Below are 57,671 nucleotides of genomic sequence, written 5' to 3'. Positions count from 1 at the left end.
GTTCGAGCAGTCGGTGGGACGATTTCCGGACAGAATGGTGACGGACTTTCACGCACTGCATTCATTCGATCACAGTACGGGGGGCTTTATCGTGTTTTTCAGCAGGTGAAAGACATCTTCGATCCGCAGCGTCTGCTGAATCCGGATAAAATTATCAGCGATGACGGTCAGTTGACGATACGTCATCTGCGGAAAAACCGCGTAGCATCGGTTGTCGATACTGCGGATCAGGCCACGGTGCAGTTGCCGGTACTCAATCTGAACTGGAGTGCCGAAGAGGCGATGCATACGGCAACCCGCTGTGACGGATGTGGTGAGTGCCGAAGTACATCGGCTGCGCTGCGGATGTGTCCGTTCTTTCGTCAGGAGTCGTCGGAGGCTGCGAGTCCGCGTAGCAAGGCAACGGTTGTTCGAACAGCTCTGGCGAACGGTACTTCTGAAGAGCTGTTAACAAATGAGGTCGTGCAGCAGCTCGCAGATTCGTGTTTTAACTGTCGGCAGTGTCAGCTGGAGTGTCCTTCCGGTGTTGACATTCCTCATTTGATTCTGGAGACGCGGGCCCAGTTCGTCAGTGCCAACGGACTGTCACGTACTGACTGGCTGCTGTCACAATTTCACAGGTATGCCCGATTTGCCTCCAGATTTACAAGACTTACCAACCGTTTGCTGCGGCATCGTATCTTTCGTCGGGTGCTGCAGAAAACACTGGGAATTGCCGAACAACGCCGTCTGCCTCGATATGCAGGCCGAACATTTTTGAATTCTGCGGTTGCTCGACGTGAATGCAGCGACGGTCGGCCTGGAGACACTCGTCGTACCATCGTCTACTTTGTGGATTACTTTGCGAACCATCACGATCCGGATCTTGCGACGGCCTTTGTGCGGATTCTTCAGCACCACGGGTTTCGGGTGTATGTACCGCCGGGGCAGACGGTATCCGGAATGGCAATGGTCAGCGTAGGAGATACTGAAGCAGCTCGCGAAGTTGCCGAAACAAACGTGCGTGAACTTGGTGAACCGGCGCGTGAAGGATTTCCGATTCTGTGTACCGAACCTTCTGCCGCCTTATGTCTGAAGCAGGAATACCCGCTGCTTGTGGATCATCCGGACACCGCGGCTGTTGCGGAGCAGACGCAGGACGCAGGATCATTTCTGCTGGATCTGCACGTTCAGGGACGGCTTCGTACGAATTTCCAGGAAACCCCGCTCAAGCTGGTATATCATACACCCTGTCACCTGAAGGCGGTCAGTGACCAGCGCGGTCTGCTGGACCTGGTGAAGCTGATCCCAGGTGTCGAAGTCACTGCCATCGATCATGGTTGTACGGGAATGGCGGGAACATTTGGAATTGCCGCCGAACACTTCACACAGTCGCTGGAGATTGGTGATCGGCTTCTTCAGAGTTTGCAGACCGTCAGTGTCTCGGCCGGATTGACCGAATGCAGCAGTTGTCGCATGCAGATGGAACAAACGGTTGATTTTCCGACGCTGCACCCGATTAAGATTCTTGCTCTGGCATGGGGTCTTATGCCCGGCAGGGACCATTTGCTGAATTCTCGTCCTTCCGGACTGCTGATGTCATGATTTTCGATGTTTTGTTGTTTGCCGCCGCTCGCGATCTTGCAGGTCATTCGGTCTGCACCGTCCGGGTCGCTGAAGAAGCAACGGTTTCTGATCTGAGGTCTGAATTGATTCGAACCTGTCCAAACCTGGAATCGATGGCGAAGGTCCTGTTAGTTGCAGTCAACAACCGGTACGCTGGAGACTTACAGGTTTTGCATGACGGTGACAGTGTTGCATGTTTTCCTCCGGTGAGTGGGGGATAACGGCTTTTTCGAACTGGCTGATGATTTACTGTTTGTCGTCTGACTGTGGCAGCAAGATCGAATTCTCAAACTCATACGTATTTCATTCCGCTCGTCTCCAATCCTGCGAGAAACCGGCGGCCGACAGTCAGAAACGGAATACCCGTCTGTGCTCTCGATTACACCAGATCCGATCGATATCAACGGTGTGATGAACGCCGTACGCGACCATCGTGCCGGTGCGGTGGTACTGTTTCTTGGAACAGTACGTGAGTTTACGGGGGACCAGCAGACGTCCTCGCTGAATTACGAAGCGTTCGAAGAAATGGCCCTGGGCTCGCTGGAGGAGATTACAGTCGAGGCACAGACACGCTGGTCTCTGGTGGAATCCGCTGTTGTTCACCGTGTTGGGGCACTGGATTTGGGTGATGTTGCGGTTGCAGTAGCAGTCAGTTCGACTCATCGCGGACCTGCATTTGAAGCCGGACAGTGGATTATGGATACGATCAAACAGAGGACGCCGATCTGGAAAAAGGAATGCTATGCTGACGGACGTACAGAATGGGTTCATCCGGTAAACAAATCATCGACTCCTGGTTCGAGTCGTCCCGGGGCAGTGCTCCCGTCAACGGAAGGTGACGACCGATGAGTTCTGAATTGAAAAGACGGGAAGAAAGTCGGCTTGTCGATTCATTTGGGCGTGTACACAACAATCTGCGTGTCAGTGTGACAGATCGCTGCAATCTGCGTTGCTTCTACTGCATGCCGGAACATGATCCGGAATTCATGCCGAAATCGGAGTTGCTGACATTTGAGGAGACTGAACGGGTTGTACGTATTGGAACGAGTCTCGGGATTGACCAGGTGAGACTCACAGGTGGTGAGCCGCTTGTTCGCCGCGAGTTGCACAAACTGATTGAGTCGATTGTCGGTTTACCCGGGATTCGTGATGTTGGATTGACCACCAACGGGATCTTTCTCTCGGAGCAGGCTCATGTGCTGCGTGATGCAGGGTTAAAGAGGCTCAACATAAGCCTGGATGCGCTGGATCCGGAAACATTCCGCAAAATGACTCGTCGCGACGGATTCGACAGGGTCCTGTCAGGCATTCAGGCAGCGAAAGATGCCGGCTTTCAGCCGATCAAACTAAATGCTGTTTCCGTCCGCGGACTCACAGAGGATCAAATCATTCCGTTCGGTGAACTGGCGCGTGCAGGTGATGTTGATGTCCGTTTTATCGAGTTCATGCCGCTGGATGCAGAAAATGAGTGGGAACGCGGAAAAGTACTGTTTGCCCATGAGATCATCGCGATTCTTGAATCAGAATTCGGGACGCTGGATCCTCAGCCCGGTACAGATCATCGGACGCCGGCCACGTTGTATCGTTTTCGGGACGGCTGTGGCACGATTGGACTGATCGCGTCAGTCAGTCGCCCATTTTGTGCAGGTTGTAATCGGTTTCGCCTGACCGCAGACGGCAAACTTCGCAATTGTCTGTTTAGTCACGAAGAAACCGATATTCGTGATCTGCTTCGCGATGGCGGTTCAGATTCTGAAATTGCACAGGCGATGCAAAACAGTATTGCCGCCAAAAAAGAGGGGCACGAGATCAACACTGCCCGCTTCATGCAGCCGGTACGTCCCATGCACTCGATCGGTGGGTAGGGGCTCTGTTCAGCAGATGTCTGCTGATGTTGCTGAATCACGTTCCCGGCAGATTATGCGTTGTCTGATCGGTGCGGATTCCACAACTTGCCGTGGGGTCAGCGTAGCCGTTTCGTGAGCTGTGATCCGTCTCCAGCAATTTTGGAACCAGTGAACTGTAATGTGCTGCGTACGAAATCGGCATGTTTTCGTTTGGCTGTCAATCTTTCGAAATGTCCGGTCTTGCTGCAGAGATTCACTCAAAGAGGTAACGTTATCGCAGTCCTCAGTCAGGGGCCGGTCTGAGGATTTTCCCAAAGTAACCCGTTGGCTGTCGTTGTGAATCACAGCTCCGGGAATTCGTGGTATATACTGAGACGGCTGCCGCTGATGAGGTCATGAAGTTCGAACGGATTTGGAAAGACCAGCGACACTTGGTATCGGAAACGGTGCTATGCTGACGGAAATCCGTACGTTGTACGTGTGCAGCTGTCAGACCAAATCTCCTCGCAGCTTGACGGACTGAAATAAGATGTGTTTTTCAGACCTGTTTTCGAACAGCGGTCTATTCTGGTGACGATTGTTCTGCCCGAATGGCGTGGGCTCTGGCCATTGCGTCTTCAGCTTCCATGATCAGCCCGCATCGCTGCATTACCACAGAAAGCTGAACATAGGAAAATGCGTCCTGCGGCTCAAGCTTCGCGACTTTCGAAGCGTGCGCGACCGCAGCCTCATTTTGTCCAAGTTTTTGCAGGTGGACTCCCAGTGCCAGGTGAGACTGTACGTGGTCGGGAAAGTCGGCCACGATATTTTTCAGGGCTTCCACGGCAGCTTCGAGATTCCCGTCTTCCTTCAACTGGTTTGCAACATCGTATAGGTCGTCCGGGTCGGCTGTACTGTCTGTCATGAGGCTGGTTTCATTAGTAGCGTTAGTTGAATCAGGAGTATTTACCGTTCACGTGGATCAGGCAGATTGTGTTTCGGTATCATAAGTGGTGGTCAACGATACTCAAGAATCCGCCGTGCAATCTGTGTCCTGTCAGTTAGTCTTCCCGAGGCTGAGATTTATGCTGTTCGGTTCCACGTGAAACCACAAACGAAGAAGAGGAGAAGATGAATCAGAGCCTGTCAACGCAGGAATTCGTATTTGTTGTCTGCGCTGCAGCATTGGGATGTTTTCTTCGATTGACTGCCATCGACGAGTTGGCTGTTGAGCATTTTGACGAGGGAGTCTACAGCTCCACCATATGGTATGCACCATTGTCGGGTGAAGTGTATCCGGCACGGCACCTGTACGCGCCTCCGGCGCTGCCTGCGATGATCCAGGCCGCCGGTACATTGGCAGGACCAGGTCTGGCACCTTTCATTCCGGCATTGCTGATGGGAACTGTGACCATTCTTGTCATTTGGCGTTTTACGCGCGCCGCGTTCGGCATAGCAGCCGGAATGGTCGTCGTTCTGCTGTCTGCTCTGAGTGACTTTCACATTCTTTATTCTCGAATGGCTTTGACCGATGTGCCGGTATTGATGTGGATCATCCTGGCGGTTTGGCTGGGAGTGACCGGGATTAACCGCCGAAGCACGGCAATCATGCTGGCAGCCGGGGTCGCCTGTGGTTGTGCCTGGTGGACGAAATACACCGGATGGCTTCCGATTGCGATTATTAGCAGCGGTTCTTTGCTCTGGTGGTTGATCGGGGGGCGTCACCGTTGTGGGTTTTGGCGGCTGGTCGGGCTGGTTGCAACCATGACTTTGTCTGCGTGTGCGGTGTGGAGTCCCTGGCTCATCGCGCTGCGTGATGTGGGCGGATACTCGGCCGTGGCAGCCAACCATGGTGCATACCGCATGGCTTTGAATTCATGGACGCATAATCTGGAGACTCAGATTACCTGGTATTCATTGACCGAAAGCTGGATGGCAGCACTGTCCCTCGGTTTGGGAATGATGCTGGCAGGCAGTCACAGATGGATTGATGCACGTGGTTCCACGTGGAACCGTTCAATTTCCTCCGGAACCGGGATTACTCCTGCATTACTCGTTCGATTCATCGGAGCGGCGGCAGTGATGGTTATCGCTACGCTTACGATTGGTTCAATGGGTGTCCTGACTGCTTTGGCTGCGGGGGGCAGCATCGGTATCCTGTTGTATCCGGATTTCAGTGGTCTGAAGATTAAGTCGCACCATGGCTCCCCGGAAAAATTTCCTTCTTCGGGCGGGCATCAGCAGATTGATCTTCCTGATTTTCGCGCGTCACCCGGCCTGGATCCCAGGCTGGCGATCTGTGTTCTGGTAGCGTGGTTCTTCGGGCTGTTGCTGAGTATGCCGACGTATAGTCCGTTTCCACGACTGTTTCTGCCGCTGCTTGCGGTCATCTGGATGATGGCATCAGCCGGAATCGGCTGGTGGATCGATGGGTGTATTTACGTTGCCCGCCGAAATGCAGCATCAGGAAACCGGCCGCAACGTTCACTGCGGAAGATGGTTCTGACCGGTCTGGTTCTGTCGGCAGTCGGACTGGGGCTATGGCAGCTCAATGCCACGATGATCCCACGTTCCCGCATTCATGATTCGCGACTCGGACTGAGGAACGCCTCATTTGAAGTCGCTTCAATGTGTCTGACGGCGACTGGTTTGACAGATGACGAAGCGAAAGCGTTCGGTCTGGATGACAGTCCGCCTTGTGTTGTCTATGCGTTTGGCGAGCCCGCTGTATTATATCATATCAGTCAGACCGGGATTCCGGGGGCACCTGTTCAGGACCTGCTGTTTAATGCGGCAACACTGCAGGGTAAGCCTTTGCCGACATTTCTTGTGTTTGGCCCGAATGCATTGCGGACGCCAGATTTTATGTATGACTGGATCCGTGTTGAACAGCGCTTCGAGCACGTAGGAGATGTGCATTATCCCCCCAGCGCCGTTGTCCTGTACAACCTCTTCCCTCCGCGTTGGGTTCTCCAGCACTTTGGCGAAGAGCGGGAACAGCGTCTGGAAGTCTATCGTCTGCGGTCAACAGATGAGATGTAAATGCGGTGAAAACTATTGGCCGGTAGACGCAAATCCCCGTTGCCATTTGTATTACGATCAATTGGTGACCGGAGTTCCGTCATCTGGATCCGATTTCGGGCTGTTTGTGTCGTGTTCTGAGTTCTGAATCTTCACTGCATCATTGTCTATGTTCTTTGAAGACCAGTCGATCCGTCCGGCATCAGCCCATAATTGTTCGAGGTCATATAGTGCCCGTCCTTCGGCTGTGAATATATGCACGACGACATCACCGTAGTCTGTGAGCAGCCAGTTGCCTTCAGTTCGGTAGCCCTCAATATTGAGGCGTGCGTTACCACGGTCCCGTTTCAACAGCCGGTTTACATCGTCTGCGATCGCATGCATTTGGCGCTGACTTGTCGCCGTGACGATCACAAAGAAGTCGACAATCGATGTCAGGGAAGTGAGATCCAGTACCACAATGTCCTGGCCGCGCAGTTCATCGGCACACCTGGCAGCATTAATCGCGTTGTCGAGGCTGGCTGCGTAAACATTGCTGTCCCGAGGAGCCGGTGCTGACTGAGTAGCGAAATCGAGGTCCGGGTCCTGGTGGACGTTCTCTGAGAGTTCATCGGACATAAGCAGACTGCTGCAAAATGACTGCCATGAATCCGGCAGCACAAACGGAGTAACTGAGGTCAGGACCTGCATCGGAAGAATGGGGACGAACATAACACACACAGTGATGGACTGCTCATTTTGATCCCTGAATCCGAACTGTCCCGTTTTTGGATGATTTGCCTGTCTTGCGGCGTGCTAATACCGACCGGGTCACATGGACCAGTCGAGCTTGCGCTTCACGAAACTGAGTCACCATTTCGTCAATTGTCTGCCAGCGATCATCAGGGTTACGTTTCAGTCCCTTCATTATCACTTCGGCAATCTGTCCGTCAATTTTTGGTACGGCTGCGGTGATTTCAAGTGGTGGCTGATTGATGTGTTGGACCACCGCATCGAGTGTCATTGCTGCCTGCCAGGGATGTCGCTTGGTATACATCTCGAAACAGGTGACCGCGTACGAAAATACGTCCAATCGCTGATCAGTCGACCTCCGCTGAATCAGCTCGGGGGCCATATAATTTGCCGTTCCGGTCCGATTGCCGGGTTTGTGAAATACAGGCTTGTTGGGCACAAACAGGCCAAAATCAATGAGCTTGACATCGTTTTCTTGAGTAACCAGAACATTTCGTGGACAGAGGTCACGATGGATCCAGCCCTGGCGATGAATATATGAGAGTGCATCGCCAATTTGAATGATGAACTGAAGTCGGTACTCCTTCATCAGTTGGCCCTGAAGATCAAGAAGCAGGCTCAGCCCGGATCCGTCAATATAGTCCATGACCAGAAAGACTTCATCATCGGTCGTCATTCCAATTTCATGCGTGCGCACGATGTTGGGGTGAAACAGTGACAGTGCGATCTCACCTTCAGTCGGTTTATTGAGGCCCTCAAAACGTGTTTCGAAACGGCGGGTTTTTTCCCTGTCCAGGACTTTGATTGCAACGCTTCTGCGTGACGTGATGTCTTCTGCTTTCCAGACCTTGGACATGCTGCCCTGACCAACGCGACCCATCAGATTAAAGCGTTTTCTGATGTCGACACGTTCCAGAGGCTTTTGCTTCTTTTGTTTCTTGTCAAACAGGCTCATTCATCCCCCCCCCCGGGAATGTTTGTGGCCGCCGCACATCCTGATGTTCAGCGCGAACAATAGTCAATGATACGAGCGACTTCCGACCGCAACTGACGTCGGTGGACGATGCGATCGACGAAACCGTGTGACAGCAGGAATTCACTCGTCTGAAAACCATCCGGCAGATCGATGTTGCATGTGGCCTGGACAACACGTGGTCCTGCGAAACCAACCAAGGCACGCGGCTCAGCCAGAACAATGTCGCCCAGAGAAGCGAAGCTCGCGGCAACGCCACCCATGGTTGGATTGGTCAGTACCGAAATATAAAGGCCGCGGGCTCTGCGAAATCGAGCGAGTGCGGCTGAGACCTTACCCATCTGCATGAGTGAGAGGATGCCTTCGTGCATTCGTGCCCCACCACCGGAGCCACTGACCACTACCAGTGGTAATCTTCTTTCTGTAGCCTGTTCAATGGCTCTGGTGAGCTTCTCACCTACAACCGAACCCATGCTTCCCATGATGAAAGCCGAATCAGTCATTCCAAAAACCAGTGGACGGCCCCTCATGTATCCCCGGCCCACGGTGCAGGCGTCCTTCATTCCTGTCTTTTTTTGTTCGTTCGACAGACGATCCTGGTAGCTGACTCGATCCGTGAATCCCAGGGGATCGACAGGACTGAGTTCAGGATACCATTCCTCGAATGTGTCCGGATCAAGCAGCTGCTTCAGGCGAGATGCCGTGGGTACGTGGAAGTGATGGTCACACTCGGGACATACGTAAAGGTTTTCTTCAACCTGATTTCTAAAGACCGTTGCCGAACAGGCATCACATCTCAGCCAGAGCCCTTCGGGGACTCCACGTTTCGGCCGTTTCAGAAATTGCAGCCATGACTGCTGACTGTGTTTACGTGTAGTGCTCATTAATGTCTCCCCGGACCAGCAGCGTCGGTGGTCACCCCAACCGCATCCGAGACACACTCGAAATTCACAAAAATTTCCGGATCGAACTCTGACGCTTCAAAACATTCCACTAGCTTACGATGTTCTCCGCACAAACACGATGCCAAAGTGGGGCCGCGGTGCTGCAGAGTGCAGCGAATAACCGTTGCAATCGGTTCAACCGCAACAATCGCAAAGACTTCGTATTTGTGGATCGCCCTGTTGAGGACCCGCGCCACCCTCTCACAGGCATCTGACAGGCTCTCTCCTTCCGGTGCGCAAATCGCCTGGGGCTTTTCACGGCAAGATCGAAACAGTCTGGGATATCTCTTTCGAACCTGGGATTCCGGCAGCCCCTGCCAGAGCCCCTGATTGACATTTTTTAGCTCGTCCAGTTGACGAACCCGAAGACCGGACAGGTGATCAGAGATTGCCTGGGCTGTGCCAAACGCCGGATCCCCTGGAGTAGTAAAGATGACTTCAAGTTTGAGATCACTGGCGCTAATCTCTGCCAGGACCTGCTGGATTTCTATGAGTCCTGCCTGGTTGATCGGCATTTCGAGCATGCCCAGCAGTCGTGAGTCTGCCGCGTAATCTGTTTGACCGGGACGTATTAACACGATTTGACTCATATCGACTCCCCAGCCGGGCTCAGAGTGTCGCGAGTCATCTCAACCAGTTGTTTCCTGGCGGCCCCGTAGTCCGCTTTGTCAAAGACTGCACTGCCTGCGACAAAGAGATCGGCTCCCGCATCTGAACATTTCGCTATTGTTCCGGCGGCGACACCACCGTCGATTGAGATAATCAGCCGCTCTCCTGCGATTTCTCTTGCGCGGCGGACTTTTTGCAGGACTTCAGGCATGAATGTCTGTCCGCCAAATCCCGGCTGAACGCTCATAACGAGCAACAAATCACAGTGTTCAAGCCACGGTTCGGCCATTTCGAGTGGGGTGTCCGGATTGATTGCCAGTCCGGCGACTGTGTCTCGTCTTTGAAGTTCTAACAGCAGATCCTTAGGATCCGGAACCGCTTCAAGATGAAAGGTGACTGCCTCACAGCCGGCGTCCAGATATTCATCCAGATAAAAGGCGGGATCTGAGATCATCAGATGAGCATCAAACGGAATGTTCGTCAGTTGTCTCAACGAACGAATGACCATTGGGCCATACGAAAGGTTGGGCACAAAGTTTCCATCCATCACGTCCAAATGCAGCACTGAAAATCCAGACCGGTCCAGCAGCTTCACTTCGTTGTCGAGATTGCCGAAGTCGCATTTGAGCAGAGACGGAGCGATCACCGGAGAGTGCGTCCGAAGATGCTTCAACATCGCATGTCGTTTTAACATAGAGCCTGCTGTGCAACGGGGCGGAGGAACGCAGGTCAGACATGCTTATCTGCATCGCGGCATTCCGATTTCTGCCGTGACCGTTCCTTTTAACGAAGGCGGGATTCTCATGGCAGGTGCGAGACAAGTCCAGCCGAAGCACGGGAATCACACAAAAACAGTTAATTCCGGGACGGTTTGTATGAGATTTGTATGTGTTAATTGACGCAACATGTTGATTTAAAACAGCTTGTGTTGAATGGGTCGTGTTTTGCTGATGGTAGTCGGTTTTTTATAAACCGTGTTATGCAATTGATTTATGTCAGAAATTATATTCTCGCAGTGTTTTTCGATGGACTTTGTTCTTAACAGCGCCATTTTCTGATCGGCCGTTCAGTGTGTCTCTGAGGGAATTGTGTTGCATTGTGTTGGACGCTGGCTTTGCCGGTGATTCTGGGAAATTTCTCCAGAGTGCAAATGACCGCATCCCCAGCTTTGGCTGACGCCATGGTTGGGCCGGAAACGACGTTGCAGTATGCACAGGCGTTGGTGTGGCAGAGATCGACAAGGAAAGTTGGAAAAACCTTATGGGACACCCAGCATCAGGCATTGTCGCTACGCGAGCAATTTACTGAAATTGGTCGTCTTGAAGGTGGCACACCGTGAACCTGCAGACAATTGAGCACAGGCAGTCAAGCTACAGTCTCTGCTGTAAGTGCCAAGTCAGGTACCACCCCGACAGGTGATTTCAAAGCCATTGGTAACGGTACGACACCAAATTCTTTAGTGGGGCGGGATTGGCAAATCCACAGAGAAAAAATGCGACCATCAAGGCGTCGGTCATCCCACAGTCATTAGCTCTGCCATGTATGGGAACTCTGTTTGCGGAACCCTTCAAGTTGAATCGTTCCGTCGGCAAAAACCGAGGCGACACTGAAACCATTACTCGCTTCAAATGAGCCCTCTACCATTGCCACCAGCGTGCAGTAGTGAATGTCGCCGATGATCTGGTGCTCATTTTCATGGCTATGGCCCTGGAATACGGCCAGTACTTTACCGGAATCCTCCAGTACTTTGCGGACCCGGTCCGCATTCCTGATGCCGTACGGTCCCGCGACATCCAGGCGTTGATGAACCAGTACGATCGTCTTTTTGTCGGTACCGGTCAGATCCTGTTTTAACCATTCGACTTCCCGTTCCTGGATATTGGGATCGGTCCACTCAAAATTTTTCCTTTGATAAGCCACCCCGTCACTGCGGAAACAGGCATCCAGAACGACGAAATGAATTCCTGCCTTGTCAAAGGAGTAATACGAATCTTCCTGTCCTATCCCGGCAAGGAACTCTCCTTTGGTGAGCGTATCGACACAGTGATTTCCCAGCACATAATGCTTGGATAGTTTGATCTTGTCCATCTCCTGGGCAATTCGCTTCAGGTAACCGAGTTCCGTCTCGACCTCTTCCGCCGCATCAATCAGGTCACCCAGGACCGCCAGGAAATCCGGTTTCTCGGTCTGGAACTGTCCGGCTGCCTGTGCGAGTTTGGCGATTGTCTCACGGTAATAACGGGTACCGGCCGGATCCTTGTCCGCATAATGCAGGTCGGTGACCATTGCAAAACGCACCTCAGGGGTCTCACCCGTAACGGCCTCCCGTCGAGCACTGATGCAGGGGCTGGCCATGCCGGAAAGCAGCAACAAGCTTCCATTGCGCAGAAACAATCGCCGGTGCATTGGGTGGAATCTCCCTGGAACCATACCATCCTTTCAGACACAGCCGCATTGTAGCCATTGCGGGTCCTGAATGCTCCGGCGTTTCTTGAATGACCCGGATCACCGGTGCTGAACGATTCGTGAAGAGTAGACTCCGTGTCACCGTCGGTTTCGCGACTATATTCGTCTGTGTCTATTCGCCGCTTAAATTTCGATTTAGTTTTTTCAGTGCTTCACCTTCGATCTGCCGAACGCGTTCACGAGTCAGGCCCAGTGTTTCTCCAATTTCCTTCAGGGTGCGGGGTTCACTGTCGTCCAGGCCGAATCGCATTCGGAGAATGGTGGCCTCACGGGAGTCCATTTCATTTAGCAGTCGAAAGACATGTTTCAGGTTGTCACTGTTGATCAGTTCATCTTCCGGGTCTCGTGTCCGTTCGTCGGGGACGACGTCGCCTAACGTCAGGCCTGTCTCGTCCTGATCTGACTGAGGCGTAGCGTTGTAAAGTACAATCGCTTTCTTCACGATTCTGAGTTTCTTTTTCGGGATCTCCAGTTCCCTTGCGATATCTTCGGCCGTTGGTGTGCAGTTTGTTTCTTCTGTGAGTTTGGCTGCCGCACGACGCCATTTCGACAGCAGTTCAACCATGTATGCCGGGATTCGGATGGTCTTGGCTGAATTGACCAGAGCACGTTTGATTGATTGCTTGATCCAGTAACTGGCGTACGTACTGAACCGCGTGTTCATATCCGGGTCGAAGCCTTCCACTGCCCGCAGCAATCCCAGATTACCCTCTTCGATCAGGTCGGGCAGCGGTAGGCCCTTACCTCCGTAACCTCTGGCGATGTTGACAACCAGACGCAGATTGGCACGCACCATTCGGTCTCGTGCGGCGCCATCGCCTGCTGAGATACGGCGTGACAACATTTTCTCTTCATTTGCTGTCAGCAAAGCCGTTTCGTTGATTTCGCGAAGATATGTTTCCAGCGGTGTCTGCAGACGGGACGATGAACGTGACTTGGTGGCAGTCTGAGGCATATTGGCGTGTTCCGGCTGGGCGGTCCATTACAAAATCGTTTTCTCGTATGGGGTATCGTCCTCCGGTCGCTCTATGCATCAGTCCCAAACACGCAGAATTTGCCGAAGCCGGGATTGCCACGGCAACAAATGAAAGATTTGCTTCGATCTTTGGATCGGGAGAGACTGAATTCTTCGTCACAATGCGGATAACCGGTGCGCAGGCGTAAGATCCCGCGTCTGACAAAAAAGCGAAGAAAGGTGGTTATGCCGCCTGCGGCATCAGTTCAGCCACGGCTTCATGTACCAGAGCCGCGTCAATTGGTTCTGACTGCATTGATGTGACAGCGTGCACAATCTCGCAAACCCGCAGCAGTTGTGCAGGCAGTCCACCACCCAAATCAGCAATGGCATGCCAGCCGGTGTCGGTAACCTTGTTCACCGGACATTCAAGGTGCGCCAGTCGACGCACCACGAATTCAATCGCTTCCTGTTTTGACAGAGGTTCCAATCGTATGTTCAGCGACGAGCGTTTCTGTAGGGAAATGGGCAGCGGTCGCTCTGTGGATGCAATGATGCTCAACGCCCCGCGGGAAGATTCAGCGATGGAGGTCAGAAGATGCAGCACGTTGTCTGTGTCTTCCTGGGCGAAATCAGCATCATCCAGCAGAATCACTGTCTGGTGATGACAATTCTCACGGGCGAGCAGTTCATCCCGAACCAGCATCATCAGCGCTGAGGTATCTGTCGAGGTCTGGCTGAACACCGAAAGTGCCCCACAAAGCTGCCACAGGCTGGCTCGACAGTCCAGAGACGCCATATTCTGCCGGATCGTCCGTCGGCCAAGTCCGGTAAGCTCGTCAGCGGTACGTTGCAGGACGGTGGATTTTCCCGTCCCGTAGCTGCCTTTGAGCAGCGCAAACGCTTCACCGTTTTCCACTACGTACAGGAGTCGGTTGACAGCTTCGGTCTGGCCTGCGGTGTGGAATTTCCAGTCTTTTGGCTGTGTTGAGTTTCCAAACATCCGACCGCTCCCGTGTCGCCAGTTCATTCACTACAATTCGTGATATCGGCACAAATTGAATGGATCAGCCAGCGAATCGCGAGCGATTGCTGCCGAAGACGCGAATCAACTATGGGAATATCATGACAGGACTGGACTACCGTTCGGCAGGAGTTGACCTGGATGTGTACGAACAGGCAATGAAGCGACTTCCTGCGCTAATGGATGCGACACGCACGCCGGGAGTCATCGGGCTTCCTGGCGGTTTCGCCGGGCTGTTTCATCTGGGAGCTGTACGAAACTGGAACGATCCGGTTCTTGTCTCCGGTACCGACGGCGTGGGGACAAAGCTGCGAGTCGCAATTGATGCCGGATTGTATTCGACGGTTGGAATTGATCTGGTGGCCATGTGCGTCAACGACTGTCTGTGCTCTGGTGCCCTGCCTTTGTTTTTTCTCGATTACATCGCGATGGATGCGGATAATCCTGAGTTGCTTGAACAGCTCGTTCACGGGATTACCGATGGATGCTGTCGGTCCGGTGCCGCACTGCTGGGTGGCGAAACTGCGATTATGCCGGATATGTATGCTGCTGGTGATTTTGATCTGTCCGGTTTTTGTGTCGGAGCCGCGGAACGATCAGAACTCATCGATGGTCGTGAACGAATTGAAGCCGGCGATGTGGTGATCGGTCTTCCGTCGTCGGGTTTTCACTCCAACGGATACAGTCTGATTCGCAAAGCCGTGTTCGAATATGCCGGACTCAGTACCACGGATCGACTGGGACAGTTTGACGGCAGAACCGTGGGTGAAGTCCTGCTGACTCCGACACGTATTTATGTGAAACAGGTGGCAGCTCTAATGGAAGTGACCGGCAATGCCGGTGTTCACGGTATTGCTCACGTGACAGGCGGAGGAATTGCTGAAAACTTACAACGTATTCTGCCTTCAGGAATTCAGGTTCAGATCGATCGAGACTGCTGGAAAATGCCGCCGGCATTTGACTGGCTTCAGAGCATCGCTGAGATCGAAACGACAGAAATGTATCGGGTGTTCAACATGGGAATTGGTCTGGTCGTGTTCGTACCCGAACGTCTGGCGGATGCGGCGTTGACTGCTGTATCCACGGAGGAATATCCGGCAACCGTTATTGGAAAGGTGCTGGACTCCGCATCGGATTCTCCCGGAAACGTCCAGCTGAACCACTGAACAGGGCACTACTGACTCAGAGGACGATTCACAGCATGTATCATGCCCGCGTGTTGTTCACGTTCATACGCAATGGCGTGATCCGTGAAACGATGTTTCAGGCAAACTTCCTGATTCAGGTTCTCACGCGCGGTTTTTGGTTTTTTACACAGATTGCTCTGTTTCGTGTCATTTATGCGAGTGTGCCGGAGATCAACGGATGGAATGAAGATCAGTATTTTGTTTTCATGGCCACCGGGATGATGGTGAACGGCATAGTGGAAACATTTTTCATGCCCAACTGTGCCGTGTTCAGCGAACAGATTCGCACAGGTCGACTCGATTTCGCCCTGTTAAAACCAATCGATTCACAGTTTTTGGTATCCCTGGAGCGAATCAATCTCGCGATGGTGAGTCAAATTATTTTGGCGCAGGCGCTGCTGCTGATGTCGCTTTGGAATATTGGAGAAGCGGTTTCTCTGCTGCAGGTCACGATCTATACCGTTTACGTTCTTGCAGGCGTTGTATTTTTTTATTCTCTGATGATCACGATGGCCTGCAGCAGTATTCTCCTTGGGCGCAACCAGGGACTTTATGATTTTTGGTTTTACATCACCGTCTTTGCCCGATACCCGCGATCAATTTACGAAGGGTATGACGACTCACGAACTGAGGGCGGCGAAGTGTTGCAGTTCGCGTTTTCCTATGTGATGCCGATACTGCTGGTCATTACGGTTCCGGCCAGGGTGATTCTGGGCACGCTGGACGAGCCTCGCTGGGCACTGATTGCGGCCGCAGGTTCAGTGGCCAGCATGATCATTTCACGAGTGGTGTTTCACTGGTCACTGAAGTTCTACCGCAGTGCCAGCAGTTAAGTGAGATGTTCCTCAGTCACAGCAGGCGTCCAAACGACAGGCACTGTCTGACTGAACCTCGATGTCTGTCTCGGGGGCTCAGCGTCACCGTCTGTGAAAAACAGCTCAAACGAAGTCTTCGTCGTCATCGAATTCTTCAAAATCGACTTCGACATCGTCACCGGCCTGAAAGTCATCGTCGTCGTCAAAATCATCCATCTCGTCTGATGACGCAACTTCTGTTTCTGCGGAGTTGTAGTCTTCCTGAATTTCTAAATCCTCGCCATCCTCAATGTCATCCGCGTCCGCAAACTCATCGACCTCCAGATTCGCATCAGAATCCTGAGTTTCTTCGTCTCCATCAGGCTCAGTTGTGGCCTCTTCTGTGTCTTCTGCTCCTGGAATCAACAGAAAAGTGACAACGGGAGATGCCAGGGCGCCAATAGACATCAGCAATGTGGCACCAAACAGTCCCCACATTCCGGGAGTCTGTGCTACGCCCCCGATCGCACCGATTACCAAGGCGGCAATCAATCCGACAGCAGGAATTACGGCCAGAAAACTGGTGAGAATCAGCTGTTTTTTCGACATCCTGGAGTCTCCGCCGGGTCTCGCATGAAGAGCAGGGATCGGGAATGGCAGGTAAACCTGATGAGGGGACGCATATCCTGCCTGTCAGCATGTTATCGACATCGTACGCCTGCCGGTTCAGTTCCTGCAACAATGACTCTGCGACTTTAGCGGTTTCACCCCATAACAGCACCGGTTAAACAAGTTCGGAATCGTTACAGACGACCGGCTGAATTGATCAGTCGTGATTTTCCGATTCAGGGTCCTGGTTCGGAGTCCAGCCGGCGGACATCATTCGGAGGATATTGATGGCCTCTTCCGGCTGCTGAACTTTTCTCCCGCAGACGCGGCCCTCTCGGTCGTGGGCGGCCAGTATTTCGAGTTCGGCCCATGATTCGGACAGTACCAGGCGACGTCGAGCCCGAATTCCCAGTGTTCCTTCAAACATACGATGTACGGACGGGAGATTTTCGATCAGCCACCGTGTTCGTTCGGTGATGAAGCCGCTGAGTGCCGCGAGACCGGACAAGTGGCTGTCCCGCGGGTCAATTCCTTTTCCGACGTCGTGCACCAATGCGGCAGTGAGCAGTTCTTCGTCCCACGGGTGAGTCACACGCGTCAGTTCGAAGACCTGCAGACTGTGATAGAGTACGTCCCCTTCCGGATGTAGGTCTGCGGGTTGGATTACTCGATCCAGCGGCAGCAGCAGAGCCAGATAGTGCTCAAACCGATCTTCCGGCAGGTCCGAATCTTCCGGTGTGTCCGGACCGGGCAACGTAGCAGGAAAAGTACCCGAAGAACCCATTAGCTGCTGCAGATGGACTCGTATTTCCATATCGGTCGGCAGACATTCAGCCGGCAGAAAACTGCCGGTGATTGTTCGAGCTGCCTGCCAGCGGGCGTCGTGATAATTACTCACACGACGCCCGTGTAACAGCCGGGCTGCATCAAAACTGATACGTTGACGTAATTGAACGCGATCCATTGGTGCACCGGCTTGCACCGGAAGATTTCATGACGATTGGTCAGGGACAATTTACTCAATGGTGAGTGCCCGATGGCACTCATGTTACCGTGCTTGCGGACCCTGTCATTGTTGGTGGAATGATGAACAGGTGCAAGGATTGTAATGTCCGAAAAAATGGACGGATTGCGAGAATACATACGGAATATAATCAGTCCGGGCTGTGTTCAGCTGTCAGTCAACAGTTGTTAATCCTGTCCGCTGGATTGCGGATCATTTCGTTGAACGTCCTAAAGGCCGAAGTTGCTGTATCTGACCATCCGCGATCGAACACTATGGCTGAGATCCAGTCACGACGAGGGGGCACTCCGGCGTTCCAGTCAAACGAGGGGGCCGAGGATTGTCGAATGGTGAACCTGGCAGCGAGCCCAGCGAATCGAAAATTTGGTCTTTCTGTTTGAAACGATAGAGACGGTCTTGGCGGTTCGAATTGGGTACACTGATTCACAGATTGACACCCAAATTCTGACGACCAGACAAGCAATGACAGATTCTGACCGGAACTCAGTTGAGACCATGTCACCAAACGAACCCCAGTCAGGTGTGAGCAGAATTGTGATCAGATTCATTGTCCTGGCCGGTGTCCTGGCTGTGGCAGGCTTCGGTTACAGGAGTTTTGAGGACTCACTCAACCTCGAGAGTCTTGTCACTCATGAACAGCAACTGAAGTATTACCATGACGCGTTTCCTGTCTTTGTGTTCGTTGCTGCATTCGTGATTTATGTTGTGGTGACTGGTCTGTCGCTTCCCGGTGCTGCAGGTTTGACACTGGCGTACGGTTGGTTCTTTGGATTTGTTCCAACCGTGATCCTTGTCAGCTTCGCGTCCACCACCGGAGCGTCGATAGCGTTTCTGCTGAGCCGCTATATTTTTGGGACAGCGATTCAGGAAAGATTCAAGGACGGTCTGGCCACGTTCAACGTGGCACTGGAGACGGACGGTCCGTTTTATCTGTTTACTTTGCGTCTGATTCCACTGGTGCCATTCTTCGTGATTAACGTGGTGATGGGACTAACACGGCTCCCGTTACGTACGTTCTGGCTGGTCAGTCAGGTTGGGATGCTGCCGGGAACCATGGCTTATGTTTACGCCGGATGCAGCGTCCCGGACCTGCAGACGTTCCAGGTTCAGGGATTCGGTAACATCGTTTCTCCGCAGCTTCTGAGTGCCTTTGTGATTCTGGGACTCCTGCCCCTGGTGCTAAAAAAGGCGGTGGAGTTCTTGGGGAAATTCGAGAAACGGACGGGATCTGCGGCGGATACCGAAGTCGATTCTGATGCGTCATCGGGACATTAGTCAAACATCGATCGTCCGAACGAGCCGTTCAGATGCATCCGGCGACTCGTCGGTTGCCGGACGTATGATCGTGGTTGCTGCCTCAGGACTCCGTCATGATTGATGCGTTGCGATGACTGGTCAGACGCGGTAAAACGCAGTTACTGATGCCTTTATGTTTTCCGCAAGATCAATCGTGGCGCACCGTCAATAGCCGGGATCGATTTTTCGGGTTGTCAGGATCACTGTTGAACAGGCGATGAGATCTCTATGCCTGTATTGCCCCCAGCCTCATCTGATGATTTTGTTGCGAGATCTTTGCCGTCTGCACTGGGCGCAGAAATCGGGGGCGTGAATCTCGCGGCAGGTGTTACCGACGATCTGTTCCAGCAGATCTACGACGCATTTTTGAAGTATCAGGTACTCGTTTTCCGCGACCAGCATCTTACTTCGCAGCAACAGCTGCGGTTCGGACAGCGTTTCGGTGAGCCGCAGGTCCATGTCCTGAATCAGTTCCACGATCAGCAGTATCCGGAACTGTATCTGCTGACCAATCTCAACGAGGATGGACAGCCGGACGGCAGGCATCCGGACCCAGGAACATTGCACTGGCACACGGACGGATCATGGACTCAGCGTCGTACTATCGCCACGATGCTGTGCTGTCTGGATGCACCGTGCAAAGGTGGTGAAACGGAACTGGCCGACATGTACGGAGCGTACGAAGCGCTGAGCGAAGCGATGAGACGGCGTGTTGAATCGTTGAGTGCTGTCCACCACCTCAATTTCCATAAAAAGCGGCGTGATCCCAGTCCGTTAACCGCTGAGCAGGTGCGGAATTCTCCTCCTGTCGAACACTCAATTGTGAGAATTCACCCGGAAACCGGACGACCGACAGTCTACCTGGGTGATATGGCGGAATTGATTGCAGGAATGCAATATGGAGAAGGTCGCGCTCTTATCGAACAGCTGAATCAGCTCATTACGTGTTCGGAGTTTGTCTACGCTCATCAGTGGCAGGTTGGCGATCTGATGGTCTGGGACAACCGCTGTACGCTGCACCGTTCTATGCCATACGACACCGCTTCCGAACGACGTGTCATGCGGCGTCTGACGATACTTGATCAGCCATCACTTTGAATGTGCGCGGAGACTACGGGCAGTGTCGATCGACGCTATTCGGGAAATGAATCGTCACTGATGAGTTCATCATCGTAGTCGCGTTCCATTTCGCGAATTTTTTCAAGCAGTTCGTCATTTTCTTGGACGATTGTTGAGACCTCTTCTTCCCAGTTGTTACTCGCCTGGCGGAGCGAATCGAGTTTTAGGGGCAACTGTAGAATTCCCGCCAGCTGTCTGGTGACCGCCTCAATACTCATTGGGTTCCTGCCATGCAGGTACCCGGGGATTTCCGCAATCAGAGAAATCATCTCCAGACCCGCGGAGGGCACCTGGGTCATTAGATAGCTCATAAATGACCCTGGCCCTTTGTAACTGGTCCGGCGAACACCAAACGGCTGCATGGCGTCGAGCAGTCGTTCCTCTGAGGCTGTGATGTAAAGCCGTGGCTGGCGTGTATGAGGTACTGCTCCGCCGAACGAGCCGGAGAACAGAAAACGCGAGATACCGATCTGATCAGCGAGAAAAATGAGTGTATCGCGAAAAGTTGGCCAGCAGAGGTGCGGCTCGGCGCCGACGAAAAATACCAGATTGGATGTTTCATCAAGATAAAAGGTGTTTTTCGGCATTTCTACATTCGTGACCAGGCCGTTGGCGATTTCGATCTCCGGCCTGAACATGGCTGCTGTCTCCATCGATCCGGGAAAATTGAAGATATAAAAGGGTTCGGGATTTAGTTCCGCAAACGGTTTTGCTTCCAGCAGATCAATGATTCGGTTGACGGTTCCCGTTGATACTTCGCCCCCGTCCATCCATCCGGTGAATGCCATCAACAGCGTTGCATCCTTCAGTGACGGAGTTTCACGGAATGTGATTACTTCCTGCGGACTCATCGACATCTTTTCCATGTCTGTTTATTTCGGCTGAATTTTGGGTTTGGAATCACTCGAACATTCTGGCCGTTTTTCGTCGTAAAGTCACGATCCGCACGATCAACTTTTACGGACTGTCGTTTACTGCGACATTCCTGGGATTCGGATTTATGGTGTCCTGAAGTTAACTCTGCTGAACGTGTGGATTGCCGCTGCCTGAAGATTGAATAACCTGTTTCCTGTCGGTCAGTCATGGCGTCTGACCAATGCCGTACCGGGAGAACTCCCCGGCCGGACAGGCATTGACGTTACAATTCAGATATTAACAAGCAAATGACAGGTGTTCCTGATGCTGATCTTTGACGCTCATCTGGACCTCAGCCTCAACGCGATTGAATTTAATCGGGACCTGCGACGTTCGCTGGACGATGTGCGAAATGCTGAAGCAGAAACAAATGATCATAAGTCCCGGGGGCGAAATACCGTCACCTTTCGCGAAATGCGCAAAGCAGAAATCGGCGTCTGCGTTGCTACCCAAATTGCCGGATGTATGAAACCGAGGGCTTCGGTTGCCGTCTGGGAATCACCTCCACAGGCGTGGGCAATGACTCAGGGGCAACTGGCATGGTATCGCGCCATGGAAGACATCGGTGAACTGAAAATGATTCGCACGTCCGATGATCTTTCATGTCATCTGGAATCGTGGAATGCTGACGCCGACAACACGCCAATTGGCTACATTCTGAGTTTGGAAGGGGCTGATTCCATGCGAACTCCGGACGATCTGGAAACCGCCTGGAATTACGGACTTCGGGCACTGGGCCCGGCGCACTACGGAGCCGGTCGTTACGCCCTTGGTCACGACCAGGTTGGTCCACTGTCTGAGCAGGGTAAAGAACTGCTGCGGGAAATGGATCGTCTTGGGATTCTGCTGGATCTGACTCATCTGTGTGAGCAGACATTCTGGGATGCGCTGGACATTTATCAGGGACCGGTCTGGGCCAGTCATCACAACTGTCGGGCACTGGTCGACGATCCTCGCCAGCTGACAGATGAACAGATTCGGGCGATTGCAGATCGAGGGGGAGTTTTGGGACTGGCGTTTGACGCGTGGATGATCGTCCCTGGCTGGAAACGGGGAACGACGACTCCCGAGTCAGCCGGATTGACGATCGAACACGCTGTTGACCATGTGGACCACGTTTGCCAGTTGCTGGGCAATGCCAGGCATGTCGGGATTGGAACCGATCTCGATGGTGGATTCGGTACAGAACAGACACCACAGGACATGAACTCCATTGCGGATCTCCGCAAGGTGCTCGACATTCTGACGGTGCGCGGATACTCGGATGAGGATGTTAAAGCAATTGCTCACGGCAATTTTATCGAGTGCGCCATGCGTGCTCTTCCCCGGTCAAATTCTTCGCAGTAAAATTCTTCGCAGTGTCGGTCAGAGGACAGATGTGAATAACACAGGACGCATCGGTGATGCGGACCAGGTGATGCGGACCAGGTGATGCGGACCAGGTGATGCGGACCAGGTGATGCGGACCAGGTGATGCCCGCTTCCAGCCGTCTTACGGTTTTCGGTTGAGCAGTGTGATGCCCCGAATAACGTAGATCAGACCACTCCAGAGAGTCACACAGACAGCCAGCCACAGCAGAAAGTCACGAACCGGAATCAGCCACGGCCAGTCCAGCTCGGGAGCGAGGGAGATCAGAGCCACTGTCACGGCCACACATTGCAGAACCATTTTTGTCTTGCCGATGAAACTGGCAGAAAAGTCGTGGCCAGACTGCTCCAAAAAACCTCTGAGGCTGGACACAAACATTTCACGACCGATGACTGTGATAACCATCCAAGGGGTGACCCCCGAAGATCTTTCACCACCGGGGCTCAGCAGAAACAGAAATGTTCCACCGACAATGATTTTGTCAACGAAGGGATCGAGGATTCTTCCAAGTGTGGTGATCTGACCGGAGCGGCGGGCCAGCCAGCCGTCGAGCGCATCGGTCGATGCAGCGAACACGAACAAAATTGAACTGGCGATCCACCAGCGACCACTGTCAATGAGGGCAAACAGGACGGCTGCCAGCACAAGACGGCTGAGTGTCACCAGATTTGGCAGGTTAAGTGATTCCCGGCCGATGTGAATGGAATCTGATCTGACAGAATCCGAATTCGTGTCCTCCGTCATTCGATTATATTCCTGCTCTTCCGAACTGCAGTGTCAGTCGCGAATAGACCTGGTTCCATGATGATCGATCCGGAACCCCATGTCACCGGGTCGGAAATTGACAGCTTTACACGAACCGTCGGTCGGTATCTTCGCTGGTCCGGGGCCGGCCGATTGTTCTCAGAGTTTCCAGCTGACAGATAATATACCAGGCCCCTTCAGGGGGCAGGCGTATCAGCTTCAGCAGCAATTCCGATTAAATCGTATTCATCACGCCGCAGGATCTCAACGGGGATGAGAGATCCAGGATCCAGCTTCTCTGCAGAAACATATGTACACGCATCGATTTCAGGGGCGTCGGCAAATGATCTTCCCACCCAGACATTCTCTTCGACCTCTTGGTCGATCAACACATCGATTTCGTATCCGACGAGTGACTCAGCATGATCGAATGCAATCGACTGCTGCAGTGTCATGAGTTGATTGTGACGTTCAACTTTCACAGCTTCCGACAAATGTTCGTCCAGGCGGATTGCCGGAGTACCCGGCTCTGCCGAATATGTAAACACACCCATTCGCTCAAAACGGGTTTCTGCGACAAAGTCACACAGTTCCTCGAAGTCTTTGTCTGTCTCACCAGGGAACCCCGTAATGAACGTGGTTCGCAATACAAGATTGGGAATTGTCTCCCGTAGCTTGCTCACCAGTTCGCGTGTTTGTGTGCCGTTCACACGGCGCTGCATGCGTTTCAGTACCGGAGAACTGATGTGCTGAAGAGGCATATCCAGATAAGGCAGAATCTTTGATGATTCGGCAATTGTCTGAATCAGCTCATCATTAAAATGAACGGGGTACAGATACATGAGTCGGATCCAGTCGATCTGATCGACGGTTTCCAGCTGTCTGAGCAATTCCGCCAGTCGCACTTCCCCGTAATAATCGAGTCCGTAGTAGGTCGTGTCCTGAGCCACTATGTTCAGTTCGCGAACGCCGTCAGTTGCCAGTTCACGGGCTTCTTCCATTACCATCTCGATGGGTTTCGTAACGTGTTTTCCTCTCATCTTGGGAATGGAGCAGAACGTGCATGTCCGATCACACCCTTCGGAAATCTTCAGGTAGGCGTAGTGGGAGGGGGTGATTCTCAGTCGAGCCCGGTCGTCCAGCGCCTTCATTGGTGCGGGGCGGAACAGTTCCCGATGTTCCGTAATTCCACCCACCAGTTTATCTGCGGCCCTGACGATCTCGTCCCGGCCAAACACACCGACGACATGGTCGATATCCGGCATCTCATTCAGCAGTCCGCCATCGTCTTCGAGACGCTGGGGCAAACAGCCGGCAACAATCACCCCGCCTGTCTGTCCTGACGACTTAAGGTCCAGCATTTCCTGAATCACAGACCGAGATTCGTCACGTGAACTTTCAATGAACCCACAGGTGTTGACCACCACGAAGTCCGCACCATCGGCTTCCGGTACCAGTTGGTAGCCGTCCAGTGCGAGCTGTCCCAGCATTTTCTCACTGTCGACCAGATTCTTGGGACAACCAAGACTGACAAAAGCGTACGTTCCTTTTGTCGGACCGACAGCGTTTTGTGGACGAGATGGTTCAGGCCTGGAGTCAATGATTGGCAGCAAAGACATGTTCCAATACCTGTCGTGAATGTAGAATACAGCAGCTTAACCATGTCCCGGCACAGCCGGGACAACAGAGCGTACAGAATCACTGAGGATTCCCGAAAATGCGCGAACGTGAAAAATGCCGAATCATGGATTCTGCCTGACATCATTGCAAAACCCGCCTGAAAACCACGGTAGCGCTGGCCTCCTGCCATCTGGTCCATCAGAATGACGGCGGGATTCGTACCTTGAGAGGTGATTCCAGCGTTTCAATCAAAGGACGGGCAGCGTGTCAGACGTCGAAGAATCGGAGCAGGTACTCTTTCAGGGGCCCATGTTCGGACGTGAAGCTAATCTTAAGAAGAATCCGCGTCTGGTGCAGGCCGGTTTGATTCCGGTCAAACGTATGATTTCTGACGCTTTGTCCCGACGTGCGCATTCTGTCGTCACTGAGTCCAAAGGACCAAGGCTGATCGTTCGGTTTGTGGTGGACGGAATTGCCTACCCGGCGGGGGCATTTCCCGGAAAGCAGGGAGTGGCCATTGTTCAGATTGTTAAACTGCTCTCAGGGCTGGATGTTCAGTCACGAGTTAAACCTCAAAAAGGCGGGATCCTGGCCGAGTTTAACGGTCAGGAGTATCGACTGCTGGTTGACACATTACCGATCAAAGGTGCAATGGAACGGTTGAGGATTCGCGTGGAGGATCCCAGAGAGTCATTCGTTACGCCCACCGAAGTTAGTTTTCCTGCCCAGCTCAAAACCAAACTGCAGACAATGTCATCACCTCCACCCGGGGATGATGCATCCGGAATCATCCTGTCCTGCGGAGGTCCGGAATCAGGAGTGACGTCGTTGTCGCTGGTGGCCATGCATTGCATGGACCCGTATTTGTACTCAGTATTTAATTTTGCTGATGTCGGTGAAAAACGCTTGGTGAATGTCAGTGATTCGGATGACGAACCTGGAATTGATCTGGAAATCAGGCTGGATCGAGTTATTCGCAGGGAAGGTGATGCTGTTTACCTGGGTAAGTTTGATGACCCGCAGCAGGTTCAGTTGGTGTTTGATTACTGTGACCGACTGTGCTTCTTTGGGGAGATGGCAGCTCGAACGCCGGCAGATGCTGTGAGGCAACTGATCGACTGGGTCGGTACAGATAAAGTATTAAGTGGACTCAAGGCCGTAATTTCTCAAAAACTCATTCGGCGGCTGTGTAAAGACTGCAAGCAGGCATTTCGTCCAAGACCTCAGTTATTGAAGCAACTGGGCCTGCCGCCGGAAACCACGGTTCTGTATCGTGCTCCGGTTCCACCCCCGGAGGATCACGCGGAAGCCTTGTCAGTGGAAGAACTCTGCGCTAAGTGTAACGGAAGTCCGTATCACGGACGGGTTGCTGCGTATGAGGTGTTCGAAATGACGGATGAAATGAAGGAAGTCATCGCAGAAAGTGGTGACGTGAAAGCGATTCGCAAACAGATGAACACTGAAAAACAGCTGACAATGCAGCGGGACGCACTACGTCTGGTGGTGAACGGAACGACATCACTGGAAGAAGTCAAACGCGTTTTTACCTCACCGCGTGGCGGACAGGACAAACGCCGTCCGGTGAATCCACGGCCACGTCACAGACAGTGAGCTAGAATTTGCAAGGTGAATTACCGATTGAATTCGGTTCGCAGGAAGCGGCCGAGACCTACCGTCATCGACTGAAGCTGGCCACTCGACAGGTGCTGTTACTTCAGCGTCGTGACCGCAGGTTTGTGCGTGTTCGCACAGCACTTTTTCTGGTGCTGATCGTACTGGGAACGTGGCTGACTGCAGATCACCGGGCCGTTTTGCCGTTCTCGATTACGGCTGCTGTTCTGGTTCTGGCAATGGTGGTTCATCGGCCAACTCTGCAGCGTCTGAGATCAACCGTTCGTATTCAGCGGTGGTATTCTTCGTGTCTGCAGCGACTGACCAATCACTGGAGGCAGCTTTCTGAATCCGGTGAAGAATTTGTTTGTTCGGAACATCCCTGGTCCGGTGACCTTGACCTGTTTGGTCCAGGATCGTTGTTTCAGAAACTCTGCCAGTGTCGGACTCTCCCGTCTCGTCGGCTGCTCGCACGCTGGATGACAGAAGTGCCTGCAGCGCAAACAATCATTCACCGTCAGCAGATGGCTGAGTCTCTTCGCAATGAACTGGATCTTCGTGAACGTCTGGCCATCATTGATGATGCGGCCAACTGGAGTGATACGGAAGTAACTTTGAATCGGTGGGCGGCAGAAGCGGCCCGGACTGTGCCGACGTGGATTGTGCTTTGTTCGGCTGTGTTTGGGTTTGCGGGAATCGTCCTGTTTTTGATGGCCGCAGCAGGTGTTGTGGGGTATTCAACATTGTTGCTGGTTCTGCTTGCGCAGATGCCGCTGATGTTACTGGTTCGTTCGCAGATCAGAGCCATGGCAGCTGCCGTGGACAGTGTGAATCAGGCACTCAGGCAGCTTTCACATATTCTTGCAGAACTGGAATCTCATTCATTCGACGATCCTCATGTTGTTGAACTGCAGCAGGTGCTGAAAACTGGTGGCCACCGGGCTTCCACACGGATTCGTTCACTGAGCAACCGGATTGGCTGGCTGAACAATTGCCTGAGAAATCAGTTTCTGATTCCGTTCGCCTGGCTGTTTGGACTTACCGTACTGCTGACCGATCGTATTGAACGCTGGCGAGTGCACTATGGCGGACTGATTCCCGGTTGGATTGATGCATCGGCAGAACTGGAGGTACTGCTTACGATCGGGGCCTGGAGTTTTGACAATGCAGATACAACGCTTCCCGAGATTTCGGACGGATCGCCTAGGATCGCTGCCCGTGACCTGGGCCATCCACTGCTGTCGAACCAGGAATGTGTACTCAATGATGTTGAGCTGACTCAGGACAAGCGGTTGATGTTGATCAGTGGGTCGAACATGTCCGGAAAAAGTACGCTGCTGCGTTCAATCGGAACAAATCTCGTCCTCACATGGTGTGGAGCTCGGGTCAACGCCAGATCAATGTCAACAACGCCGTTTCGGATGGGGACAGTGATGCGCGTCAGTGACTCTTTGATTGAGGGGCGTTCGTTTTTTTTTAGTGTTGTTCGGCGACTGCGTCAGGTCGTCGATTTGACCAACGGCACTCATCCGGTTCTGTTTCTGCTGGACGAGATCCTCAATGGAACAAATTCGAACGACCGACGCCGGGGTGCTGAGGCCGTCATTCGATCGCTGCTTGATCGCGGAGCGCTGGGGCTGGTGACCACACACGATCTGGAACTGACCCGAATTGTCGATTCACTCGACGGACGCGCGGCAAACTATCACTTTGAGGACCAGATTACGGACGGTGCGATGACGTTCGATTATCAACTTCGTCACGGAGTAATCGAACGCAGTAATGCAATTGAACTGATGCGGATGATGGGACTTGATGTTTAGTGTGATTTACGGAAATTCACAGACTGCTTCGGCCGGACTCAATATTTTACAACCACCGGAAGACGCTCCGCCTGATGAAGCCCCCTTCCCGACCAGGGCCGTCCTTCTTTCTCAATCGGGCCGGCGGAGAACGCCCTCACAGAGCACTCCATGCCGGAATACTAATCCCAGCTCAGTGAACCACCGGCCTGGTATTCGGTGACCCGGGTTTCGAAGAAATTTTTCTCTTTGGAAAGATCAATCGTTTCGCTCATCCACGGAAACGGGTTGGATGAGCCGTATTGAATCGGCAGTCCGATACGCTGCAGGCGGCGGTCGGCGATGTGCTGGACGTAGTCCCGGAACAAGGCTGCATTGAGTCCAAGAACACCTCGCGGCAGACACGATTCTGCATATTCGATTTCCAGTTCCACAGCTGTACGGACCCGTTCAATCATGGCTTCCTGAAAATCTGATGTCCATAGTTCAGGATTCTCCGACTTGATCCCGTTGATGAGATCGACGCCAAAGTTCAGGTGAATTGTTTCATCGCGCAGAATGTACTGAAATTGTTCCCCGATACCTGTCATCAGATTCCGACGGTGGAACGACAGCATCATCACGAACCCGCTGTAGAAGAACACTCCTTCCATAATTACATAGTAGCCGATCAGGTTTTTCAGGAATGTCTGCCGTCCTTCAAATGTTTCGGTGGCAAAGTCGGGATCGAGCACTTCAGCGGTGAGCTCCATCTCGAAGGCATCTTTCTTTGCGATCGTTGGAATCTCACGATACATGTTGAAGATTTCACTTTCGTTCAACCCCAGCGTTTCCACGACATACAGAAAAGTATGCGTATGTACGGCTTCTTCAAATGCCTGTCGGAGTAGGTACTGCCGACATTCTGCGTTGGTGACATGCTTGAAAATTGCCAGCACCAGATTGTTGCCAACCAGTGACTCTGCGGTCGAGAAGAATCCCAGATTCCACATGATGACGCGACGTTCATCGTCTGTCAGTCTGTCGGATTTCCATGTTTCGACGTCTCGATTCATGGGGACTTCTGTTGGCATCCAATGGTTGGCGCAACCATTCAGGTAGTGTTCCCAGGCCCATTGGTATTTGATCGGCATCAGCTGATTGACGTCGACCTGTGCACAGTTAATCAGGCGTTTTTCATCGGCCTGAAATCGTCCGTTTGTTCCTGTGGAAAATTCCTGTTCGGTCGAAACGGTTGTGGTCATCATGACACCTTTCAATGGTTTGATACTGACAAATAAGAATTGCGGAGGCCGGACAGCAGAACACAGTGTTCAGACGTGGTGTGAGACTTCCCGACGGTTGACAACCATCCAGCGTCCGGAAATCGATGACCACGATCGTTTACTGACAGGCGTCACAGTCCGGGTCATCCAGGCTGCAGGCTTTGACGGATGACATATCAGTGGCTGGTACCACATGAGGCCGAGCGACAGCTTCTTCCGGGCCGTCCTGACGCTGACCTGCATCCGGACCGGGATCAACTGTAATGTCGCTGGACGCACTTCTGTGTTTCATCCAGCGTGGCTGGACTCCGTATTTATTTACGTCGACTGTCGATTTTTCGATCTGAGTCGCCGCCAGCGTTCGCAGGTAATAGGTTGTTTTGAGTCCCTTGCTCCATGCTAAAAAGTACATGTCATGCAACTTGCGACCACTGGGCTCGCACATATACAGATTGAGTGACTGGCCCATGTCGATCCATTTTTGGCGGCGTGAGGCACATTCAATCAGCCATTTGGCATCGATTTCAAAGGATGTGAGATAGCGAGCCCGGATGTCAGCCGGAATTCGATCAATTTCAGAAAGCGTTCCATCGTAGTATTTGAGTGCATCCAGCATTTCAGCATCCCACAGGCCACGTTCCCTGAGCTCATTGACAAGTGATGTATTCACATGAGTGAACTCGCCGGAAAGATTGCTCTTCACATACAGATGCTTGTAGATAGGTTCAATGGACTGTGACACACCAATGATCGTCGAAATTGTGGCGGTCGGAGCAATCGCCATACAGTTACTGTTTCTCATCCCGTTTTCAGCCACAACTTTGCGAACAATGTCCCAGTCCATGGAGGTCGATCGATCGACGTCTACCGGCACTCCACGTTCCTTTTCGAGTTGTTCGACAGTGTCGATCGGAAGCAGACCACGATCCCATTTGGATCCTGAGTAAGAATCATATGTGCCCCGCTCAGCTGCCAGTCGGGAAGAGGCCATAATGGCAAACCACGAAATTGCCTCCATACTGCGATCTGCAAATTCAACGGCCTGTTCGCTGGCGTAACTGTAATTCATCTTCGCCAGGGCATCTTGGAATCCCATCAGTCCCAGACCGACAGGCCGATGTTTCCGGTTGGAGACACGTGCTTCCTGTGTTGGGTAGAAATTAATATCGATCACATTGTCCAACATCCGCATGGCCGTTCCGACTGTTTCTTCCAGCATCCGGAGATCCAGCCGGCCATTCTCAATATGAGCAGGCAGGTTGATCGATCCCAGGTTACATACAGCCGTCTCTTCCGGGGACGTATTCAACAGGATTTCTGTACAAAGATTACTGCTGTGAACTACTCCGGTGTGGTCCTGTGGCGATCGGAGATTGGAAGGATCTTTGAAGGTGATCCACGGATGTCCCGTTTCAAACACACGAGTCAGCATTTTTCTCCAAAGTTCCACAGCAGGAACACTGCGACTCAGCTGAATACGCCCCTCCTCTGCCATCCGCTCGTATTCCGTATAGCGTTCCTCAAAGGCTTTGCCGTACAGATCGTGAAGATCCGGAACCTCGTCGGGACTAAACAGAGTCCAGTTCTGGTTAAGCTGAACCCGTTTCATGAACAGATCAGGGATCCAGTTGGCGGTATGCATATCATGAGTACGCCGCCGGTCGTCGCCCGTGTTCTTACGGAGTTCCAGGAACTCCTCGATGTCCATATGCCAGGTTTCAAGGTAGGAACAAACAGCGCCTTTCCGTTTTCCTCCCTGATTCACGGCTACCGCAGTGTCATTGACGACTTTCAGGAAAGGAATAACGCCCTGGCTGCGACCATTCGTGCCTTTGATATGAGCATTTGTCGCGCGAATACCGGTCCAGTCGTTACCCAGACCTCCCGCCCATTTACTGAGTTTGGCGTTGTCTGATACACATTTGAAAATGTGTTCCAGATCGTCGCTGACCGTCGACAGGTAGCAGGAACTTAACTGAGGATGATTCGTTGCTGAATTAAACAGTGTGGGAGTGGCAGATGTGAAACGCATTGACGAAAGAATATCGTAGAACTCAATGGCTCGCTGCTCGCGATCCGGTTCATTGATCGCAAGTCCCATGGCGACACGCATCCAGAAGTATTGCGGCATTTCAATCCGCCGACCTTCAATGTGCAGCAGGTATCGATCGTAGATGGCCTGCAGCCCTGGATACTTAAACAGTGAGTCGCGTTCCGGTTTCAGTGCCTGGGCAATCCGGGTCAAATCATACTGACGCAGCTCGGGAGACAGACGGTCTGCAACGATTCCGTCAATCACATAGTGTTCAAACTGGTTGCGATAAAGACGTTCAAAGTCTTCCGGAACAGCCGGTGCATTTCCCAGCGATTCGCTGGCAATGACCATTCTCAGTAGTCGCGCTGCAACAATATCAAAGGCCGGATCCTGTTCGATGCGCGTACGTGCCGCCAGTATCATCGCCCGATAGATCTCTGCGACCGAGATGTCGTCGTAAACCGACTTCATGACTTCTTCGAGCAGTTGATCGACTTCACAGTTCGGGAGATCACTGCAGGCCAGTTCAAATCGACGTCGAATTCTGTCAGAGTCGAAATCAACGCGAACATCATCCTCCAGAAGAACGCGCAGTGACGAAGTCGCCGGTTCCTCCAGCGAATCAAGACTGTCTGACGGTTGCAATGACCGGATTTTTGCTCGTTCTGCACGATAAACGATATAACGGCGGGCAACTCGGAAATGGCCACGCTTCATCAGCTGCATTTCGACCATGTCCTGCACACGTTCCACATCGGTGCCGGACTCTGAACCGGCATCCGTCGACAGTTCGACGACGATATCTTCGGTGATGCTGCGGATTTCCTGATCGGATTCTGAATCCAGCGGCTGCTGATCGGCCAGATTCAGTTCAGCACGAAAAGCGTTTGCGATCGCTCGACCAATCAGTCCTGAATCGAATGGAACTGTACGACCATCGCGTTTGTGGATAACCCATTCCGTTTGTGCTCGAATCATTCGAACGTCTCCTCATGATTGGTCTTCATCCAGATGAACAGCCATGCTTCGTGCAATGGCACTCCGTATATACTCTTTAGAACCCGTCGAACGGATTCAGCCACTCACCGCGCAGCAACCATCGACTGATTACTCCGGGTCTTTCAGCAGGCACACGCTGAAGCAGAAAACCGACAGGCAGGCCGGCACTGCAATCGGCTAAAGAAATAATGGGTCGTTTCGACTTCCTGTCGAGTTAGGGGCCTCCTTGCGGAAGAGCAAGATAAGGATACTGAAGCAACTGTCAAACCACTGACTCAGAATCACTCAACTGCCCGTCGGACAACACGTTACAGAATGAAAACCGAAAAATATTTTTTCAGTGTCTTCCGCAAAAATTAACACAGAATCCCAATATAGTGGGTGCGAATAAGCTGTCAATACAAAATATGGTATACTGGTTACATCGGACCACAAGTCTGGCTACACCAGAATAAAAACTAAAGATCCGACAAATGGATTGCAAATTCGTCGGGCACCGGAACAAAAACCAGTTGCTGTCTGCCGGTTTGAGTTCTCTTCAACTGACTGACAGCAGCGGGCTTGGTCACCCCCGACAGCGAGTCACAAACGCTGTGTAATCTTCGACGGTATCGATGCCGATGGCGGCCGCAGGCACCGTTGCTACAACAATGCGTGCTCCAGCCTGCAGGGCACGTAACTGTTCGAGTTTCTCGATGTGTTCTAGTTCGCCGGGCGGCATGTCTGTGAGCTTCAGCAGGAACTCTTTACGGTAAGCGTATGTCCCCAGATGCAGCATGTAGCTGCCGGGTGAGCTTTGCAGAAGTTGTTGGACGGAATGGTCTCGCGCGAACGGAATCGGATGGCGGCTGAAATACAAGGCTTCGGAGTGATCATTGAGTACCACTTTGACGCAGGATGGATCCTGCACGTCGTCTGCATTCCTGAAAGGCGTTGCAATGGTTGCCATTTCGCAGGAGGAATGTTGCAGTGCCTGCAACATTCGTGTGATCGTGTCAGTTTCAAGTTCCGGTTCATCCCCCTGCAGATTGACAATAATGTCTGCATCAGGACAGCAGCGCCGCACGACTTCAGCGATGCGGTCGGTCCCGCTTGGATGATCGCCGGTCAGTTCCGCGCGACCACCAAACCTTCGAACGACCTCAGCGATTTCATGGCTGTCTGTGGCGACGATGACGTCGCCGAGTTCCGGGCATGCGTTGGCAACCTCCCAAACATACTGAATGAGAGGTTTCCCTGTTTCTGCCAGCAGCAGCTTGCGCGGCAGTCGTGTTGAATGCAGCCGCGCCGGAATGATTCCAACCGTTTTCATGATATTTTTTTTGGGGGGGGCAGTCACGCCGGACGGAATACAGGTCGCTAAGGCGCCGCATTCATCGGTGCACTGTAATCACACTGTCGCGGCCGTCGTCTTTAACTGTTCTGACAGCCACGAACGCAGAAGATCCAGGTCAGCGGCAAATCCGCGGATTCCCTGTGCCAGTTTTTCGGTGGCCATCGCATCCTCGTTCAGCATCCAGCGGAATGTGGACTCGTTCATGTCAATCGCCGGGATATCCATATTCCTTGCCGTCGCTTCATCCAGTTGTACCGGAACGTTTTCGTCCGAAGCAGCCAGCTCAGATAGCAACGTGGGGGAAATCGTCAGTAGATCGCAGCCGCTAAGATTGATGATTTGTTCTTTCCGCCGAAAGCTGGCTCCCATCACTTCTGTGTGGAAGTTATGCTTTTTAAAGTAGTTGTAGATACGTGTGACGGATGCGACACCGGGATCCTCGGCAGCGGGGATGTCTTCAACTCCACGGTCAGATTTATACCAGTCGTAGATCCGTCCGACGAAAGGACTAATCAGGGTTACTCCCGCTTCTGCACAGGCAACAGCCTGACCGAATCCGAACAGCAAAGTCAGATTGCAGTGAATTCCTTCGTTTTCCAGTCGTTCGGCGGCACGGATTCCTTCCCAGGTGGAGGCAATTTTGATCAATATCCGTTCCCGGGCAATACCCGCATTGCTGTACAGGTGAATCAGTTTTTGAGCACGGGCGACTGTGGCGTGCTCGTCGAAGCTTAGTCGGGCATCAACTTCCGTGGAGACCCGGCCGGGGATGATTTCCAGAATGCGGCAGCCAAATCCTACGGCGAGGTGATCGATTACATCGTCAACGGTATCCATCTCAGTCGAACCGGATGCGATTCCTGACTGGATCGCTCCGTCCACCAGTTCCCGATATTGTGACATCCGTGCTGCTTTCCAGAGCAACGAGGGATTCGTTGTGGCGTCCTGAGGTTTGTGTGCTGCAATGGCATCGATGTCACCTGTGTCCGCGACGACGATCGTACGTTGCCTGAGTTGATCCAATGATGACATGACGAGTCTCCTTTGAAATCGGTCCGGAAAACGAACAGGCTCACGTCAGGCAAATGTTGTTCCAGTGGTATTCTGCTGCCACAGCCGGCAGGACGTCCACTCGTGTTCATGAAAAGCGGACAAGACGATGAAACACACTGATGTTTTCCGTCGTTAGTTCATTATAGTGCGGTGACGGCGGTTCTGCGATGGGAGTAAATCGGAACCCGTTTTTCTGATCGCAACTTCACGATGTCTGAGATGGTGTTGATTCAGACGGTGGAGCCGGTTCATCGGGAATGAACTCATCGCCGGTCACTCGATGGACTTCATCCATCAACTGCAGCTGAGTGTCGATGATTTGTTCGGATTGTACGAAGAAAGCATCCAGAACATCGGGATCGAAGTGCTTTGCCCGTCCGGATTCCAGAATCTCAAAACATTGCTCTCTTGAAAATGGCTGCTTGTACGGACGGGCGCTTGACAAAGCGTCAAATACGTCGGCGACAGCAACGATTCGGCCTTCCAGGGGGATGTCTGCACCGGACAGTCCGAGCGGGTATCCTGAGCCATCCCATTTTTCATGGTGAGTCTGCGCAATACGAGCGGCCAGTATCAATAGTGGTGATGAACGTAAATGTGGCAGTGACTCTTCCGTGTCTGTGTGCGTTTTCAGCAGCGCAAAATCCCGTTCGGAGATGGGTTCAATGATTTGTTTGCCAAGAGCGCAGTGCTTCTTGATCAGTTCATATTCGTCGGGATCAAGTTTACCAGGTTTGAAGAGCACGGAATCGGGAATGCCGATTTTTCCCACGTCATGCAGCTGGGCCGCCTGTTCCAGCATTGGCAGATGCTGTTCCGGATATCCGATCTGCTCGGCGATAATGGCGCTGTAACGCCCGACTCGCAACACGTGATTGCCGGTATCGTTGTCCCGATGTTCTGCTGCACGGGCCAGGCTGAGGATCAGTTGCTGACGTGTGGCTTCCAGTTGCCGTGTGCGCCGTTCAACCTGTTGTTCCAGATGAGCCGTTTCACTGGCAATCATATCGAAGTGCTGTTTGAGGATGACAGCATTGCGAACGCGAGGCAGCAGCTCATTGGGATCAACCGGTTTGTTCAGAAAATCGTTTGCGCCCAGATCCAGCGCATTCCTGCGTATTTTTGGATCCCTGGCCGCTGTGACCACGATGACCGGAATGTGCTGTAACTCAGGATCGAGTCCCATCACTCGCAGAATGTCCAGTCCGCTGCCTTCCGGCATGTTGATTTCCAGTAGAAGAACATCGGGACTCTCACTGCGAATCAGGTGTAAGGCTTCGATTGTTTCAGTGCTTGTAATGAACTCCGAATAACCCGCCTGCTTAAGGTGATGCTGACAGTTTATTACGTTCAGATTTTCGTCATCGACGAGCATGATGCGTGCCAGCTTATTGGTCTGCTGGAGAACACCATGTTTCCTGGTGATCGGAGTTGCTGACTCAGAAGCGGGTGAATTCGAGTCGCTCGCAATCACGGGTTGATCTGTGAGATCCCGGAACTCGTCAACGTCAGACGACCTCTCCGGATGTCCGACGGTTTGTGAAGGTGATTGTCGGGCTGTATCTGCAGTCCTGATGGCTGAGTCTGACCTTTCTGCCGCAGTGCGCGCAGGACTGGCTTCAGTGTGTTCACGTCGATGACTGCTGCCGGTGACCGTCGCAACCGTTGAATCCTTTGAACGCTGTGTTTCAGCAGCATCCTCAACAGACTGACGAAAAGTTTCCAGTGAAGCGATGGTGGCGCTCAACTCATCCAGAACAGCTTGTGGGTTGTTTTGAGTATCCGCAGACATCTCGGTATCCAACTCGTTTTGAGACGGGGGGGGACATTCAGGAAGGCTAGCTCGCATTCCTGCAGCGAAATTGATCCTCCCGCAAAAGGATGCTGTTTGGCATCATCACATTCGTTAGAACTCCCGTATCCACTATGATCGGAATGATCAGGCCCGTCGATGATGACTTCGGGATTCCGGGATGGACCTATTTGGGTGATCCGCCCGCTCGGTTGATCCATGGATTTTGTTCCATGTGACGCCGGACGATGCGAATTCTGGCTGCAGACATCAGGAGGTGGCGATCAGTACACTGTCGGCACTGTCTGAGGTGGGGGAATGGGCCCACGGCCGGTACAGGAGTCCGCGGTGACTGCTCTTTTGAGTTGGTAATGTTGGGAGTCCGCGCCGGAATTCAACGACCGGCCGATTCCTGCAGCATACGCAAAGTGATCGACAGAAAATCACCAGGCAAAGACTGTTTCCGGCCTGGCGAACGGAAGTAAATCAGGTTCATCATCACATCAGTCCCGGGGCGTCAGACAGACGGCTGCCCGGCAGAATCGACAGTTGTGTTTGAGTCATTTGTGAGTCGATCAATGACCGCACAGCCGCACGAATCGCTCCAGACGTTGACAGACGTTCGACACATGTCCAGCACCCGATCAACCGCAATAATGATCCCCTGCGACTCGACAGGTAAACCAACAGCCTGCAACACAATGGCCATCATCACCAGTCCCGCGTGAGGGATTCCTGCAGCACCGACACTGGCAATCAGGGCCGTGAATGCAACCGTGACCTGCTGGACAAAGCTAAGATCCACACCTGGCGTCGCCTGCGCGATGAATAACACGGCGACCACTTCGTACAACGCTGTTCCGTCCATGTTAATCGTGGCTCCCAGCGGCAGCACGAATGAACTGGTGCGGTTTGAAATTCCTGCGCGGTCTTCCACGCACGAAATTGTTAAAGGAAGTGTGGCGTTCGACGATGCGGTTGAGAACGCCGTCAGCAGAGCCGGGCTCATATTGCTGAAGAACGCCAGCGGGCAGCGTCGTCCGACCATCATGACGATTACCGGAAGCACGACGACTGCGTGGATTGCCAGTGCTAGGAACACCGTAATCATATATTTTGCCAGCGTGGCAAATACGTCCAGTCCCTGAGTGGCGGTTGCGTAAATCATGAACGCGGAGACACCGACAGGTGCCAGGCTGATGACCCAACCGGTCATCTTCAGCATCACGGCAAACGCTGATTCAAACAGCTCACTCAGACGTTTGGCATGTGTTCCTCCGACAAAATTGATGAACGTTCCCACCATGATTGCAAAAGAAATCAAAGACAAAAATTCACCATTGGCGATGGCTGCAAAAGGGTTCGCCGGAACCAGCCGCAGCAGCTGTTCATAGATGACCTCTGTGAGTGATCTGTCGGCCGTTTGAACGATCTCCCCGCCTCCAGGTAGTGTGGCGCCCGAGCCTGGACGAATCAGATTGACCATCATCAGGCCGACTGAAATCGCCAGAAAGCTGGTCGTCAGGTAATAAGCAAGTGTCCGTCCGAACATCTTTCCAAAACGACCCTGACTGCCGAGTCCGGTCACACCCGTGACCAGTGATGTCAGAATCAACGGTATTGTGACCATCTTCAGCAGTCGCAGAAAAAGATCACCGATGCTTTTGGCAATGGTCGTGATACGACTTCGGATCCCGGAGGGATGTTCGTTGATCCATTGTGTCCAGTATCCCGGCAATCCGGATGCCTGCGCGGACTTCAAACGACTGACAGCCGGCACACCGTTATGTGTTCTCTGCCAGACGACCGAATAGCCTGCCATCGTACTGAGAATCCGGACACGCGGATTTTCTGCGGTCAGTTCGATTTGATTCCTGTTGCCGAGCGCCTTTGACAGTGCAGGAAAGGCATTTTTCAGCTGAGCATTTCTTCCATCGAACTCGGCGCGAAACAACACAACCTTTGCATCCGCGCGCGAAACGAATTCTTCGATTGAAATTCTGTTGGTACCGCGTGTTACAGCAACACGAACGTTGTTGGGTAAAGGCTGGTCACCAGTATTGGCCAGGATTCCAATCAGGCTGCCGGCGACCATCGCCGCCAAAATCTGCCAGTGCAGGGGCCATCTGCTCCTCCGTTGTTGATCGTTCATTTCAAAAGTCTACGGGATTCAGTGGCAGCACAGAATGAACCCGACAATAAATTGACCACGAAAACACCTGACGGATTTTTTACCTGTCAAACGGGGGTAAGCCGCGCGTCGGTAATTGCTCTTCCCGAAAATCGTGACGGGCGCGGCTGATGTACCAGTCCTCCTTCACTCGTCCGTCTTCGCTGAAAACGGATTACAAATCGACTCTCTCGCGGGGAAAACCCAGCCGGCCGCGAATCAGTGAATCCTCATGGAGGATCGTCTGAGCCGTCTCCCGGTTGTGGGGCCGAATGAGAGTCGTGAAGGGGATAGTCGCTTATTCTGTCTGAGCGGGATCGACAGCATCACCCGCAGACGTTTCAGTTGCATTCTTAACACCAGCTTCGTCGTCTGCGGCCTGTTCTTCAGCAGAATCATTGACGGGCGTTGCTTCACTGGTGGAATTTTCGTCAGCCGGCTCCTCAGTTGCTGATTCCTCGTCAGAAACCTCCTCTGTGGCATCAGAGGACGATTCTTCAACCGGGTCGACAAGAACCTGAGGAGGTACAGTATCGGCGGAATCCGTTGCCGATTCGTCTGTGTCTTTTTCTGCCTCTTTTGCTTTCACGATATCTGTGCGGGACAGTTTTAACTTGTCGAAAGTTTCACCGGGAACCACGTAGTACCAGTCGGCGAAACGACGATTGAGTTTTTCGGCCTTTTCAGTTCCGTCCGTGACCTTCTTTTCGAAGTCTTCCAGATCGGTATTGTATGATCTTAGATCTGTTTCGTACTGCGTCCTGGCGGATTCATAGGTCTCACGCAGTTCTGCCAGCGGGTCTTCCTCTTCATTTTCTTCAGCGGAATCATCCGATCCGGCGTCTTCGTCGCTGACGGCATCCTCTGTGGCGTTCAGATCTTCGGCCGACTGTTCTTCTTCGGATTTGTCTTCTTCTGCCTGCTTCAGTTCTTCAGGCATTTGAGGAGCTACCGGTTCAACGGGTCTGTCACCGAGATTCTCTTCGGCAAAGTCGACTCTCACGAATACGTACCGGCCCGTCTGACTTTGGTTGTCGTCTTCCACTTCGGCTTCATCATCGTTTCCGTCGACATCCGACGCATCCTCTTTTTCGGCATTACGGTCGGATTCTTCGCCGGAATTTAGTTCGACTTCCAGTTCCTGCAGTGACCCGGTGAATGCCCGGCCAAAGTACATTCGATATAGCAGACCGTCATCAGTTGCTGAATACAGTTCGCCTTCACGAGCAACCAGTTTCAACGAGTCCGGCTCAGAGTCCTGCTGCAGCAGAAATCCCTTTGACAACAGGTCATTTTGCAGTCGTGACAGGTCGTTTTGGGATTTCAGTGCTGAACGGTCAAGTTTCAGGTCCGGTGTAAGTCCCGGGAGTTTCTTTCGCACACCAACAATTTTCATGTCGGCGACGGCATTGGTCACGTCCCCGACAGCATCCTTGTCAACTTCTTCTGTGTCTTCCAGTCCATCAAGAACCCAGGGATCACTTGAGTTTTCCCTGTTCAGCACACTCGTTTCACCTCTGGTGATCGTGCCCTGAAGCTCATTAAACGAATAATCATTGATCGTAATCTGCCGCATTTCCTGCTGACTAATGTGCAACAGATCCGTGTCGATCCAGTCAGCAAATTTTGTGGACAGATCGATGCTGAGTGACACGATATACACTTCGTCCTCATCCGGTTTTCGCACGTAGTATTCGTCGGATTTGTCGGAGTCCGGAGTGTTGCCGATGATGTAATCCACCAGGACGGCATCATCCTCTGCTTTCAAAATCAGTCGCTTACCAACGCCATCAACCTCAGACACGTTCAGCGACTCCTGATTTGGGTCAATCACTCCGTATCTGGCGTGATCTGCCGGCCAGCGGGTGACCATTGCTCCCCGCTTGATACCGATGATCGAGGATGCTGTCTTCGCCAACTGGTCTTCGGCATCCGCCGGATAGTTGTGATGCGACGGAATCGACCAGCGACCGTTTTCCAGACGTTCGACGATAAATTCCTGCGGGAGAACTTCTTCGGCATCGAAGGCGAAGACTTCCAGCGCAGATGCCAGTGTCGGATCTTCAAAATCCGGATAGAATGTTTGACCGACGCGACCAAATTCCTCAATCGGAGCAGGTCGCCCCGCGTATTCAAAACCGGTCGTGATCGCCAGACAGCCGACCGCAGCGACCACAAACAGGAGCGTGCGACCGCCCGGATTCGTTGTTGCTGCAGATGCGCTGTGTGGAGTGCCCGTTGACATGCGTCATACCTCAGTCAGCTGTTTTATGTTAGTCGTCGCATCGGTTCGCGACGAAGCATTCTCAAATCATCTGTTTCACAATTGAATGTGCATGCTGCAACCGAGGGTTGCCGTGCGCGATGCAGACACCCTGTGATTGGTGGCGCCTGCAGCTAATTTCTTCGTCGACTGTCGACCACAATCCGTTTTTCGTCACTCAATCTTTTACCCAGGACCATCAGACCCAGCAGGATTGCGGGCAGTGGTGACAGAAAAATGGCCGCGATCTGTGTCTGGATCTCCACAGAACGTGTCTTTCGATTCGTTTCTGCCCGGATCTTCTTGATTTCACGGTTTTTATCCTGCTCAATCTGGGCTTCGGCCAGGCTCAACCTCGTTGACTCAGCCTGCTCTGCCTGGTCAATCATCTGTTGTTTGGCGATCGGGTCGAGGTCTTCGTTTGCGCGGATTTCTTCAACTCGTTTTTTCAACTGGTTCTGGCGCTCCGTGAGTTCCTCGTCAGCCTTTTCGTCAGCGGCAGACTCTCGTTTGTTAGCCTCTGCGAGGAATTCGTTCTTTTGACGTTCCAGACGTGCCAGAGTGCGGTGTTTTGCCCGACGGCTGCGGAGCGGTACGTATGTCTCGTCGCCTGCCAGTACGTCAACGGCATTGAGTACGAATGTCACATTATCCAGACTGATATCCAAATCACCGCGGACTCGTGACTGAAAGAAAAAGTCGGAAATCATATCTACATCTGCAACAAAGACTGCATTTCGGGAGTCACCATCCTGATCGGAGGTGATGTGAGCTGCCAGCACATGCGCGTAACCGTCGATCACGCGATTCAGCATGTTGGGGGGTCTGGGGACCACGGTCTGGCCACCGGCAAACGGATTGAAATTCGAATCCGTGAACTGTTCCCAGCCCAGCAACCCGCTTTTACCACTGGTCTTGAGCAGCTCCACGAACTTTGTTTCACGACCGGGTGTATCTCTTTTCCTGACGGTTCCGGTATAGATGCACAGAATTTCCTGCAGACCTCGACTGACACCGCTGTCTGTTGAGAAGGCGTCCGGATTTCCATCGCGAGTGGCAAATACGTATTCCGCCGGAAGCGAGTCGTATTGCGGGTGCGGATTATTCATGTCGAAGGTGACCGTATCGTAGACCCACTGAATATCCAGAGCATTCAGCAGCGATGTGGCCTGTCCTCCGTCTGCTTTAGGCGGTGGAGGGGGCTGCCGTCCGCCTCCAAACATACCGCCCATTCCATGATTGGGCTGAGGTTTGGGAAGCCGCGGAGCGCTGGTGATTCCCATACCGGAACTCATGGCGATCGGGAACGGGTCGTCAAAAATAAGTGTGGGATGACCGGCCCGAACGTAGTTGACAAGATTCGGCATCTGCTCCGCGGTCAGCGAAGAAGGCATGACGGCCATCAGCACATCAAAACTTTCTGCATCGATGGGTGAATCTGCGGAGACCGTTTCAACGTCGTACTGTTTCTTGAGCTCGGTGACGATCTGCCACTCCTGTGAGAAATTCAGTACGTTTGCGTCTGTTGTGAGAATACCGACGGTATGCCGATCCTCCGTGGCAACGGTACGGATTGACCGTGTTAACTCGTATTCGATCGGCAGGCCTTTACCGAAGAACGGCACAACAACCTTGTCGTAGCTGCTGATGACAACGGCTCCGAGGTAGACTTCAACTTCTGTACGCCGTCCCTCCACTTCAGACAGCAGGCGGACAGGCTGGATGCCGAAATGCTCTGCTTCGTCTGCTTCCTTGCTGAATTCTTCTACATCTACGTACCGAACTTCGATGTTGGTGCCTCCGATCTGATCGAACTGACGGAGCAAACCAACCAGGCTTCGGCGGGTGTCCACATATTCACTGGGGACTTCAGGACTTAAAAAGGCCTGAATCTCAATCGGTCGGTCTGACTCGATTTCATTCAACACGTCTTTCGTGGATGGCGAAAGACTGAACAGTTGTTCGGCTGTGGCATCCACCCTCACAGCCGCATATCCCGCCCAGGCGGTACAGCTCATGACAATGACTGCCAGGCATACGGTACGCACGGAATAGTGGATTCCTGTTCCGACTGTCTGTCCGGCACTCCAGTGCCGTTTGGTAATAAAAACAAGGTTCAGATACAGCATCAACACCGTAAACGCGACAAAGTACAGCACGCCTGACAGAGGAATGACCCCCAGACCAAAATCGCGAAACTGCTCCTGAAGGCTTAACTCAGAAAACAGCTGGCGGACACTGTTGAACTGAACAGCGGAACTGTCTCCGACGCCGAATATTCCCAGAACGCCGATTCCTTCCAGGAAACTCACAACGATCTCAATCAGTCGACCTACATAGGCGAAGAACACAGGGATTCCGGCAATGACTACGCCCAGAATAAAGGCGACGGTTGGAGCATTGGTCAGTACGGATGCCAGCATTCCCGCGCTGAGCATCGCTGATCCGGCAAGCCAGTAGCCACAATACGTTGTGAACAGCAACCCCCAGTCCGGATCACCCAAAAACTCAAGCACCACGACATAGGCCAGGGAAAAAATGAGACTAACGGAATACACGGCAACAACGGCCAGATACTTGCCCAACAAAACTTCGACGTCGGTGATCGGAAGGGTAAACAGTAGTTCATCAGTTCCCAGCTTACGCTCATCAGCCCACACGGTCATGGTGATGGCGGGTACCAGGAACAGCAGCAGTAAAGGGAAACCTTCTGTCAGCTGGTCCAGGGTCGGCACGTTGGATGTGAAAAATTCGGCATTGAATGCCAGAGCGGCACCAGCCACTACAAACACAATGATAAACAGGTAGCCCAGAACTCCTGAAAAGTAGCTGGAGAAATTGCGTTTGAAGATAGAGAGCACAACCTGGCTGCGAAGCGTCATGGTTGAATGTCCTCGATGAATCGATTGCTAAGAGTGGTTCAAGTCAGAAAACCGTCGGGCGAGGATCAGGGAACGGTGAGTTGCAGCCCTGGTACCCGCACGGCCGTCTTTTGGGGATGACGATAAAGGGTGGCCGCCTGTCACGCAGCAGCCGGATTGTCTCCGGTGAGTTCGTGGAACTTCTGTTCCATAGCTGATCCTTCACTGCCCAGTTCACTGGTTGGACCGTCAAACACAATCCGGCCGTTATTGATCAGTATCACTCGATCACAGACTGCCTGTACTTCCTGCAGGATGTGAGTCGACAGCAAAACCGTTTTTGTTTCTCCCATGCGACGAATCAAATCGCGAACACCTCGGACCTGATTTGGATCCAGCCCGCTGGTTGGTTCGTCCAGTATCAGCACGTCGGGGTCGTGCAGCAGAGCCTGAGCCATTCCCACACGCTGACGATATCCGCGAGACAATTTGCCGATGGCCTTGCCCCAGACCTCGCCAAGACCGCATTGCTGAGCTACGAACGTCATTCGTTCCCGCAGTCGCGGGCCGGACATCATTCGGGTATCGCCCACATACCTCAGAAAGGTTTCCGGTGTCATTTCCGTGTACAGGGGCCCGTTTTCCGGCAGATATCCCAGCATTTCGGAAGCTTTGATCCGTTCAGTGGCCACGTTATGGCCACCGATGCTGGCACTTCCCTCACTGGGAGCCAAAAAACCGGTCAACATCTTCATTGTTGTCGATTTTCCAGCGCCGTTCGGCCCCAGAAACGCACAGACCTGTGCTCTGGGAACCGAAAATGTCACCTCATTAGCCGCGGCAAAGTTGCCGTAGAACTTACTAAGTCCCTGGGCTTCGATCATCGGCTGGCCGTTGTTTTCAGCCATTTGACAGCATACCTCACTGCAAAACCAAGAAAGTACACACACGAGGAGACTGGACTTCACACAGTCGTCAGTCACTTACGGTCAGTTGGCCGGGTCACCGGAAGGTGGAACCGCCATTCGGTCCGTTGCCGGACGTCTTCCGATCCGGAAAAAAAATCAAACATTCGCGAAGTATTGATCAGGATCTGCTGCTAATCAAGAGTCCCAACACAGATGTTCCAGGAAGTGCCGCTTCCTGGAACATATCTCAGCCGAATTGAGAGTCGCATAATGCTTCCGTCAGCGATGTTGGGGGCTCAATTCAACCGTTTACCCCGTCCACGGCGCAATAAGCAATAACCGGCAAGCCGAAAGAAACCAGGAATATGCGCCCTGCAATATTCCGTGTCGTCCAATGATCCACCGGCATTGCCGATGTACAGTGTTGAGGGCAATCCGGTGAATGTGTCAACAATGTCAGATTCAGAGAGGACCGTGCCGTTTCAGCTTCGGAATCGAATCCGTCGGTTTCGGAACTGATCCGCGGCACTTCAGAGTGCAGATGGTCCACCAAACTCAGGCCAATTGATCGGGATGGGAACCCGGAAAAACACTGGTTTGCCTCATCGACCTCGTCGTGAAACAGATTGTGATGACTACTTTGGATCACAGCGTTTCACGTTCAATTTTTCGTATAACAGTCTTGACTGCATCATCGGTCGAGCATGATTGTCCGAAGAGCGGCAGTGGTTTTCATCAACTTGCAAATGCCTGTAACGGGCCGGATACTTGGCTGTAACCGTTGTCCGCTTCCTCAATTTGCTTTCTCAAGCTTCATGACAACATGAGCACCACCGGTATCCACATTTTTCTGGACATGCTCGCTGAATTCGGAGTGGATCGAATCTTTGGTAATCCGGGGTCGACTGAGTTACCGCTGAACGATGCTCTGGTCTGTGACGATCGGTTCCGGTACATCCTGGGGCTCCAGGAAATTCCGGTGATGGCCATGGCCGACGGCTACAGCATGGCTTCGGGAAATCTGTCTGTGGTCAATGTTCACGTGTGTCCTGGTCTCGGAAATGCCATGGGCATGCTCTACAACGCTTATCGGGAAGGCACACCCATTCTGGTTACGGCGGGACAACAGGATCGACGGCTTGCATTCAGCGAACCCATCCTGGGAGGTGAGATGGTTGCTGTGGCTCGGCCGTGGACAAAATGGTCGTTTGAAGTTAATCGAATTGAGGATTTACCGGGTGCCGTTCAGCGGGCGGCCCGGATTGCGCTCACTCCACCGACTGGCCCCGTCTTTCTGTCGCTGCCGGTTGACCTGCAAATGGAATGTGCTGAATCCCTGAACGTGACTCCGATCTCAATTCCGAATCCATTGATTCGTCCACCTCGGCAGGCCGTCACCTCTGCGGCGGAGATGATTTTGACTGCACGGAACCCACTGATTATCGCCGGAAGTCGCGTGACGGACCGTGGTGCCGGCGAAGCGCTGGTCAGACTGGCTGAAACGATTGGCGTTGCTGTCGTGAGTGAACCGGGAACGACACATGGACGCAGTCCTTTTCCCAGTAACCATCCTCTGTATGGCCAGGGACTTCCGCTTTGGGCACCTGAAATCCACCAGCGGCTGGAAGGTCATGATTTGATCATTGTTACTGGCATGGATCTGTTTCGATTGTACGTTTACTTTGAACCGGATTTGGCCGTACCGGAACATCTCCGGGTGATTCAGATCGATGAAGATCCCCTGCAGCTGGGTAGGAATTTTCCGGTTGACGTCGGGATATGGGGACACACTCGAGTGAGTCTGGAGGAATTAAACGGAGAGCTGGAATCACGAATGACTGACGAACTGCGGGCTATTGTCCGCCAGCGTTCGAATTCACTCACGCGTCATCACAACCACGTGCGAAACCGTTTGCAGCACGAAATCGATCAGCAACAGGACGTTCGGCCAATGACCCCGCTGTGTGCGATGGACAGCATCGCACGAGTCCTTCCTGACAACGTGGCAATCGTTGAAGAAGCCGTGACAACCACCAACACCACGATCGAGCGACTTGGGGCGTTGAGGAATACGACAGGTTATTTTGGACACCGGGGTTGGGGGCTCGGTTGGGGGCTCAATGTGGCCATTGGAACTCAGATGGCCTGGCCGGACCGGCCGGTTGTGGGAATCATTGGAGACGGTGCAGCTTTGTATGGAATCCAGGGACTGTGGTCAGCTGCGAAATACAATGTGCCGGTTTCGTTCGTGATCTGTAATAATGCTCAGTACCACATTCTCAAGATTGGCGCCCAGGGGATGCAGTTGCCTTCGGCCGGTCAGCGCCAGTTCGAAGGAATGGACCTGGTGGGACCTGAGATTGATTTCGTGTCACTGGCGGAGTCATTTGGCGTTGAAGCACGCAGAATCACCGAACCTGACCAGCTGAGTGAACAGCTGACTCAGGCGATCAACACTGACAGGCCCGTCCTTTTGGATGTCGACGTCAGCAGGGAACTTGGCAGCAGACTGAATTATGGTGAATAACCTCTGAACGACGTGTTTATCCGGGATTGATCAGGTTTTTCGCTACGGACGTCCTGTGACCTGCCGCGGCAATTGATCAACGACCGTTTCTGTACATTAGATTCCTGCCATACAACGGTGTTGTTGAATTTGCTGAGCGGGACTCTCTAGTGCAGTTAGTACTTCGCGTAAGTTTATGGTACACCGTAAAAGTGGAGCGGTTTCCGGCCATTGTCATACAGGTCGATGGTTGTGTCCGACCGACGATGGTCACGTCCGGTTCTTAATTGCGAATACAGATCTGACCTGTTCCTGGAGCCTGTGGCCATACTGCGGTTGATTGATATGTGATTATTCGACAGTTCGGATGCTGCAGTCTTCCCGGTTTTTTCGTTGCAGTTGCCCTGCGTTGACAATCGATGTTTTTTGCGGACAGACCGATGGCGAAAAGCAATTTGAGCAGCAGATCCTTGATTTTGATGGCGACCGGCCTGTTGTTGTTTTCCGGTTGCGACCCGGAGACGGGGCGGGTTTCCGGAAGAGTGACTTTTGAGGGTAAGCCGATTGGAAAGGGCGAGATTTTAACATATCCCCAGAATCTCCCGGAGGGAGTTCCGATGAAGAACTCCGCCGGGCGGATCGTCGATGGTGAGTACACTCTGTCGACATATGATAAAGGAGACGGTGCTCAGCCTGCGATGCATAAGGTCGTAATGACAAATTACGAAGACACGACCGGTGGCCCTCAGATTCCGTCAATATTTGGAAGTCCTGTCTCCACGCCGCTGACGATTGAGATCAAATCAGGAGTCAACAGGATCGATATCGAGATTGCAGACCATTTATAGTTCCGGACTGCTTATGAATCGCTGTTGAACATAGTGCTGGCGCTTAGCTGATATTCGGGACAGCCGCCTTCCACGAGAACGCCCCAAAATTACGCGCGGACCGCGGTGCTTTCGCCAGTGTTCAACGTTGTGTGACTTACCTGGCTTTGTTGGGCTGCTGTTTGACACCTCCAACGGCACCGGAAGTCAGCGGTTAAAAAAAGACCGGATTCTGTGATATCAATCGTGACCGTTTATTGTCTTGGAGTAACAAAACATCACACGTGAAGGTGTTGCGTGTGATGCATAACACGACAGGAGCAGAGACCGACTCCGATCCGGCTCCCGCTTTTCTGAGTCGACCGGTCGGGCTATTTAAAGCACATCAACCGGCCGTCTTCCAGACTTACGAAGACGTGACCGGTGGCATCCACGGCCGTGCCCCCTTTTACCGCGTCCACGGGCAGGTTTTTCTTCCACAGATCACTGCCATCTGCAATGCTGATGGCTACGAGGAACGGCTGGTCCGGTGTTGTTTCTGAATGTCCGGTTGCCAGCAGTTGTTCCTGACTTACCACAAAACTTGTAAATCGTCGATTTAGATTGTCTTGCCACACATGCTGCGGTTGCTTCTGGTCTTTGCCGCGACGGCGAAGAAAGTCGCGTGCGGCGTCCTTGTTGATTCGCTCTGTACCTGATGGTAAAGGGGTCTCCAGACCCAGATTGCCAAACATGCTGCCTTCGTAGCTGGCATCGTGGCACAATGTGTTTCCGTCGCCGCATTTGTGTTCCAGAGAGACATATTTGCCATATGCAGGATACCATGGATAGAACGCTGTTCGGTACTGCGAGGTTACCTGATGTTTGGCTTCATTTCTGCACTCCAGCGTTTGTAGATCGAAACGGGCCGTTTCGTAAACCCCACCGCCAAGAAATCTGAGTTCGTTGTCCACGATCATCAAATTACCCTGCATGCTCACGCCACTGTTGACCGATTCTGACAGTACTCCCGATCCGTCGTTGCGTGCTTTCAACTGTCCGGTGACAGCATCAAGAGCCACGATGTAGGTGCCGTCATAGTGAGTGATACCGGCAGCCGCATACACGGTTCCATCCTGCACCACCACTCCTCCGGCAACCGGCCACCGCGAGACGAGTTTTCCGAAGACAGAAATTCGTCGATCCTGGGGAGCAACACGGTAGGTCCACAGCAGTCGTCCGGTGGCTGCTTCAAAAGCGTATACGCGACCATCCGCTGAGCCCGCGAACACACGATCATGAGCAACCGATGGTGGATAGTAGACAGCGCCATTGGCGTACGATTTCCATTTTTCATTACCATCAGCATCGTAGGCTCGGACAGCTCCCGTGCGATCAGCTACGAAGACCTGGTTCCCGGCTGCGACCGGAGCTGTGGGTAGCTCATTTTGCACCACAGAAACAGTCCAGGCGTGATTAATCGACTGAGCTAAACCTGCTTCGGTTGTGTCGGACCGGTCGTTGCCACCTCGATACGCCGGCCAGTCCGTGGTCTTCACCGGAAGCCCTGTTGCCACAGTGATGTCAGAATGAACAACCAGTGATTCCTGTTCGACAACGGCGTTGTTCCTTCGGCTGACCGTATCATCACCGATAGGGCGCAGTCCGATGTTTCCGTACAGGGAAAGCTGACACCCGCACATCCACGGTCCCCAGTACAGATGGCCGTTTGATACGAGTACCCCGTCCTGACACGGAGGTCGCATCGGAGAAATGTGCTCGGCTCGATTTTCTTTCGTCATCAGGCGGACTGTTCCGCCGGAGGCCCGAAAGAAAATACTGTCTGCACAACCTGTGGCGCGTGTACAGGCCCGACGGCCGGGGAAACTGGACAGCACCGTACCTGTCTGATGGTCAAGCTTGACTCCGGTTGTTCTTTGAGGTCCTGCGGCATACACCGCGTCCTCACGCAGAACCAGCTGCAGATTTCCAACATCATGAGTCCATTGCAGGCTGCCGTCGCGGGTGGAGGCTGCCACCGTCTGTTTACGCTGAGGACCCGCGAAGAACACATGGTTGTCTGTGCACTTCATGTAGCACGTCGTTGCGTAGCCTGTGGTGTAGTGCTGAGCACGTTCGTTGGGGCCGATCGCCTCGAGCAAATCGCTGTCTGAATTCTTCCACAGCAGTTCCCCGTTGGTTGCATCGATGCAGGCGAGAAACCTCTCCGCACAAAAACAGAAAATCTTTCCGTTCTTCATGCACACGGCCCGTGCATCCAGAAACTCTTCGTCGCGATAATGCCACAGAATCTCACCCGTACCCCGATCGATTGCCACTACCGTTCGTCCAAATCCAAATGCAGTGCGTGGATCGGTATAGTCGTGCCCCTTCCACATTCCCCACGGCCAGTGTCCCAGGCCGGGGCGATTGGAACGCATCGTTTCTACCTTGACCTCCAGATTTCCCACCAGGGCGTACAAAATGTCGTCCTGCAGAGCCATCCATTTCCAGACCGGGCCGTCACTGATTTCTTTGGGGATTCTGATTTCACGACGAACCTGTCCGGTGTCACGATCAATCACCTTACAGGACTCATGGTCACCCATGTACAATGCATCATCTGCGGCGACCATTGTGTTTCGATGGATCAGAAAACCCTCCGTCAAAGGCCGCTTCCACTGGATGGTTCCGTTCCAGGCGTTGATGCACAGCAGTGTATTGAGCATCTCATTCTGGTTGGCTTTGTGGGCGATATGTCCCATGGCCTTATAGATTCGACCTCCGGCAATCACACTTTGTTCCGGCATCGGGCTGAATTTCGGAGTTCCGATGAACTGAGTCTGAAAATTGCCCCGCACCTGCTGGTCCTCTGACTGAGGATTGTTGTCCGGACCATGGTAGGGGTGGCTCCAGTCATCTGAACCGCTCGGTGCCGCTTTGGTGAGTCGACGATCTCCCATCAGTGCGGTGGAATTCGGGTTCAGCACTCTCAGAACTTCTTCTTCCGATGTCCGGTCCAACACGGACGGATCTACGATCACTGCGTCGGCCAGATTGTGAGACAGATGAATCGAACTCAGATCGCCGAAATCCACGAACACACGTCGGCCCAGCAGACCCGCATCGTCCGCCAGCTTTTGAACGACACCGGCCTGCTCCGAAGTTTCGGCCTGAAAATAAATCATCAGTTCACGATCAGCAGCCAGTTGAGTCACAAACTGAGCGTCGTCTGACGGAAGTCCCAGAACGGCCACAACGCCCCGATCGCCTTTGACCAGTGACAGTGCCTTCCGGACCCGAACGTCGTCAGCCTTCAACTGAACAGAGAAAACTCCGATGGACAGACACAACGCCAGTCGCCAGATTTGTGACATTGTTGAGATTCCCTGTGTCAGAGAAGCGGAACCGGAAACGTAACCGAGGCCCAATTATGGACACTGGAACAGCGTCTGGCAATCGGCAGACCGGCCGGCAGTTGGTGCCGCAAAACAATAAACCAACGGATGCCGACACGTTGTTCACAGAGGATTGAGTGAAATTTGTCGAACCGGACGCTGTTACTTCTGACCTGACACGTCCAGTGATACTATTCACACATCACGTTCAGCTTCAGTTCAAGTTTTAATTAACGCGGAAAATAAGGGTGATCTCGTGAAGGGCAGCAATGTCATTGCAAAAATTCTCAAGGCCGAAGGAGTTGATCAGGTCTTTTGTTTTCCGTTCACACCGATTATCGAAGCACTGGCAGAGGAAGGGATTCGAATTATTGTTGCTCGGCAGGAGCGCGTGGCCGAGAACATGGCCGACGCTTACTCACGCATCACCAATGGGCGGCAACTGGGAGTCGTGACTGTGCAGCAAAGCGCCGGCGCTGAAAACGCATTTGCCGGCATCGCCCATGCTCGCACCGATTCCAGTCCGATTCTGTTTCTTCCCGGTCATCCGGGCAGAGAACTGGTCGGAGTTCCTCCCACTTTCGACTCGGTACCCCACTATAGATCCACCACCAAATGGGCCGACATGATTCCGTCAGTCGGCAGTATTCCTCAGCGGATGCGACGTGCATTTACGGCTCTCCGTTCCGGACGTCCAGGGCCGGTGATGTTGGAGACACCGGTGGATGTCTGCAAAGAGGATTTCACAGGATCGCTGGAATATAAGTCTGTCTCAGACGTACGAACGGCGGCGGATCCATCCCGGATCAGCGACGCGGCCCGCCTGCTGCTGTCCGCCTCACGACCAATGATCTGGGCCGGGCAGGGGGTGCTTTACGCCGAAGCCACAGATGAGTTGACTCAACTGGCTGAACGCCTTGGTGCACCGGTCATGACCACCCTGCTGGGCAAGAGTGCGTTTAACGAACGCCATCCGCTTTCGCTGGGGACGGGGTCCTACACGGATACGGCGATGCTGAAGGACTATCTGGAGCGCTGCGACGTCATTTTCTCAATTGGTGCCAGCCTCACACGCACAACCTTTGCGCCGGTGATTCCAGCAGGTAAAAAAATCATTCACGCAACCGTCGATCCACAGGACATCAATAAGGACTACGCGGCGGATGTTCCGCTTACTGGTGATGCGAAACTTGTTCTGGGGCAACTGCTTGAGGAAATTGGAACATCGACCGGGCAGGCAGTGCGAGCCGAAGTCGAAGCGCACGTTGGTGAAATTCGTCAGGCATGGAAAGCTCGCTGGAACCCGAAACTCACCTCAGACGAAACCCCCATCAATCCATACCGCGTCATCGGCGATTTCATGAAAACGGTCGATCCGGCCGAAGCCATCGTGACTCACGATTCCGGTAACCCGCGCGATCAACTTGTTCCGCTGTACGAGTCCGTCACCCCGCGGGGCTACATTGGCTGGGGCCATTCGACTCAGCTTGGTTTTTCTCTGGGAGCCGCCATGGGAGCCAAACTTGCGGAGCCCGACAAACTGGTGGTCAATTTTCTGGGTGATGCCGCCTTCGGCATGGTCGGGATGGATGTCGAAACCGCAGTTCGGGAGAAAATTCCAATTCTGACAATGCTGCTCAATAACTCGGCGATGGGTAACTACGAACAGCACATACCCAAAGCGACTGAACGTTATGGAACGAAATACCTGTCGGGTAATTACTCCGAAGTCGCCCGAGGTCTGGGCGCGTTTTCCGAACGGGTTGAACAGCCGGCTGACATCATTCCGGCGATCAACCGCGGCATAGCAGCCACGCGTGAAGGTCGTCCGGCACTGCTGGAATTCATCACGTGTGAAGAACCCGATATGGCAGTCCGCTAACCCGTCGACCGAAAATCACGCACGCCACGATGGCAGGAGCGATTGAAAAACCCCGGCTGTTTGATAACAGCCGGGGTTTTTGACTGTTGAGTACCGGACGTTCGGCGATTCAGTCTCGCGAACCAGGAGTGACGCTAAGTTTCAGTTCACGATCCTTTCGCAGAACAACGATCTCAATTTCCTGTCCGATTTTGAGTGCTTCAATTGCATAAGTGTAGTCGTAGATGTTTTCGATTTTTTTGCCGGCCAGGCCGACGATCACATCTCCTCCGCGAACACCGGCTTTGTCACAGGGGCCCCCGTTTGCCACTCCTGACAGCAGCACCCCTTTGACATCGGATCCGGCGTAATCCGGAATTGATCCCAGCCAGGCCCGAAGATTGGCCCGCCGCTGTCCGTCGTCCGGACGTACCTGAGCCACATAAACCGGCATGCGGTCTCGACTCACCAGGGCCTGACAGACCCGTCCCATGAATTGAGCAACTTCAGAAATTCCTTCATAGTTCAGTTTTTCCGGAGTGTCCCGCGGGGTGTGGTATTCGCTGTGAGTCCCGGTGAAAGCCGATAGAATGGGAACGCCGTGCATGAAAAAGACACTGGCGTCTGTGGGGATGTAGCTGTCATTTTGCAGGGTCACGGGCAGACCGGCGACCACGTTGATCTGCTCGACGATTTTTTTCCAGTCGTTGGACGAACCCAGTCCCTGAAGCACCACGCGTTCCTGCAGTCTGCCAACCATGTCCATGTTGAGACAGGCGGCAATGTACATGTGCAGTCCGCCGGTGGTCGGACCGGAGAGTTTGTCGTCTTCATTCTGTGCGGGCTCGTCTTTTCCGTGGGGATTGTTTTCCACAGGCTGGTCATCGGAATCAATCTCCAGTGCAGCCGACGCGTCAGCCGCATGCTGCGCAAGCATGGTTTCCAGATCTTTGACGTAGTGACTGGAACCCAGCAGACCAAGTTCTTCACCGGACCAGGCCGCAAACACAATGTCCCTGTGGCCCTGCAGCGTACCGTTGTCTCTGGCCGCTGCCAGAGCTTCGGCCATCTGAAGCATCGCGGCCACGCCGGATGCGTTGTCATCGGCACCAAAATGAATCTGTGATGACTCGTTGTCCCGCGCCAACGACCCGGCACTCGGACCGGCTCCAAGATGATCGATGTGCGCGCCAACAACCACGATTTCATGTGAAGGATGTTCTGCAACCTGAAGTCGACCCAGAACATTTCGTCCCTGTCTGTGTTCCTGTCGGATATCAACCGTTGCCGCCAGTCGGGCGTCTTTCAGCGGAAACCCCATCGCCGGACTACCGTCATCAAGACTCTGTTGTAACTGTTCAAGACCCTTGTCTGAACCTGACAGCAACATGGAGGCAAGGTCGTCGGTAATACTCAGCACAGGCAGACTGGTTCCCGCAAGGGAACCGTCGAATTTGAGGGGAATCAGCTGTTTTCTGACTTCTGAGGTCGGGCCACTGACCAGAATCAGGCCTTTGGCTCCCAGGTCACGGGCATTCATTGCTTTGAACCGCAGGCTGCTGAATCGAGCCAGATACTGGCGACGCTCAGCTGATATGTCTTCCGGCATAAATCGAAAACACAGAATCCATTTGTCCTTCACATCGAGGTGCACGAATGAGTCGTATTCGTCGAAGCCCTCACCGGCAGGCGCCTGGATTCCATAGCCGGCAAACAGGACGTCTGCTTCCGGAAATTCACCGGTGGCCGAAAACGCCAGAGGACGCCAGTCCTGGTTCAATTCCAGGGATGTGTCATTGAATCGAAGCGCATTGCCGTCCCCTGCGGAAATTCCGGATGTAAAATCAAACGGTTGAAACCAGCCGTCATCAACTCCGGCCGGTTCCAGTCCCAGTGTTTCAAAAAACAGAGCTACATAATTAGTAGCCAGTTTTTCCCCTCGTGTACCGGTCAGACGCCCCTGCAGCTGAGGTCGACACAGATATTCCACATGACGAACCGCATCCGCCGGGGCGTATCCGGTTCTGCGCGACGGAGCACGGGCGGTCGTCTGCAGGGAATCTCCTTCTGACGTTTTGAGCGCATCTTCAAGACCCAGGGCCTGCAGCGCTGCCGAAGAATTCCAGTTGCCGATAAAAATCTGTGACTTTTTGTTGGCCGTCCGATTGGATGTCCATGCCAGCTGTGTGCCGTTCGGGGAAAATGCCGGGAGGCCGTCGAAACCGGCGGTATGAGTCACCCGTACCGGTTCATGCTGCCCGGCCGCATCCACCAGATACAGCTCAAAATTTGCGAACCCGTGTACGTTGGTGGCAAAGATGATGTAGCGTCCGGACGGATCGAAAAAAGGAGCCCACGACATTGCGCTCAGTGAGGTCAGTTGGCGCTGGTCGGTGCCGTCGATGTTCATGGTCATCACTTCGGCGGTTGCTCCGTCTTCTGAAAATCGGCGCCAGCACAGTCGATGACCATCCGGTGAGAAAAACGGACCACCGTCATAACCGGGAGTATTGGTGAGCCGACGCAGTCCCGAACCATCTGCATTCATAATGCAGATTTCACTGGCCCAGGACGGATCCAGGTCAAATTTCTGTTGGTCTTCATCACTGAGATCCGTGTATCCGAAGCGGTTGGAAGCGAAGGCGATGAGTTTGCCGTCGGGAGAGTACGATCCTTCCGCGTCGTAGCCGCGTTCGTCAGTCAGGTTGCGGTAACTGCCGTCGGTCGGATCGAACTCATAGATGTCGTAATACTCGTCGTAGTCCCATGAATAACGTCGCTGCTGTCCGGACTTCCGAAGTGCCAGTTCTTCCTTTTGTTTTTCAATCGCCTGAGGATCACTGTGCGTCGACGAAAACAAAACACGCTGACCGTCGGGATGAATCCATGAACAGGTTGTCTTGCCGTGTCCCGGAGAGATTCGCGTCGTTTCTCCGGTGTTCCGATCCAGTCGAAAGATCTGAAAGAACGGATTCTGTGGGTCACGCTCGCTTTGAAAAATCAGTTGCCGTCCGTCGGCGCTGAAATATCCTTCACCGGCTCGGCGGCCTTCAATCGTGAGCTGTTGTATTCTGGTCAGAAACCTGGCTTCATAAGCCGCGGCTGTCACTGGATCGGATTCTGAAATATCAGCATCCTGTGCCAGGGCAGCAGCCGTAATGCAGGTTAATGACAGTAAGACGGGGCGAAGAATCATTTGAACGTCGCTGTTGCTGTTGGTGAGAAAGGTGGGGACCGCAGCGGACAAACAGATCTGGTGAGGGCGTGGTGATTCGGGCAGAACGTCCACGTTCGATCAATTGTCCTGCTTGGCAGATTGTGGATCCGACAATACAGAATTGTAGCCGTTTTTTGTCTGTGTTCCGGAAATACAGCATTTTTACCGTGTGGTCACACCATTCGGAGCGATTGATTGTTACGCAGCGAATCATCGAAGATAGATGAATTCTTTGGTATTCATGATCGCGTGACACACGTCCTGCATGGTCTTGTTCCCAATGGTTGTTTCTGACAGCACTTCGGTGTGTTGTTCGGCCTGTGTCCGGGCAAAGCTTTGAATGGCAGCCAGTTCCTGTCTGACCGGCTGACGTCCCAGTGCCTGTTGCCACGCCCCCACGATGGCGTCATTCACCGTTGGTGAGCGGTCAATCAGGAGTTCTGCCCAGCGTGCTGCCTGTTGGTGTGCGAATTCATCATTGAGCATGATCAGCGCCTGAGCCGGCACGTTTGAAACTGCGCGTCGACCGCGAGCAGACATGGGGACCGGAGTATCAAACGCCAGCATAAACGGTGACAAAAAATTTCGGTTCACAGAGATGTAAATACTTCGACGCCCGTATCCGTCCAGTGGACCGCCTTCCGGTCTTCCGCGGCCCTGCATGAAGTCGGTGAGTGCCACCGGTACCGAAGTACCAAACGGCTTCAAATCCAGACGTCCTGCCAGTTGCAGCATGGTGTCACGAATGACCTCACCCTGCAGTCTGCGGACACGCGCACAGTGCAGCCAGCGGTTAGTCGGATCTTTTTCCGCAGCAGCCACGCTGCCAAGACTGCTCATTCTGTAAGTACGGGACAAGACAATCAGTCGGATCAGTTGTTTGACCGACCATCCGTTTTCCCGGAAGCGCCTGGCAAGGTGATCCAGTAAATCGGGATGACTCGGACGTTGACCCA

At 53.1% G+C, this 57,671-nt stretch carries 40 protein-coding genes (2 of these 40 running past the window's edge); 14 read left to right on the top strand and 26 right to left on the bottom strand.

Annotated elements, in window-relative coordinates:
* The 3 genes from MK110_06305 to moaA form a co-directional block, all read left to right on the top strand.
* Positions 1-1,584: the 3' portion of an anaerobic glycerol-3-phosphate dehydrogenase subunit C gene (locus tag MK110_06305; GenBank protein MCH2210895.1), read on the top strand. 1,482 nt of this gene lie to the left of the window's left edge; only the last 1,584 of its 3,066 coding nucleotides appear in the window; the start codon falls outside the window, past its left edge; the stop codon is at positions 1,582-1,584.
* Positions 1,585-1,974: 390 nt separating this feature from the next.
* The gene (locus MK110_06300; GenBank protein MCH2210894.1) at positions 1,975-2,454 is read left to right on the top strand and encodes a molybdenum cofactor biosynthesis protein MoaE; all 480 of its coding nucleotides are present in this window, start codon (positions 1,975-1,977) and stop codon (positions 2,452-2,454) included.
* Positions 2,451-3,470 (top strand): GTP 3',8-cyclase MoaA, encoded by a 1,020-nt coding sequence (gene moaA / locus MK110_06295; protein ID MCH2210893.1) that lies wholly within the window; start codon positions 2,451-2,453, stop codon positions 3,468-3,470. The genes MK110_06300 and moaA overlap by 4 nt, the downstream gene beginning before the upstream one ends.
* 544 nt (positions 3,471-4,014) lie before the next feature.
* On the opposite strand, the gene MK110_06290 is transcribed toward moaA, so the two are convergent.
* A complete protein-coding gene (locus MK110_06290; GenBank protein ID MCH2210892.1) occupies positions 4,015-4,356 on the bottom strand; it encodes a tetratricopeptide repeat protein in 342 nt (113 codons plus the stop codon).
* 206 nt (positions 4,357-4,562) lie between these two features.
* Between MK110_06290 and MK110_06285 the strand changes: the two genes are divergently transcribed.
* Positions 4,563-6,473, top strand: coding sequence for a glycosyltransferase family 39 protein (locus MK110_06285; protein MCH2210891.1), 1,911 nt, complete (start codon positions 4,563-4,565; stop codon positions 6,471-6,473).
* Between the two features lie 57 nt (positions 6,474-6,530).
* Here the strand turns inward: MK110_06285 and rsfS are convergent, their stop codons facing one another.
* The 8 genes from rsfS to MK110_06245 all read right to left on the bottom strand — a co-directional run bounded on the left by rsfS (position 6,531) and on the right by MK110_06245 (position 14,161).
* On the bottom strand, positions 6,531-7,163 hold the full coding sequence (gene rsfS / locus MK110_06280) for a ribosome silencing factor (GenBank protein MCH2210890.1): 633 nt from the start codon (positions 7,161-7,163) through the stop codon (positions 6,531-6,533).
* Between the two features lie 22 nt (positions 7,164-7,185).
* On the bottom strand, positions 7,186-8,139 hold the full coding sequence (locus tag MK110_06275) for a serine/threonine protein kinase (GenBank protein ID MCH2210889.1): 954 nt from the start codon (positions 8,137-8,139) through the stop codon (positions 7,186-7,188).
* Positions 8,140-8,186: 47 nt separating this feature from the next.
* A complete protein-coding gene (accD, locus tag MK110_06270; protein MCH2210888.1) occupies positions 8,187-9,041 on the bottom strand; it encodes an acetyl-CoA carboxylase, carboxyltransferase subunit beta in 855 nt (284 codons plus the stop codon).
* Positions 9,041-9,691 (bottom strand): histidine phosphatase family protein, encoded by a 651-nt coding sequence (locus MK110_06265; protein ID MCH2210887.1) that lies wholly within the window; start codon positions 9,689-9,691, stop codon positions 9,041-9,043. Before MK110_06265 ends, accD begins: the two co-directional genes overlap by 1 nt.
* Complete coding sequence (gene rpe / locus MK110_06260; protein MCH2210886.1) at positions 9,688-10,404, bottom strand: ribulose-phosphate 3-epimerase; 717 nt, start codon at positions 10,402-10,404, stop codon at positions 9,688-9,690. Before rpe ends, MK110_06265 begins: the two co-directional genes overlap by 4 nt.
* Positions 10,405-11,237: 833 nt before the next feature.
* Positions 11,238-12,116, bottom strand: coding sequence for a metallophosphoesterase (locus MK110_06255; GenBank protein MCH2210885.1), 879 nt, complete (start codon positions 12,114-12,116; stop codon positions 11,238-11,240).
* A gap of 172 nt (positions 12,117-12,288) precedes the next feature.
* Positions 12,289-13,131, bottom strand: a complete 843-nt coding sequence (locus MK110_06250; GenBank protein ID MCH2210884.1) for an RNA polymerase sigma factor RpoD/SigA — start codon at positions 13,129-13,131, stop codon at positions 12,289-12,291.
* Positions 13,132-13,375: 244 nt separating this feature from the next.
* Positions 13,376-14,161, bottom strand: coding sequence for an ATP-binding protein (locus tag MK110_06245; protein MCH2210883.1), 786 nt, complete (start codon positions 14,159-14,161; stop codon positions 13,376-13,378).
* A gap of 32 nt (positions 14,162-14,193) precedes the next feature.
* Between MK110_06245 and purM the strand changes: the two genes are divergently transcribed.
* On the top strand, positions 14,194-15,321 hold the full coding sequence (gene purM, locus MK110_06240; protein ID MCH2210882.1) for a phosphoribosylformylglycinamidine cyclo-ligase: 1,128 nt from the start codon (positions 14,194-14,196) through the stop codon (positions 15,319-15,321).
* 35 nt (positions 15,322-15,356) lie between these two features.
* Positions 15,357-16,175 (top strand): ABC-2 family transporter protein, encoded by an 819-nt coding sequence (locus MK110_06235; GenBank protein MCH2210881.1) that lies wholly within the window; start codon positions 15,357-15,359, stop codon positions 16,173-16,175.
* A gap of 105 nt (positions 16,176-16,280) precedes the next feature.
* Here MK110_06235 and MK110_06230 read toward each other — a convergent pair whose 3' ends face one another.
* Both MK110_06230 and MK110_06225 read right to left on the bottom strand, forming a co-directional pair.
* On the bottom strand, positions 16,281-16,745 hold the full coding sequence (locus tag MK110_06230; protein MCH2210880.1) for a hypothetical protein: 465 nt from the start codon (positions 16,743-16,745) through the stop codon (positions 16,281-16,283).
* A gap of 217 nt (positions 16,746-16,962) precedes the next feature.
* Positions 16,963-17,709 carry a hypothetical protein gene (locus MK110_06225; protein ID MCH2210879.1) on the bottom strand — a complete coding sequence of 249 codons (747 nt, stop codon included), beginning with the start codon at positions 17,707-17,709 and terminating at the stop codon, positions 16,963-16,965.
* 594 nt (positions 17,710-18,303) lie between these two features.
* Here MK110_06225 and MK110_06220 point away from each other — a divergent pair.
* Positions 18,304-19,044, top strand: a complete 741-nt coding sequence (locus MK110_06220; protein MCH2210878.1) for a TVP38/TMEM64 family protein — start codon at positions 18,304-18,306, stop codon at positions 19,042-19,044.
* Between the two features lie 249 nt (positions 19,045-19,293).
* The gene (locus MK110_06215; protein MCH2210877.1) at positions 19,294-20,163 is read left to right on the top strand and encodes a TauD/TfdA family dioxygenase; all 870 of its coding nucleotides are present in this window, start codon (positions 19,294-19,296) and stop codon (positions 20,161-20,163) included.
* Positions 20,164-20,198: 35 nt separating this feature from the next.
* Here MK110_06215 and MK110_06210 read toward each other — a convergent pair whose 3' ends face one another.
* Positions 20,199-21,050: a PAC2 family protein gene (locus tag MK110_06210; protein MCH2210876.1), complete on the bottom strand. Its 852-nt coding sequence runs from the start codon at positions 21,048-21,050 to the stop codon at positions 20,199-20,201.
* A gap of 313 nt (positions 21,051-21,363) precedes the next feature.
* On the opposite strand from MK110_06210, the gene MK110_06205 reads away from it, so the two are divergent.
* Positions 21,364-22,446 carry a membrane dipeptidase gene (locus tag MK110_06205; GenBank protein ID MCH2210875.1) on the top strand — a complete coding sequence of 361 codons (1,083 nt, stop codon included), beginning with the start codon at positions 21,364-21,366 and terminating at the stop codon, positions 22,444-22,446.
* Between the two features lie 145 nt (positions 22,447-22,591).
* Here MK110_06205 and pgsA read toward each other — a convergent pair whose 3' ends face one another.
* Complete coding sequence (gene pgsA / locus MK110_06200; GenBank protein ID MCH2210874.1) at positions 22,592-23,212, bottom strand: CDP-diacylglycerol--glycerol-3-phosphate 3-phosphatidyltransferase; 621 nt, start codon at positions 23,210-23,212, stop codon at positions 22,592-22,594.
* Positions 23,213-23,409: 197 nt separating this feature from the next.
* A complete protein-coding gene (gene rimO, locus MK110_06195; protein MCH2210873.1) occupies positions 23,410-24,831 on the bottom strand; it encodes a 30S ribosomal protein S12 methylthiotransferase RimO in 1,422 nt (473 codons plus the stop codon).
* 265 nt (positions 24,832-25,096) lie between these two features.
* Between rimO and tadA the strand changes: the two genes are divergently transcribed.
* Both tadA and MK110_06185 read left to right on the top strand, forming a co-directional pair.
* Complete coding sequence (gene tadA, locus MK110_06190) at positions 25,097-26,443, top strand: Flp pilus assembly complex ATPase component TadA (protein ID MCH2210872.1); 1,347 nt, start codon at positions 25,097-25,099, stop codon at positions 26,441-26,443.
* An 8-nt stretch (positions 26,444-26,451) separates the two neighbouring features.
* Positions 26,452-28,266 (top strand): hypothetical protein, encoded by a 1,815-nt coding sequence (locus tag MK110_06185; protein MCH2210871.1) that lies wholly within the window; start codon positions 26,452-26,454, stop codon positions 28,264-28,266.
* 161 nt (positions 28,267-28,427) lie between these two features.
* On the opposite strand, the gene MK110_06180 is transcribed toward MK110_06185, so the two are convergent.
* From MK110_06180 to MK110_06140, 9 genes are all read right to left on the bottom strand, one after another.
* Positions 28,428-29,489 carry a ribonucleotide-diphosphate reductase subunit beta gene (locus tag MK110_06180; GenBank protein MCH2210870.1) on the bottom strand — a complete coding sequence of 354 codons (1,062 nt, stop codon included), beginning with the start codon at positions 29,487-29,489 and terminating at the stop codon, positions 28,428-28,430.
* Positions 29,490-29,628: 139 nt separating this feature from the next.
* On the bottom strand, positions 29,629-32,523 hold the full coding sequence (locus MK110_06175; protein MCH2210869.1) for a ribonucleoside-diphosphate reductase subunit alpha: 2,895 nt from the start codon (positions 32,521-32,523) through the stop codon (positions 29,629-29,631).
* Positions 32,524-33,109: 586 nt separating this feature from the next.
* On the bottom strand, positions 33,110-33,856 hold the full coding sequence (kdsB, locus tag MK110_06170) for a 3-deoxy-manno-octulosonate cytidylyltransferase (protein ID MCH2210868.1): 747 nt from the start codon (positions 33,854-33,856) through the stop codon (positions 33,110-33,112).
* Between the two features lie 78 nt (positions 33,857-33,934).
* On the bottom strand, positions 33,935-34,912 hold the full coding sequence (gene tal / locus MK110_06165) for a transaldolase (GenBank protein MCH2210867.1): 978 nt from the start codon (positions 34,910-34,912) through the stop codon (positions 33,935-33,937).
* A 226-nt stretch (positions 34,913-35,138) separates the two neighbouring features.
* A complete protein-coding gene (locus MK110_06160; protein MCH2210866.1) occupies positions 35,139-36,725 on the bottom strand; it encodes a response regulator in 1,587 nt (528 codons plus the stop codon).
* Between the two features lie 517 nt (positions 36,726-37,242).
* On the bottom strand, positions 37,243-38,877 hold the full coding sequence (locus MK110_06155; GenBank protein ID MCH2210865.1) for a dicarboxylate/amino acid:cation symporter: 1,635 nt from the start codon (positions 38,875-38,877) through the stop codon (positions 37,243-37,245).
* A gap of 316 nt (positions 38,878-39,193) precedes the next feature.
* Positions 39,194-41,140: a DUF4340 domain-containing protein gene (locus tag MK110_06150; GenBank protein MCH2210864.1), complete on the bottom strand. Its 1,947-nt coding sequence runs from the start codon at positions 41,138-41,140 to the stop codon at positions 39,194-39,196.
* Between the two features lie 152 nt (positions 41,141-41,292).
* On the bottom strand, positions 41,293-44,040 hold the full coding sequence (locus MK110_06145) for a Gldg family protein (GenBank protein MCH2210863.1): 2,748 nt from the start codon (positions 44,038-44,040) through the stop codon (positions 41,293-41,295).
* A 140-nt stretch (positions 44,041-44,180) separates the two neighbouring features.
* Positions 44,181-44,927 carry an ATP-binding cassette domain-containing protein gene (locus MK110_06140; protein ID MCH2210862.1) on the bottom strand — a complete coding sequence of 249 codons (747 nt, stop codon included), beginning with the start codon at positions 44,925-44,927 and terminating at the stop codon, positions 44,181-44,183.
* 823 nt (positions 44,928-45,750) lie between these two features.
* Between MK110_06140 and MK110_06135 the strand changes: the two genes are divergently transcribed.
* Positions 45,751-47,454 carry a thiamine pyrophosphate-dependent enzyme gene (locus tag MK110_06135; protein MCH2210861.1) on the top strand — a complete coding sequence of 568 codons (1,704 nt, stop codon included), beginning with the start codon at positions 45,751-45,753 and terminating at the stop codon, positions 47,452-47,454.
* A gap of 596 nt (positions 47,455-48,050) precedes the next feature.
* Entirely contained in the window at positions 48,051-48,281 is a 231-nt protein-coding gene (locus tag MK110_06130; GenBank protein MCH2210860.1) for a hypothetical protein, read from the top strand.
* Between the two features lie 350 nt (positions 48,282-48,631).
* Here MK110_06130 and MK110_06125 read toward each other — a convergent pair whose 3' ends face one another.
* Positions 48,632-51,616, bottom strand: a complete 2,985-nt coding sequence (locus tag MK110_06125) for a PQQ-binding-like beta-propeller repeat protein (GenBank protein MCH2210859.1) — start codon at positions 51,614-51,616, stop codon at positions 48,632-48,634.
* A 277-nt stretch (positions 51,617-51,893) separates the two neighbouring features.
* Between MK110_06125 and MK110_06120 the strand changes: the two genes are divergently transcribed.
* The gene (locus tag MK110_06120; GenBank protein MCH2210858.1) at positions 51,894-53,519 is read left to right on the top strand and encodes a thiamine pyrophosphate-requiring protein; all 1,626 of its coding nucleotides are present in this window, start codon (positions 51,894-51,896) and stop codon (positions 53,517-53,519) included.
* Positions 53,520-53,628: 109 nt separating this feature from the next.
* Here the strand turns inward: MK110_06120 and MK110_06115 are convergent, their stop codons facing one another.
* Complete coding sequence (locus tag MK110_06115) at positions 53,629-56,787, bottom strand: M20/M25/M40 family metallo-hydrolase (GenBank protein ID MCH2210857.1); 3,159 nt, start codon at positions 56,785-56,787, stop codon at positions 53,629-53,631.
* A gap of 138 nt (positions 56,788-56,925) precedes the next feature.
* Positions 56,926-57,671 carry the final stretch of a PSD1 and planctomycete cytochrome C domain-containing protein gene (locus tag MK110_06110; GenBank protein ID MCH2210856.1) on the bottom strand. It continues 2,560 nt past the right edge of the window, so the window shows 746 of its 3,306 coding nt (coding positions 2,561-3,306); the start codon falls outside the window, past its right edge; its stop codon occupies positions 56,926-56,928.

Source organism: Fuerstiella sp. (genome assembly GCA_022447225.1).
In the GTDB taxonomy this organism is placed as follows: Bacteria; Planctomycetota; Planctomycetia; order Planctomycetales; family Planctomycetaceae; genus S139-18.
Note: the sequence above shows the minus strand (reverse complement) of the source record. Positions and strands in the feature narration are given on the sequence as shown.

What these genes read in the sequence shown, in the direction of transcription:
- MK110_06135 (MCH2210861.1), top strand. Translation starts at nt 45,751, where the DNA reads ATGAGCACCACCGGTATCCACATTTTTCTGGACATGCTCGCTGAATTC.
- MK110_06215 (MCH2210877.1), top strand. Translation starts at nt 19,294, where the DNA reads ATGCCTGTATTGCCCCCAGCCTCATCTGATGATTTTGTTGCGAGATCT.
- MK110_06145 (MCH2210863.1), bottom strand. Translation starts at nt 44,040, where the DNA reads ATGACGCTTCGCAGCCAGGTTGTGCTCTCTATCTTCAAACGCAATTTC.
- MK110_06125 (MCH2210859.1), bottom strand. Translation starts at nt 51,616, where the DNA reads ATGTCACAAATCTGGCGACTGGCGTTGTGTCTGTCCATCGGAGTTTTC.
- MK110_06265 (MCH2210887.1), bottom strand. Translation starts at nt 9,691, where the DNA reads ATGAGTCAAATCGTGTTAATACGTCCCGGTCAAACAGATTACGCGGCA.
- MK110_06180 (MCH2210870.1), bottom strand. Translation starts at nt 29,489, where the DNA reads ATGACCACAACCGTTTCGACCGAACAGGAATTTTCCACAGGAACAAAC.
- MK110_06255 (MCH2210885.1), bottom strand. Translation starts at nt 12,116, where the DNA reads ATGCACCGGCGATTGTTTCTGCGCAATGGAAGCTTGTTGCTGCTTTCC.
- MK110_06230 (MCH2210880.1), bottom strand. Translation starts at nt 16,745, where the DNA reads ATGTCGAAAAAACAGCTGATTCTCACCAGTTTTCTGGCCGTAATTCCT.
- MK110_06235 (MCH2210881.1), top strand. Translation starts at nt 15,357, where the DNA reads ATGTATCATGCCCGCGTGTTGTTCACGTTCATACGCAATGGCGTGATC.
- MK110_06205 (MCH2210875.1), top strand. Translation starts at nt 21,364, where the DNA reads ATGCTGATCTTTGACGCTCATCTGGACCTCAGCCTCAACGCGATTGAA.
- MK110_06245 (MCH2210883.1), bottom strand. Translation starts at nt 14,161, where the DNA reads ATGAACTGGCGACACGGGAGCGGTCGGATGTTTGGAAACTCAACACAG.
- MK110_06250 (MCH2210884.1), bottom strand. Translation starts at nt 13,131, where the DNA reads ATGCCTCAGACTGCCACCAAGTCACGTTCATCGTCCCGTCTGCAGACA.
- rimO (MCH2210873.1), bottom strand. Translation starts at nt 24,831, where the DNA reads ATGTCTTTGCTGCCAATCATTGACTCCAGGCCTGAACCATCTCGTCCA.
- MK110_06150 (MCH2210864.1), bottom strand. Translation starts at nt 41,140, where the DNA reads ATGTCAACGGGCACTCCACACAGCGCATCTGCAGCAACAACGAATCCG.
- MK110_06155 (MCH2210865.1), bottom strand. Translation starts at nt 38,877, where the DNA reads ATGAACGATCAACAACGGAGGAGCAGATGGCCCCTGCACTGGCAGATT.
- MK110_06225 (MCH2210879.1), bottom strand. Translation starts at nt 17,709, where the DNA reads ATGGATCGCGTTCAATTACGTCAACGTATCAGTTTTGATGCAGCCCGG.
- MK110_06285 (MCH2210891.1), top strand. Translation starts at nt 4,563, where the DNA reads ATGAATCAGAGCCTGTCAACGCAGGAATTCGTATTTGTTGTCTGCGCT.
- MK110_06210 (MCH2210876.1), bottom strand. Translation starts at nt 21,050, where the DNA reads ATGGAAAAGATGTCGATGAGTCCGCAGGAAGTAATCACATTCCGTGAA.
- kdsB (MCH2210868.1), bottom strand. Translation starts at nt 33,856, where the DNA reads ATGAAAACGGTTGGAATCATTCCGGCGCGGCTGCATTCAACACGACTG.
- tal (MCH2210867.1), bottom strand. Translation starts at nt 34,912, where the DNA reads ATGTCATCATTGGATCAACTCAGGCAACGTACGATCGTCGTCGCGGAC.
- MK110_06160 (MCH2210866.1), bottom strand. Translation starts at nt 36,725, where the DNA reads ATGTCTGCGGATACTCAAAACAACCCACAAGCTGTTCTGGATGAGTTG.
- rpe (MCH2210886.1), bottom strand. Translation starts at nt 10,404, where the DNA reads ATGTTAAAACGACATGCGATGTTGAAGCATCTTCGGACGCACTCTCCG.
- MK110_06175 (MCH2210869.1), bottom strand. Translation starts at nt 32,523, where the DNA reads ATGATTCGAGCACAAACGGAATGGGTTATCCACAAACGCGATGGTCGT.
- accD (MCH2210888.1), bottom strand. Translation starts at nt 9,041, where the DNA reads ATGAGCACTACACGTAAACACAGTCAGCAGTCATGGCTGCAATTTCTG.
- MK110_06290 (MCH2210892.1), bottom strand. Translation starts at nt 4,356, where the DNA reads ATGACAGACAGTACAGCCGACCCGGACGACCTATACGATGTTGCAAAC.
- pgsA (MCH2210874.1), bottom strand. Translation starts at nt 23,212, where the DNA reads ATGACGGAGGACACGAATTCGGATTCTGTCAGATCAGATTCCATTCAC.
- MK110_06140 (MCH2210862.1), bottom strand. Translation starts at nt 44,927, where the DNA reads ATGGCTGAAAACAACGGCCAGCCGATGATCGAAGCCCAGGGACTTAGT.
- MK110_06130 (MCH2210860.1), top strand. Translation starts at nt 48,051, where the DNA reads ATGAAGAACTCCGCCGGGCGGATCGTCGATGGTGAGTACACTCTGTCG.
- purM (MCH2210882.1), top strand. Translation starts at nt 14,194, where the DNA reads ATGGATCAGCCAGCGAATCGCGAGCGATTGCTGCCGAAGACGCGAATC.
- MK110_06275 (MCH2210889.1), bottom strand. Translation starts at nt 8,139, where the DNA reads ATGAGCCTGTTTGACAAGAAACAAAAGAAGCAAAAGCCTCTGGAACGT.
- rsfS (MCH2210890.1), bottom strand. Translation starts at nt 7,163, where the DNA reads ATGTTCGTCCCCATTCTTCCGATGCAGGTCCTGACCTCAGTTACTCCG.
- moaA (MCH2210893.1), top strand. Translation starts at nt 2,451, where the DNA reads ATGAGTTCTGAATTGAAAAGACGGGAAGAAAGTCGGCTTGTCGATTCA.